This is a genomic window from Streptomyces sp. XD-27 (assembly GCF_030553055.1).
Taxonomy (GTDB): domain Bacteria; phylum Actinomycetota; class Actinomycetes; order Streptomycetales; family Streptomycetaceae; genus Streptomyces.
The window spans coordinates 1,034,322-1,091,992 of sequence record NZ_CP130713.1 but is presented as its reverse complement, the minus strand read 5'-3'; the positions used below and the strand labels follow the sequence as shown (position 1 = coordinate 1,091,992).

Sequence of the window (57,671 nt, the reverse complement as noted above, 5' to 3'; positions counted from 1 at the left end):
GCACACCTGGTCGACGACCACGTCGAAGGCGCGGGTGCCGAGCGCGGCAACGAGGGCGGCTTCGTCGTCGCGATCGACGACGAGGTGCTCGACCCCGGCGGGCGGCCGGGTGGAACCGCGGTTGATCACAGTGACCTGGTGTCCGGCGGCCTGCAGACGCTGGACCAGGAGCCTTCCGAAGTACCGGCTTCCGCCGACGACGCAGATCCTTTGCATGCCCCCATCCTGGAGACCTATGGTCATCGGCAGAAGTGCTGACTTACTGGAAACGTATTAAGGCGAACTGTTGATTGATGTGCAGCGGCTGCGTGTCCTGCGGGCGGTGGCGGAGCACGGCAGCTTCAACCAGGCGGCCACCGCCCTGCACCTCACCCCCTCGGCCGTCTCCCAGCATGTAGCCGTCCTGGAGCGCAGCCTCGGCGCCCAGGTCGTCGCCCGCAGCACCCGCGGCGTCACCCTCACCCGGGCCGGACAGATCATGGTCGGCGCCGCCGAATCGGTCGCCGCCGAGCTCGAACACGCCAAACAGCAGGTCGACCGGCTCAGCACCGGACGCACCCAGGTCACCATCGCCACCTTCACCAGCGGCGGCAGGCTGCTGCTCCCCGGTGCGCTCGACCGGCTGACGGCGGCTCACCCCGACACCGTGCTCCACGTCAGGGAAGGCGAGCCCGAAGACAGCCTGCCCCTGGTCCGCCAGGGCGCCGTGGACCTCGCACTGGCCTACCACTTCGACGGCCCGCTGCCAGGACAGCAAGGCCCAAGCTCCAGCCTGGAGTGGACCGCGCTCATGGAGGACCCCCTGCACGTCGTCCTCCCGGAAGGGCACCGTCTCGCCGATCGCGAAGCGGTCGACCTCGCCGAGCTGGCGGTCGAGCCCTGGGTGCTCGGCTGCCTCAAGACCGAGGCGTACCTCCGTCGCTACGCCGAGCGCGCCGGCTTCGACCCGGAGGTGCGCGGCACGTCCACCGACTACTTCTTCGCCCGCTCACTCGTCGCCGCAGGCATGGGAATCTCCCTGATCCCCTCCATCGCACTGGACCCCCAGGTGCCGGGCCTGCACACCGTCCCGATCAAGCCACCGGTTCCGACCCGGCACATCGGCGTCGCCACGATCAGCCGCCGACGCGACCACCCCCAGGTCACGACCCTCATCCAGGCATTCCATGATCAGGCAGCAGCGCTGAACGAGGCGTGAGCGCCCGACACCGTCGGCTGTGGTGGGCGCCTTCGGCAGCCCGCGCCTGGGCGGGCAGAGGCGGCATGATGGGCAGGCGCACCGCCGCAGCCACGTACCGACAGGAGCCCCGAACCATGCTCGACCGCGTCCGCCTTTCCCTCCAGCGCGTGCTGACGGCCGTGACTGTGTGCGGCGTGCTCGCTGCGGCCGTCGGTGGATGCTCCGCGTCCGACGGCGAGGACGCCGCCGTGCCGGACCGGTCCGCCGGCGCCCCGCGGACCGCCGGCCCGGGGGCTCCGGCAAGGTGGCGCTGCCCGAGTCGGGCGTCGCCTTCGACTACCAGATCGGTGGGGCCTACGCGCCGCCGCCCGGCGTACGGGCGGTCTCCCGCGACCGTGCCGCGAAACCGGCGCCCGGGCTGTACAACATCTGCTATGTCAACGCCTTTCAGGCCCAGCCGGACGCCACCGGATGGTGGGAGACCCACCATCCCGACCTGCTGCTCCGCGACTCCGACGGCGCGCTGGTCGTCGACAAGGACTGGGACGAGGCACTGTTGGACATCTCGACGCCCGCCAAGCGCGAGCGGCTCGCCGGGATCGTGGGCGGGTGGATCGACGGGTGCGCCGCGGCCGGCTACCAGGCGGTCGAGGCCGACAACCTCGACTCGCACGAGCGGTCCCAGGGGCTTCTGACCGCCGATCAGGACCTGGCCTTCGGGAAGCTGCTCGTCGGCCGGGCCCACGCGGCCGGACTGGCGATCGGCCAGAAGAACGCCGCCGGTCTGGTACGGCAAGGACGCAGCCTTGGGTTCGACTTCGCGGTCGCCGAGGAATGTGGACAGTACGACGAATGCGGCGCCTACGCGGGCGCATACGACGACCGGGTCTTCGTCATCGAATACCAGGCGGCGGGGCTCACCGCCGCGTGCGCGGCCTGGGGCGGAAGGCTGTCGGTGGTCCTGCGCGACCTGGACGTCGCCCCGGCCGGGGAAGCCGCGCACCGCCGCCGCACGTGCTGAGCCGACCCGGTGCGGTGTCGCCGGAGAACACCCTTCAGTCGAGGACCGCGGTGGCTTCGACCTCGACCAGATGCTCGGGTACGTCCAGCGCCGCGACGCCCAGCAGTGTGGCCGGCGGTACCGGGACGCCCCCAGCCTGGCGGCCGCTCGGGTGATCCCCTCCATGAGCAGGGGCATCTTGTCGGGGGTCCAGTCGACGACGTAGACGGTCAGTTTCGCCACGTCGTCGAGGGAACCACCGGCCCCGGCCAGGGCGGTGGCGATGTTGAGGTAGCACTGCTCGACCTGAGCGGCGAGGTCACCTTCGCCGACCGTGACCCATCGGCGTCCCAGGCGACCTGCCCGGCGATGAAGACCAACTGTGACCCCGTTGCGATCGACACCTGCCGATAGGCGTCGATCTCCGGCAGTCCGCTGGGGTTCACCAGAGTGATGGCCATGCTGCCCGCCTCCTTGCCATGAGTGCCCGTGGGCTCGCCTCCGCCAGACCAAGGACAGCTCTTGCTCTCTTGTGGTTACTCAAGAACCGTAGGAGAGTGGCCGCTGACATGGAAGAACGCACTTTTCAGTGACTGGGGAACCTCATGGTGACCAAGCAGTTCAGCGGCTCGCCCAAGGACGCCGACCTGACCCGCGCGGACTCCTTGGCGCGGGAGATCTTCTCGGACGTCGCCAACAAGTGGGCGCTCCTGATCATCGAGGTTCTCGGTGAACGCACCCTGCGCTTCAGCGAGTTGCGCGATGGAGTCGAGGGCATCAGCCACAAGATGCTCACCCAGAACCTGCGCATGCTGGAGCGCAACGGCCTGGTCGAGCGGAGCGTGCACCCCACCGTGCCGCCGCGGGTCGAGTACACCCTCACCGAGCCGGGCCGGGCCCTGCGAGTGACCATCGATGGATTGTGCGGCTGGACCCGCCAGTACCTCGGTGACATCGAGTCGTCCCGGCGCCGCTTCGACGCGTGACGGATGGCGCGCTCGTACGCGATGCCGTCGGCCGGGTCAGGCGGGCTGCGGGGTGAGGCGCTTGTGGCCCTTGCGGTCGTAGTAGGCGGTCATGGCGAAGCCGAAGAGCAGAGCGAGAGCGGTGCCGATGGCGATCATGATCCAGGAGCGGGTGAGGCCGGCGTCGCCGCGCGCGTCGAAGAAGAGGATCGCGCGCACTCCGTCGCTGAGCTGGCGCATGGGCTCGAAGTGGGACAGGAAGCGGTAGAAGTCGGGGACCGCCTGGAGGGGGACGGTGGCGCCCGAGGACGGCAGGCCCAGGACGATGAAGACGAACATCGACACCAGCTGACCGACCCCGCCGAACGCGGCGTTGATGGCCTGCACGCCCAGGCCGACGGCGAGGGTCGCGCAGTAGGAGTAGATCCACAGCAGCGGCAGGTGGGACGCGTCCATGTCGAGGATGGCGACGCAGGCGAGGAGGACCAGCGAGGCACTGATGAGCGTGATGCCCGCGGTCATGGCCATCTTCAGCAGCAGTGTCCGGGTGCGGTCGATCGGCACGGTCGGGCGGCGGGTGTGCCAGGGGCCGATCTCGTTGTCGGCGTAGCCGAGGGCGGTGTCGACGCCGTTGCTGATGACGTTGCCGCCCATGAACCCGGCGAGCACGATCAGTAGGGCGTAGTAGAACGCGGTCAGGCCGAGGCCGCTGCGGGTGCCGATCGGGTGGCCGACCCGAGTGACGACGTTCGCCGGGTCGGCGAGCAGCAGCTTCACGGTGGAGTTCGCCCGGGTGCCGGTGGCTGCCGTGAGCTGTTCGCCGATGCTCCGGGACGCCTGGTGCGCGGCCTGGGTCGTGATCCGACTGGCGAGGGAGGAGCCGAGGCTGCCCTTGCCGGGGTTGGTGAGCACGGTGATCGTCGGCCGCTGCGTGGCCCCCGCCGTGGTGAGAGCGGTGACGGAGTCCGTGAAGCCGGCCGGGACGACCAGGGCGCCGTAGACCTTGCCGGAGTCGAGCTGGTCCTGGGCCTGGGCGCGGGTGAGCGTGCGCCACTCGGCCTTGCCGCCCGCGGTGTCGGCGGCGATGGCGGCGGTGACCTGTGAGCCCAGGTTCTCCTTCTGCCCGGCCGGCGGCTTGCCGGTGTCGTCGTTGACGAGGGCGATGGGCAGGTCGCGCAGGTCCTGGTCGGGGTTGACGATGCCGCCCATGTAGAGCAGGGACAGCAGCAGGGCGAGCAGTCCCGTGAGGATCGTGGGGATCAGCCACAGCTTGGGGCGGCGCAGCAACGTCGCGGCGCTGGCCTGAGGGGCGGCGGGCTCGGCCATGGTTCTCCGTGGGTTCCGGGCGGTGCGAGGACCGAACAGCGGGTGAGGGCGGCCGTACGGGCGATCCTGTACCGGCCGTACGAGACGTCAGGATGACGCCCGCACCGGCGCAAGCCGGTGCACGCCTCGCCTTACCTCCCCCGTTGCAGTACGGGTGCCGCCACGCGCTCCTTCGAGGGCCCGCGGGCCAACCCTCGATAAAACGATGGTGTGATGACGGGGATCCGCACCTCAGGATGTGCCGGGGCCGAGCTCTCCGGGATGCCCGGGGCCGAGGGCGTCCGGTCCGAGGCCGCCGCGCAGCCGCTGGGCACGGAGCACCAGCTCCAGCTCGAACCGGCTGTCCGGGTCCGTCACCTCGTCCCCCACAGCTCCCGGATCTGCCGCAGCCGGTAGCGGACCGTCTGGGGGTGCACGCCGAGCAGGGCGGCCACCTCCGGGGCTCCGCCACGGGTCTCCAGCCAGGCCAGCAGGGTTTCCGCCAGGTGCGGGCGATGGGTGGGGCCACACTGGGCCAGCGGCGCCAGCCGCCGCCGGGCGAGGGCGTCGATGAGCTCCTGGGGAGGTAACAGGACCAGCGCCTCGGTGTGTTCGGCGCAGTCCAGCAGCTCCTTGTCAGGAAGCAGCCCACGCTCCATCAGCCCGACCGCGACGGTGGCCCAGCGCAGCGAGGTGGCCGCGTCCGTGAGCGGCACCGACGGGCCGAGCGCACCGGTCCAGCCCACGGTCGCCCGGCGCAGCAGCTCCGGCCGTCCGGGCGCTTCCGGCTCGGGTACGACCATGCGCGGCTGTTCGCGTTCCATGTCCATCAGGACACCCTCCAACACGGGCGGCGGCAGCGCCTCCTGGGTGGGACCCAGCCGGGCGGGCCGCAGCAGTACGGCCACCGCGACCCGCTCCGGCAGCGGCCAGCCGATCCGGGCGGCCCGCTCGGCGAGCGCGTCCGGGTCCTGCCGGTGGGGCTCGCTGAGCAGCACCTCCAGCAGGCGGCGCTGGAGCCGCAGCCGCTCCCCGGCCTCGCGGGCGGCGGCCTCGGCGTAGCCGAGCATGGATTCGGCGACCAGGCCGTCCAGATACTCGAAGCCGGTCTCGGCCAGCTCGTACATCGCGGGCGCCGGGATCTCCATCCGCTGGCCGATCTCGGCGACCCGGCGCCAGGCCAGCCGCACGCCCATCCGGTACATGCCCTGGAGCGAGTCCAGGCTGCGGCCGTGCTGGACCTGGCCGCGGCCGAACTGCTGGAAGACGGTGGGCGGATGCGCCCCGGTGCGGCCCGAGTCCGAGGTGATCTGCTCGATGAAGTGCTCCAGCGCGTCCCGGATGGCGACCAGCGCCATCGGCTCGCCGTGCTCGTCGGTGGTGGACGGCAGCCTCGGGTACTCGCGGCGGATCTCGCGCAGGATGTCCTCCGCCAGCGCGGGGATCCCGGCGATGAACTGCTCGGCGAAGGCCCGCTTGAGCCGCGCGGGGACGCCGGACCATGCCGAGCCCAGGGGAGCCACGGCTAACGCCCTCCCGGTGTCGTCCCGGCCGTGGGGAACGTGACCAGCGGGACGTTCGGCTGATCGGGCGGGGCGTTCAGCAGGGCGACGATTCCGACGGCGGCGGCCACGGCGAGCCCGGCGGCGAGGACCGCGGTCAGTGCCGCGACAAGGAGTCTGGGCATGGCGCGTTGAGCCCCTTCCATCTGGCTACGCACCGGCCCGGTCCGGATTCACGGTCAGGATGCGGGGGGCATTGACACTAAGTCAACCCTTTGCCTACGGTCCCGCCCCAAACAGAGAACTCGTCAGTAGGGCCGGTCGGCACTCACCTGCCGCGGCCACCAGGGGCGTCTCGGAGAGACGACCCAGCCACCCCCACCGAGAATTCCGAGACTCCCGACGGGACGGAGTGCATGCCATGCGCCGTTCGGTATCTCCGCTGCATCTGATCATTTTCGGTTTCGGCGTATTCCTGCTCGTTCTGGCGCCGATGCTGGCCTGGTACGTCGAGCCGCGAGCCAAGCGCACCCCCATCGACACCGATGCCACGACGGTCTTCACCGGGCAGGGCACCTACTTCGACGCCGACGCGGTCAAGGAGCGGTCCGGCCAGCGGCTGACCATCACCCGCCATGTGCTGGGCGATGTGCGGGACAGCGACCGGCACACGGCCGTGTGGGATGTCTCCACGACCATCGACACGCCCCGGAGCCTGCCGCTGAAGGATCCGCGCAAGTCCTTTCAGTGGACCACCGAGCGGTGGGTCACCGACCGGCGCACCAACGCGCCCGAGCACTGCTGCGGCGAATCCCCGCGGCCCTTCCAGGGCGAGGCGTACCTGAAGTTCCCCTTCGACCTGGAGAAGCGGACGTACCGCTGGTGGGACAGCACGCTGGGCGCGACGGTGCCGCTCCGGTACACCGGGACCACGGAGGTCCAGGGCCACCGGGGCTACCGCTTCACCGGCAGTGTGCGGCCCACCGAGGTCGGCTCCCGGCAGGTGCCCGGACGGCTGGTCGGCCGCGCCGGGCAGGGCCAGGTGCAGGCCGAGGAGTGGTACTCCAACGAGCGGATCGAACTCGTCGCCGACCAGCGCACCGGCCGCATCATCAACGCGGCCATCTCGCCCCGGCTGGCGCTGCGCGCCCCCGGCGGCAAGGGCGGTGACCGGGTCACGCTGCTGCACGGCAAGGGCCTGGAATTCACCGCGGCCACCCAGCGCGACCAGGTGGACCTGGCGAAGGATGACAACGACCGGCTGGAGCTGGTGGGCCGGACCGCGCCGCTGATCGCCGCTGTGACCGGCGGTTTTCTCACCGCGGCCGGAGCCGTGCTGCTGGTGCGCGGTCGGCCGCGCCGGACCCGCCCCTGAGCGGGGGTGATGAATCGCCCCTCAGGGGAGGCCCGGAAATTGTCACTTCGGTGAGTAGCCGGAGTCGAACGCTTCGGCGAAAACTTGAGCACACCTCACGAGCAAGCGCACGCACCCCCGGTCCGCTCCCCCCGCTCTCCCTCCCCCGAGACGAGTTGGAGCGCTCATGCCCCAGCACGTGCAGACTTCACCCCCCACGCACGCCCTCCCGCACGCCGCGCCCACCGCGCGGATCCCCGCCACCTCGCACCTCCCCGCGGCGCCCGCCCCGCTGCCCGTGGCGCCACCGGCACGGCCGGCGTCCCCGATGCCGCGCCGGATCGTCTTCCTGGCCCGGCGTGACCTGGGCAACCCGGCCGCAGGCGGCTCCGAGCTGCTGATCGACCGCATCGCCGACGGGCTCACCGCCCACGGCCACGAGGTCACGCTGCTGTGCGGCGGACCGGCCACCCACCGCGGCTACCGCGTGGTGTCGGTGGGCGGCGACGCCGATCACTATCTGCGGGCGCGCCACGCGTTCGCCCGGCAGGTCGGCGCCTGCGATCTGCTGGTCGAGGTCAGCAACGGCATGCCGTATCTGGCGCCGCTGTGGCACCGCGGGCCCACCCTGTGCCTGGTCAACCACGTGCACACGGACCTGTGGGGGATGCGGCTGCCCGCGCCCGCCGCACGGTTCGGCAGACGCCTGGAGCGCTGGGCACTGGCCGGCACGCACCGCGGCAATCTGATGGTCGCGGTCTCCGGCTCCACCGCCGCGGCGCTGCGCGCGCTGGGCGTGCCACAGGACTGGATCCGGATCGTGCACAACGGCGTGGCGGAGCCGGGCACTGTGCTGCCCAAGGCCCGCGAACCGCTGTTCCTCGCCATGGGCCGGCTGGTCGAGTACAAGCGGATCGACCTGCTGCTCCGGCTGTGGGAGCGGGTCCGGCCGGTCACCGGCGGGCGGCTGGTCATCGTCGGCGACGGGCCCGAGCGCGCCCGGCTGGAGGCGATGACCGGGCCCGGCGTCACCTTCGCCGGGCACGTGTCCGAGGAGGAGAAGCACCGCCTGCTGTGCGCGTCCTGGCTGCTGCTGCACCCCTCGCTGGTCGAGGGGTGGGGGCTGGTGGTGATGGAGGCCGCGATCCGGGGCACCCCGGCCATCGGCTTCGACATCCCCGGGCTGCGGGACTCCATCGCCGACGGCGCCACCGGCGTGCTGGCGCGCGGCGAGAGCTCCTTCGCGGCCGCCTGGTGCGCCCTGGCGCTCAGCGCCGGGCGGCGGGACGCGCTGGGGGCGGCGGCCCGCCGCCGCGCCGAGAGCTTCCGCTGGAGCAGCACGGTCCGGGGCTTCCGGGAGGTGGCGGCCGAGGCGTTCGCCGCCTCCGGGCCACCGCGTTCGGCCGCCGTGGCTCCGGCATCCCCGGCGCCCGGGCCGGGATCCGGGCGGTAGGGCATGCGCGATCCATCGATCCGGCGGTCGGTGGCGCTGTTCCGCGCCTTCCTGCGGGAGCAGACCGACCCGGACCACTGCTACGGGCTGCTGGCACGGGACGCCGTGCGGCAGGTGGAGCGGTATGTGCCGCTGCGCGACCGGGTGGTCGTCGACGTCGGCGGCGGCAGCGGCCACTTCACCGAGGAGTTCCGGCGCCGCGGCGCGCACAGCTATCTCTTCGAGCCCGATGTCCGGGAGTTGGGCGCGCGCGGCCGAGTGCCGGCGGGGGCGGTCGTCGCCGACGGCTATCTGCTGCCGCTGGCGGACGGTGCCGCGGACGTCTGCTTCTCGTCCAACGTCCTGGAGCATGTGGCCGATCCGCAGACCTTCCTGAGCGAGATGGTGCGGGTGACCCGGCCCGGCGGGCTGATCTATGTCTCGTTCACCAACTGGTTCTCGCCCTGGGGCGGCCATGAGACCGCGCCCTGGCACTACGTGGGCGCCCGCCGGGCGCGGCAGCGCTACCGGCGGCGTACCGGTCGCCCGCCCAAGCACACCGTCGGCGAGAACCTCTTCCCCCTCCACATCGGGCCCACGCTGCGGCAGGTGCGCGGCCGCGACGACGTGTCCGTGGTCTGCGCCCGCTCCCGGTACTGGCCGTTCCTCGCCGAGGCCGTCACCCGGGTGCCCGGACTGCGTGAAGTCGCCACGTGGAACCTCCTGCTGATCCTGAGGCGGTCGTCATGACCCAGGTGCTCCACTCCCCTCCTCCGGCACCGAGCGCCGCCGCGGCGGCACCGCCTCCGGATCCCGGACGGCCCCGGGGGCGGCGCTGGCTGTTCGGCTTCTGGGCCCTGGTGCTGGCGGCCTTCCTGGCCCCGTCCCCCGGCCGGATGACGTTCGACACCAAACTGGGGGTGGCGCTCGACCCGTTCGGCTTCCTGGGCGACCTCACCCACCTGTGGCACGACGGGGCCGGATTCGGTGGCATCGCGGACCAGTACATCGGCTACGCCTTCCCGATGCTGCCGTACTACGCGCTGGCCGACGTGCTGCACCTGCCGGTGTGGCTGGCCGAGCGGCTGTGGCTGTCGATCGTGGTGACGACCGCGTTCTGGGGCGCGCTGCGTCTCGCCGAGCGGCTGCGCGTCGGCTCGCCCGCCACCCGGCTGCTCGCCGCTGCCGGGTACGCGCTGTGGCCGACCTTCAGCATCGTGGTGGGCTCCACCTCGGCGGCCGCACTGCCCGGCGCGCTGCTGCCCTGGGTGCTGCTGCCGCTGACCGACCCGGCCACCAGCGCCCGGGTGGCCGCCGCGCGCTCCGCGCTGCTGATCCCGTTCATGGGCGGGGTGAACGCCGCCTCCACACTCGCCTCGCTGCTGCCGGTGGGCCTGTACCTGCTCAGCCGCCCGGCGGGGAAGCGGCGGCGGGCGCTGCTGGCCTGGTGGCTGCCGGGCGTGGTGCTGGCCACCGCCTGGTGGGTGGTGCCGCTGCTGCTCCTGGGCGCGTACGGCGAGGACTTCATGCCGTACGTCGAGCAGGCCGACACCACCACCGCGACCATGTCGGCGACCGAACTGCTGCGCGGCGCCGGCAACTGGGTGGCGTACCTCAACTTCGGCGACGCCTGGCTGCCCGGCGGCTGGACCGCCGCGACCTACACCCTCGCCGTGCTGGGCTCGGCGGGCGCGGCGGCGCTCGGCCTCGCCGGGCTGGCCCGGCGCGATCTGCCCGAGCGCCGCTGGCTGCTGCTGACAGTGCTCGCGGTCACGCTGATCACGCTCGCCGGATACGGGGGCGCGCTGGGCGCGCCCTTCCACGGCACCGTGCAGGAGTGGCTGAACGGCTGGCTGAAGCCGTTCCGGAACATCTACAAGTTCCAGCCGGGGCTGGCGCTCGCCCTCGCCTTCGGCATCGCCCATCTGACCGCGGTGGCGGCCGCCCGGCCGCTGCCGGTGCCGGGCGGCGGGCCGACATCGGGCGACGGGTCGGCACCGGACGGCGGATCGGTGCCGGGCCGCCCGGCCGGGCGGGAGTCCGATCGCGGGCCCGTTCCCGGGCGCCTGTCGGGGGCCGGGCGGTGGCTGGTACCCGCGCTGGCCGCGCTGCTCCTGCTGCCCGGCCTGGCCCTGCCGTATCTCAACGGCACGGTGCTCCAGCCGGGGGCGTTCAAGAAGCTCCCCGGGCACTGGGAACAGGCCGCGGACTGGCTGGAGAAGACGTCCGCGGGCAGCCGCGCCCTGGTCGTCCCGGCCACCGCGCACGGCCTGTACACCTGGGGCGATCCGATCGACCAGCCCTTGGACGTTCTTGCCGACTCCCGCTGGGCGCAGCGCGACTACGTGCCGTTCGGCACCCCCGGGTCGCGCCGCGCGATGGACGCGGTGGAGCAGGCACTGATGACCGGGGCCGAGGTGCCGGGGCTGCGGGACTTCCTGACCCGGGCCGGTCTGTACGACGTCGTGGTGCGCAACGACCTCGATCCCGACCAGCTCGGCTATGTGCCGCCGCAGACAGTGGCGGCGACCCTGGAGGCGTCCGGCTACCGCAAGGTCACCGGTTTCGGCCCGCTGCTGACCGGCGGCCGGATTCCCGACGACACCCCGGTGCAGGTGCAAGGGCTCTTCCCGCGCCGCCAGGCGGTGGAGATCTACCGGCCGGTCGGCACCGCGCGGCCGGGGCCGGTCGGGGTCCGGCCCGTGGCGGCCACCGCGCGGGTCAGCGGCGGACCGGAGGCACTGCTCCAACTGTCGGCCGACCCCTCGCTGCGGAACCGCCCGACCGTGCTCACCGGGGACGCCCATCCCGGGCTCGACACCCCGCCGCTGCAGGTCGTCGCGGACGGGCTGCGCCGTGCCGACACCCGCTTCGGCCTGGTGAACGCCAACACCTCGTACACCTATACCGCCGACGAGCGGAACCACTCCGGCAGTCTGCAGAACCCCGGCGCCGAACCGAAGCAGATCCTGCCGGTGTCCGGGACCGGCCACCAGACGACGGCGGTGCTGCGCGGTGCCGCGCGGGTCACGGCCTCCAGCAGCGGCAACTGGCTGTTCCATCTGCCGCAGTACGACCCGGTGAACGCCTTCGACGGCAACCCGGACACCGCGTGGGCCGAGGGCAGCGCGGGCCGCCCGGCCGGGCAGTGGCTGCGCGCCGACTTCACCGAGACCGTGATGATGCCCGCCTCCCTCCAGCTGACGCCGCTGCCCGGCGACGGGCTGCGGGCCGCGCCCACCGCCGTCCGGGTGCAGACCGAGCAGGGCAGCGTCGACAGCCCGCTGCAGCCCGGCGGGGGCGCGCAGTCGGTGCGGGCCCCCGCCGGGCCCGCGAAGTGGCTGAAGATCACCATCGTGGCCTCGCAGGAGCCGCGGCCCGGGCTGTCCGGCGCCGGCTTCTCGGAGGTGTCGGTCCCCGGGGTGCAGGTCACCCGGTTGCTGGCGCTGCCCTCGGACGCGCAGGGCGGCGACTCCCCGGCCACGGTCTTCTCGCTGCACCGGGGCAGCGACCCGGGCGGCCTGTCGCCGGTCTCCGCCGAGGTGGGGCTGCACCGCCAGTTCCGCACCACCTCCCCGGGCGAGTACGCGGTCTCGGCGCAGGCGCTGCCGGTGCCCGGCCGAGAGCTGGACGAACTGCTGGACGCGGTGGCGCCGGGGCGGCGCGCCCGGATCTCGGTGACCGCCGACTCCACCAGCCGGGCCGGTGCCGGCCTGAGCTCCCGCAACCTGGTGGACGGCGACCTGACCACCGCGTGGATCGCCGGGGACCGCCCGGTGCTGCATCTGCGCTGGCCGAAGAAGAAGGAGATCGACGAGATCGTGTTCGGGGCGGCGGGTGGCATCTCCACCCGGCCCGAACAGGTCGTGATCAACTCGCCGGACGGCGCCGCGACGGCCGGGGTCGACGAGAACGGCCAGGCCAGGTTCGAGCCGATCACCACCGATCGGCTGGACATCACCATCAGCAAGACCGCGCCGCTGTCGCTGCACAATCCGCTGGCCGGGCGGGACCTCCAACTCCCGGTCGGGCTCAGCGAGGTGTACATCCCCGCGCTCGACGAGCTGCGCACGCCGCCGCCGGACCCCACGGCCCGCTTCGCGCTGCCCTGCGGCCAGGGCCCGCCGCTCGCGGTGGACGGCACCCTGCACGCCACCAAGGCGTCCGGGCGGGTGCGGGATCTGACCGAGCGCCGTCCGGTCACGGTCGAACTGTGCGCGGGTGATGCCGAGGACGGCGCCCTCGACCTGGGCTCCGGGCGGCACCGGGTGGAGGCGGGCGACACGGGCCCGCTGGCCCTGACCGATGTCACCCTGCGGCGCGGGACGGCCCCGGCGCCCGCCGCGGCGGACCGCACGGTCAAGGCCACCGACTGGTCCGGCGACGACCGCACCGTCCGGGTCGGCGCGGGTCAGGCGGTCTACCTCCAGACCTACGGGAACCACAACAAGGGCTGGCACGCCACCCTCGACGGCCGCCGGCTCACCCCGCTGCGGATCGACGGCTGGCAGCAGGGCTTCCTGGTCCCGGCCGGCGCCGGCGGCACGATCCAGCTGAGCTACCAGCCGTCCACGACCTATCAGGCCGGACTGGTCGGCGGGGTGCTGGGTGTGGTGCTGCTGCTCGGGCTGGCCCTGATACGGCGTCACGCGGGCGCCCCGGCACCGGAGGAGCGGCAGGCCGCACCCCCGCCGCCGGGCGGGGTGCTCGGCACGGTCGCCCTGACCGCGGTGCTGGTCCTGGTCGCCGGTCCACTGGCGCTCGCGGTGCCGGTGCTCGCCCTGATCGCCTGGTGGCGCCCCGCGCTGCTGCCGCCGACCGCGCTGGTCGCCATGGCCGCCGCGGGCATCGTCGCCGCCACCGGCGCGGGCCACCCGGCAGGGATGGACGACGGCGCCTTCAGCCCGGCGGCGCAGTCGCTGGCGCTCATCGCACTGACCGCCGCCGTCGTCACCGTGCCGACCCGCATCCCCGGCCGCCACGCGGCCGGATGGCCGGGCGACAGCCCGTCCGGGCCGCCGGACGGCGACCGGGAAGGGCCGCTGGACGGTGATCGGGAAGGGCGGCCGGACGGCGGTCGGGAGGGGCGGCCGGATGGTGACCTGGCGGGTGGCGGGGCCGGTGCGGCCGCCGGTGGCGTCGGCGTGGCCTCCGGGCGCACCATCCCGGCCGGTCCGACGCCCTTCGGCGGGCCGCCCCCGCCCGTCCCCGGCCCACTCCCGCACCGCAAGCCCGGCACCGGTGGGCCGCCCGCCGCGCCCCCGGACCCACACCACCACCAGCAGCCGCATGCGCGGCAGGACCCGCACGACACGGGGAAGGACAACGGCCGATGACCACGCTCGGCGAGGGCCGCCGCGACGATCCCACGCCGGTCCCGGTGCCCGGCGCGGGGTCGCCGCGGCCGGGCGGGCCCGGGCCCGGGCCACCCGCCGGACCGGAGCTTGCGCCCACCCGCTCCGGCAGGCCGGGCCCTCCGCCCGCGCGGCCCGCCGGACCGGGCCGCCCGGCGGCGGCCGGACCGCTGCCGCGCGTCCCCTTCCCCACGGTCGACGAGGTGTCCCGGCACTGCTTCCAGGAGCAGGAGCCGGAGACCATACACATCGAGATCCACCTGCCCGGCCGCCCGGAGCCCGGTCGGCTGCGTGACGCCTTCCACCAGGCGTTGCGGCGGCACCCCCGGATCCTGATGCGTCAGGCGTCGAGCAACTGGTGGCGGCGGTGGTACGAGTGGGAGCTGACCGACGGACCGGACCTGGACCCGGTGAGCTTCCCGCTGCCCGCCGCCGACGCCCTGGCCGCCGCGCGCGCCCGCGCGCTGGACCGGTGCCCGCCGCTGGAGCTCTCCCCGCCCATCCGGCTGGAGCAGGTGACCACGCCGGACGAGCCGGGCTGCGTACTGCTGCTGACGATCAATCACACCGCGCTGGACGGGCCGTCCGCTCTGCGGATCCTCGCCACCGCGGCCACCTTGTACAGCGGCCGGGAGGACGCGCCGGCGCCGCCGCCCGCCCGCGCCGCGTCCGGCCCCGGGCCGACGCGGTGGGCGTCCCGCTCCGGGTCCCGCACCGCCCGGGGCGGGTCCCGGCCGGCCCGGATCGCCGCCGACACCCGCACTCCGGGGACACCCGGCAACGGGATGCTGCTGCTGGACCTGCCGGTCCCGGCCCGCCCGCCGCACCCCGGTCGGGGGTCCCCCGGGACGGAGCCCGGGGGAGGGACGGCGGTCCGGCCGACCGTCAACGACCGGTTGCTGGTCGCCACCTGTCTGACGGCGGCCCGCTGGAACCATCTCCATGACCGGCCTGCGGCACCGGTGCGGATCACGATGCCGGTCGACGACCGGTCCCGCGCGGCCGAGATGCCCATCGGCAACGGCACCCGGCTGGTCGAGGTGGGTTTCGGCCGACAGGAGCGGACGGACGCCGAGTTGCTGACCGCCGAGCACCCCGACCCGGCCGCGGTGGCCCGTCTGGTGCACCGCACCGCCGAGCTCACCCGGGCGCTCAAGGCCAGGCCCACCGCGCAGTTGGGGGTGGCGGGCACCCTGCTCACCGCCCCGCTGCTGCCGGTCGGCCTGCGCGCCGCGCTGACCCGGGGCGTGCGCCGGGCGGCGGCCCCCTGGACGTCGACGACCCTGCTCAGCAACATCGGGCGGGTCGCGTTCCCGCTGGACTTCGGCGACGCGGGCCGGGCCCGCGCGGTCTGGTTCTCCGCCCCCGCCCGGATGCCGCGCGGCCTCACCTTCACCTGTGCCTCCACGGGGGGCCGGCTGCATCTGACGCTGCGCTGGTCGCGTGCGCTGCTCGACGACGCGGCGGGCGCGGCGCTGGCGGAGATCGTCACCCGTGCGCTGTCTGCCACCGCGCCCGCCGACCCTCGCCCCGCGGCCGGAACTCCCTCATCCGGTGGAGGTGGCTCATGAGCGACCGCCGCGCCGCCCCCCGGCCGGTGACCGCCGCCCCCCGTTGCGCCCTGAAGCCCGCCGCCCGGTCCGCCCCCGCGCTACGGGACTTCTACGAGGACCCCGCCGTGCCGGTCGCCTCGGGCGCGGAACGCAGCCGCCGCCAGGCCCGGATGCTGGCCCGCGCCCTCGGTCCGGCGGGGGTCGGCCGCCCGGCAACGGTGCTGGACATCGGGTGCGGCGACGGCACGGCCGCGGCCGTGGCCCTGCCGTATCTGCGCGGGCACCGGGTCATCGGTGTCGACTGGTCGCAGGACGCCCTGCGCCGCGCGGCGCCCCGGCTGCCGGCCGTGGTCCGCGGGGAACTCACCGACGGCGGGCTGCCGTTCGCGGCCCGCAGCGCGGACGCGGTGCTGTTCAGCGAGGTCATCGAGCATGTCGTCGACCCGGACGCGGCCCTGGACGAGCTGCGCCGGGTGCTGCGCCCCGGTGGCCATCTGCTGCTGTCCACCCCCAATCTGGCGGCCTGGTACAACCGCGGTCTGCTGCTCGCCGGGGTGCAGCCGGTGTTCTCGGAGGTGAGCCTGCGCGGTGTCCACGGCCGCCCCGGCAGCCAGGTCGTCGGCCACCTGCGGCTGTACACCGCCCGGGCGCTGCGCGGCTTCCTGGCCGCGTCGGGCTTCGAGGTGACCGCCATGGCCGGGGCGCCGTTCCACGGGGTGCCACGCCCGCTGCGCGGGCTGGACCGGGTCGCCTGCCGCCTGCCGTCCCTGGCCTCCATCCTGCTGGTGCACGCGAGGCGGGTGTAGTCGTGCTGTGGGGTGTGGCGGGCGCGCTGCTGGCCAACGTCCTCTACAGCACCGGCTTCGTGCTGGAGAAACGCGCCCTGTCCGGGCTGCCTCCGCTGAGCGTCACCAGCCCCGCCCGGCTGGTGCGGCTGGTGCTCGGCAGCCCGCTGTGGATCGGCGGCGCACTCGCCCTCGCACTGGGCTTCGGCGCCCAGCTCGTCGTCTACCGCACCCTGCCGATCGCCGCCGCGCAGGGCCTGTTCGTGTCCGGTCTGGTCCTGCTGCTGATGCTGTCCTCCGCCGTGCTGGGCGAGCGGACCAGCGGGCGCGAGCGGCGGAGCATCGTGGTGATCCTGGGCGCGCTGGTGATGGTCGTCGCCTCGCTGCGCGGCGGCGGGGAGTCGATCAGCCACTCCGCGCCCGCCGCCGTGCTGCTCGCGGTGTGCGCGCCCTCGCTGGCCGCGGGCCTGTGGCTGTACGGCGCGGCGGAGCGGCGGGCCCGGCGGCGGCACCGGCTGCCGACCAGCGGCGTGGCGTACGGGGTGGCCATCGGCCTGCTGTACGGGGTGAGTTCGCTGGCGATCAAGGGGGTGTCGGGGGCGCTGGCGACTCATGGTCCGGGCGCGGCACCGGCCCGGCTGGCCCTGACCCCGTACCCGTATCTGCTGCTGATCACGGGCGTCGGCGGGCTGGTGCTCTCGCAGACGGCGCTGCAGCGCTGCCGGGCCTCACTGATCGTGCCCGTCTGCACCACAATCACCTGCGTGTTCACCGTCGCCTGCGGCACGGTCGTCTTCGGCGAGCCGCTGCCGGACGAGCCGCTGCGACTGGCCCTGCGGCTGGGCGGCACCGCACTGGCGGTGATCGTGCTGCTCACCCTGCCCCGCCATAGCCCCGAGCCCGCCGCCGCGAAGCCGGATCAGTGGAACCCGGCGGTCCAAAGTATCGAAGGAAGTACGCCATGAAACCCGATGACCCGCTGCTGAACATCCTCGCCTGTCCGCTCGACAAGGGCCCGCTCGCCCTGCTCCACCCGGACGAGGCGCTCTACAACCCGCGGCTGCGGCTGCGCTATCCGATCCTGGACGGCATTCCGCAGTTGCTGCCCTCCTCAGGTGAACGGGTCGGCGCGGAGGAGCACCTCCTGCTGCTGGCGGGACACTCCGCCGCGGCCGCCGCGGCACGATGGGAGCCGTGACTCCGACGACCGACGCCGTGGTCCCGGGTGAAGGGGACCGATCACTCGTCGGTGAGCCCCAGCCTGGCGTGCAGGCGACGCAGTGCGGGCGGCGCCCACCAGTTGGCCCGGCCCGCGAGCCTCATCACGGCCGGCACGAGCACGCCGCGCACCAGCGTGGCGTCCAGCAGCACGGCCAGCGCCAGGCCCACACCCAGCAGCTTCAGGAAGGTGATCCCCGATGTGGCCAGCGCGATCATGACGACGGCGACGAGCGCGGCCGCGGCACTGACCAGGCGTCCGGTGAGTTCCAGCCCGGTGGCGACGGCCAGCGTGTTGTCCCGGGTCTCGGCGTACGCCTCCTTGATCCGCGAGAGCAGGAACACCTCATAGTCCATGGACAGTCCGAAGGCGACGCAGAACATCAGCACAGGCATGGTGATGTCCACCAGGCCGGTCACCGTGAAGTCGCCGACCACGGCACGCAGGTGGCCTTCCTGAAAGACGTACACCATGGCGCCGAAGGTCGCGGTCAGGCTCAGTAGATTGAGCAGTACGGCCTTGACCGGGATCAGCACGCTGCCGGTGAACAGAAACAACAGCACCACAGTCGTGCCGCCGATGATCAGCGCCGCCTCCGGCAGCCGGTCGGCGAGCGTGTCACGGGTGTCCGCGAGGACCGCGGCGTCACCGCCGACGAGCACCGCGCCCGGCGCGCTGTCCGCCCGCAACCGCTGCACCAGCTCGGCCCCGGCGGAGGAGTACGGCTCGACCGACGGCACCACCGACAGCCAGCTGGCACCGCCCGCCGCGAAGGAGGCGGAGGCCGGGGACGCGTCCATCACCTGCCGCCCCGCGGCGTAGGAGCCCGTGACGGTGTCCACCCGGGCCACGCCCGGCACGGCCGACAGCCGGGCGGCGTACGCGGCGACCCGCGGTCGGTCGCCGGAGCCGCTGACGGTGGGCAGTACCACGGACAGGGCGGCGTTCTCTCGGCTCGCGAACTCTTCCCGTACGAACTGCGCCGTACGGTGCGCGGGCGCGTCGCCGGGCAGGACCCGATCGTCGATCAGGCCGAAGGAGACCCGGGTGAACGGCAGGCCGAGTACCACCAGCAAGGTGATCACGCCGGTCGCACACAGCACCGGCCGCCGCATGACCGCGGTGGCGAGCCGGTGCCAGAAGCCACCGTTCCCGGTGGCCCGCTCGGTCCCGGTGCCCTGGCCGGCGTCCGGTTTCGGTCGCCTCCGGAACAGCCGCCGCACGTCCAGCGCGTCGACCCGCGGGCCGAGCAGGCCGAGCGCCGCGGGCAGTACCACCAGAGCCGCGACGGCCGCGAGCGTTACCACTGCCACGCCCGCGTAGGCAAAGGAGCGCAGGAAGTACAGCGGGAAGACCAGCAGGGCCGACAGCGACAGGGCCACCGTCAGCGCGGAGAACAGCACCGTGCGCCCGGCCGTGCGGACGCTCTGCGCGACCGCCTCGGCGGTGCCGAGGCCGCGGGCCATCTCCTCCCGGAAACGGGTGACGATGAACAGGCTGTAGTCGATGGCCAGCCCGAGTCCCAGCGCTGTGGTGATGTTGACGGCGAAGACGGAGACCGAGGTCAGGCGGGAGAGGATCTGCAGCACGACGAAGGTGCCGAGGATGGAGAAGACCCCGATGAGCAGCGGCAGGCCGGCCGCCACCGCACTGCCGAACACGAAGAGCAGGATGAGCAGGATGACCGGGGCCGCGTACGCCTCCGCCCGGAAGAGGTCCCGCTCGCTCTGCTCCTGGACCTCCGCCGAGATCTGCGCCTCCCCGGTCGCGGAGAGCCGCAGCGGCCCGTGCCGGCCGGTGAAACGGGGGACCAGTTCCTTCGCGGTGGCCCGTACCCGGTCCTCGTCGCCGCCCAGCCGCAGGAGCACCAGCGCCGAGCGCCCGTCGCGAGCCTTCAGCCGTTGTGCCGACTCGCGGGGGCCGTCCAGTACGACGCGGCCGACAGCACTCCCGGCTCCTGAGCGAGTCGTCGGGTGAGGTCCCGCCCGGCGGCCGCCTCCCGCGGATCGTCGACCGGTCCCGGGGCACGGGCCAGGAGCACCAGATTGGGCGCACCCGAGCCGAAGCGGTCGGCGACGAACTCCTGGGCCCTGGACGACTCCGCCGCCGGGTCGGTGAAGCCGCCGCTGGACAGCCGGTCGGCGACACCTCCGCCGACCGGGATGGCGGCCGCCACGGCCAGCAGCACGGCCAGCAGCACGGGGACGCGGCGGCGGACCAGGAGCCGCCCGAGGGCGGCGAGCCGGGAGTGGTCGGCCGGTTTCCCGGAGCCGGGCCCGGACGCGGGGGACGGGCTCTCGGCTGAGGCGGTCGTGTGAGCGGCTTTGCGCACGGTGATTCCTGTGGGTCCACTCGGGAGCTCTGAGCCCCCCTACAGGCTGTCACCCTATGTGATCATGTCATAGCGGCATGTTGCCAGCGGGCGTAGGCCAAGGGCGCTACATCGCCTTCTCGCGCTCGTCGATGCCGCGCGGTGCCGCCGATATTTCCACCGGAGGCAACGAGTGCCTCCGGAGTATTCGGCATGCGTTCTTCGTCTCCCGGGTGCAGAATCGATATCGACGTGCCCCGTGAGCTTCATCTCCAGCATGAGAAGGGTATGCGTGAATGTACGAGACAGTGGCTCTCCTGCTGGTCCAGGAGTTCGGGATTGCAGACGACTTGGTCCACCCTCAAGCCAAGGCCCGAGATATCGAATTGGACTCGTTGTCTTTGGTGGAGCTGGACGTGATGATCAGGGAAAAAACGGGGATGCGGCTCAATGAGGATGCGGTGAACCTCGACAGCACCCTCGAAGAGATCGCGGCGAATTTCGTTCCAGTCGAGGAAGCATCCTCTCAACGCCGGGATTCCACGCGTACGGTCGTGAAGTAGGCGCGGCTGGGATGCGTTCGTAGTCCGTGTCGCAGTAGAAACCCTTCGTCGACAGGATCACCATGACTGGCTGGATCGCTGATATCCCCATTCTCGACGAGTTCGTCACCCGTCGCGACATCTATCCCTATTACCTGGTCATGGGGGATCGGCCGACGCCGGGGAGGTGGTCGTCGACGGCGTACGCGCGATCAACGCGGCCTCGACGGACTACCTGGGGCTTGCGGGCGATTCCGGAGTGCGCTTGGCCGCCGCGAAGGCTGCCACCAAGTACGGCACCTCCTGCACCGGTTCTCCGCTGCTCGGCACCCTTGGGCTCCACCATGAGCTGGAAGAGGAGCTGGCCGACTTTCTCCGCCGCCCCGCGGTCATGCTGACCATGACGGGGTTTCAGGCGAACCTTTCTCTGTCCGCTCTTTTCGGCACCCGTCACATGGTGATCGCGGACCAGCACATCCACGCCTCTCTCGTGGAATCCGTTTCCCTCGGACGAGCCGAGCACCGCCGATTCGGGCACAACGACATCGCCCATGCCGAAAGGCTCCTGCGTACCGCCACCGACAAGGGCAAGACCCCCGTCATTCTCACCGAGGGCGCCTTCTCTCTCGGCGGTGACCTCTGCCCGCTCCCGCAGCTTGCCGAACTGGCCGAGCGCTACGGCGCCGGCCTGATCGTCGATGGCGCGCACGACTTCGGCGTGCTCGGAGACAACGGGCGGGGTATCGGCGAGCACTTCGACGCCGAGGGCGCGATCGACATCGTCACCGGCACCCTCTGCAAGGCGTTCGGCTCCGGCGGTGGATTCGTCGCAGGATCGGTGAAAGCCATCCGGAACCTGCGGCACTTCGGAACTGCCCAGATATACTCGGCATCGCTGCCACCGGCGTCCGCGGCCGCCGCGCTGACGGCCATACGGACGGCTCGCGCCCGGCCCGAACTCCGCGCCGCGCTGCGGGACTCGGCGCAACGCCTCCATCGCGGCCTGGCGCAGCTGGGGCACCGTATGCCGGCCTGGCCGGGCCCCGCGGTCGCACTGCCGGCGGGGGAGCCCGAACCGGGTCTGAAGACATGGCGGGCACTGCTCGACGCGGGTGTCTTCACAGGGGCGTTCCTGCCCCCAGCGTGGCCGGGGACCAACTCGTCCTCCGCATCACGGTCACGGCGGCACACACGCCGGACCAGGTCGACCGGATCATCGAGGCGGTCGGACGGCACCTCCCGCCCCACACCACTGCGGCCTAGTCCTCTGGTCCTTCCCTCAGAGCCTCGGAAGCCCGCTCGCTCAGCCACCACGTCGCACACCCCCCGACGAAAGGGAACGGACATGCGCTGCGAGGCCTCTGTCACCGGCATCGGGATGATCACCCCCGCCGGACTCACCACGGAATCCACCTGGGCCACGGTGTGCCAGGGACGCAGCCTGGCGCGCACGGATCCCGACCTGGCGGGGCTGCCCGTGGACATCTCCTGCCGCGTCGACGGGTTCGACGCCGACGCCGTCCACGGCCGGCGACTGGCACGACGCCTGGACCCCTTCATCCACCTCGCTCTCGCCGCCGCCCAGCAGGCGGTCAGGGACGCCAAACTCGACCCGGCCGCCTGGAACGCTCCCCGCGTAGCCGTCGTCCTCGGCGTCGGCAGCAACAGCCTGCACACCTACGCCCGCGAGTTCGATCTCATGGGCCAAGGCCACCCGGAACTGGTCTCCCCCCTGGCGCTGCCGCGGAGCGTGCCGAGCATGGCCGCCGCCGAGGTCGCCATCGCCCTGGATGCCCGCGGTCCGAACTTCACCGTTGCCAGCGCGTGCGCCTCCGGCGCCACCGCCCTGGCGGTCGCCGCCGACATGGTCACCTCGGGCGCCTGCGACATCGCTCTCGCCGGCGGCGCCGAATCCGGATGCTCGCGGATGTCCGTGACCAGCTTCCAGCAAATGCACGCCCTCTCCCAGCGCACCGACGCTCCGCACCTCGCCTCGCGCCCCTTCGACGCCGACCGCGACGGTTTCGTCCTAGGAGAGGGCGCAGCGGTCCTCGTCCTCGAACGCCGCCAGCACGCCCTGCGCCGCGGCGCCGATCAGCGTGCGCTGCTCTGCGGACACGCCTGCACCAGCGATGCCCACCATCCGGTGGCCCCGCACCCCGAGGGCACCGGCGTCGAGAGCGCCCTGCGTACGGCGTTGAAGGACTCGGGTCTCCAGCCGCGCGACGTCGGGCACGTCAATGCCCATGGCACCTCGACCCCCTTCGGCGACAGAGCCGAGGCACGCGCCCTGCACCGCGTCTTCGGCCCGGTGCCGCCCCCGTCACTGCCCCGAAGAGCATTCTGGGCCACGCTCTGGGCGGGGCCGGTGCCATCGAGGCAGCCCTGACCGTCCTTGCTCAGCAACACCAGCTCATCCCTCCCACCGCCAACCTCCACCGCCAGGACGGCGAATGGGAACTGGACATCGTCACCCAAGCCCCCGAGCCGCGGCCGTCAACGCCGCTGTCAGCAACTCATTCGGTTTCGGTGGGCAGAACACCGTCCTGGTGTTCGCAGGGGAGTGAGCACGCTCGTCAGCTCTGCAGCAGTCGGGAGGTCTGCGCCCACAGCCCGTCCAGCACGGAGGGGTCGTTCGTCAGCTTCGCGAACATGACCATGCCCTCCAGTTGGGCGAGTACCGCGCGGGCGGTGGTGCGGGTCGCGGCCGGAGCGGGGATCGTGCCCTGCTCCGCAGCGTCCGTCAGCGCGGCGTGGACCAGGGCGATCTGCTCGTCGAAGATCTCTGCCAGGCGGGTCTGGACGACCGCGTCCTGCGTGCTCAGCTCCAGCGCCAGATTGCCGAAGAGGCAGCCGTTGACCGCGCCACCCTCCGCTTTCGCCGTGCGCTGGGCGGCGGCCTGGTCCAGGAAGAGCCGTTCCAGCCGGTCCTCCGCCGGCCCGTCGCCGTCCAGGGTCGCCACCCAGCCGGGGCGCTGGGCCGCCCAGTGGGCGTTGATCGCCTCGATCGTCAGGGCCTGCTTGGACGCGAAGAAGTGGTAGAAGCTGCCCTTCTTCACGTCCGCGCGAGCGCAGATCTCGGCCACGCCGATCGCGCCGTAACCACGGCTCAGCATCAGGCTGCACGCTGCGTCCAGCAGTCGTTCCCGCGCCGTGCTCGTCCGTCCCATGCCGATGAGTATACGGGCGGTCAACTAACAGGGTGGTTATTAGTTGACCGGTCGTCTAGTCTCTTTTCGAGGGGCGGAAGTTTCCGCCGACTACCTGACCAGCGAGGAGAAGGAAGACCGTCATGACCAACGGGAAGCGCTCCTGGGCCCGCGGCCGGCTCGTCGAACTGCTGGGCATCGACGTCCCCATCGTGCAGGGGCCCTTCGGCGGCGGGCTGTCGTCGGTGGCACTCGCCTCCGCCGTCTCCCAGGGCGGCGGGCTCGGCTCGTACGGAGCACACATCCTCACCCCGGACGGGATCGGCGAGCTGGTGGCCGAGCTGCGCAAGGCCACCGCCCGGCCCTTCGCGGTCAACCTCTGGGTCCCGCACCCCGACGAAGCCGCGGCCCCGCCCGACCCTGACCGGATGGCCCGGTACACCGGACTGCTGCGCCCCTGGTTCGAGGAACTCGGACTGCCCACCCGCCAGTTGGAGGAGCCACCGCCCGCCCCCGGCTTCGCGGACCAGATCGACGCGCTGCTCGCGGCGGAGCCGCCGGTGATCAGCTTTGTGATGGGCATCCCCGAGGTCAGGGTGCTCGAAGAGGCGCGACGCCGGGACATCCGGACCGTCGGCACCGCGACCACCGTCGAGGAGGCGCTCGCGATCGAGGCGGCGGGCATGGACGCCGTCGTCGCCTCCGGAAGCGACGCGGGAGGGCACCGCGGCTCCTTCCTGCGCCCCGTGAACGAGTCGCTCGTCGGGACCTTCTCCCTCGTCCCGCAGGTCGCGCGGGCCGTGTCGATCCCCGTCGTGGCCGCCGGCGGCATCGCCGACGGCCGGGGCATCGCCGCCGCGCTGACTCTCGGGGCGGACGGAGTACAGATCGGCACCGGCTTCCTGGCCACCGAGGAGTCCGGCGCGAGTGCCATCCACCGGGCCGCGTTGCACGGCCCCTACGCGCACACGACCGTACTGACCCGGGCGTTCTCGGGACGGCTCGCGCGGGCCATTCCCAACCGCTTCACGCGTGAGGCGCTGGAGTACGAGAAGGAACTGGCACCCTATCCGCTCCAATACACCCTCACCCGCCCGCTGCGCACAGCGGCCGCGGAACGCGGTCTGGCCGACTACGTCAACCTCTGGTCCGGACAGGCCGCGGCGCTCACCCGGCGGCGCGGTGCCCGCGACTACCTCGACGATCTCATCGCGGGGACCCAGGCGGCGCTGGGCCGTCAGTGAGCGGACGACCGGTTCCGCCAAAGGGCCCCCGGAGGCGCGCCCGCCCCCGGGGGCCCCGGGGCGGGCCCATCCGGCGGCGTCTCACTCATCGGTGACCATGCGGGACACCTCCTCCGCATGGTCCTTGACGAAGTAGTGGCCCGCGCCCTCGATCACGTCCAAGGACACGTCGTGGGCGTAAGCCTCCCAGGCGCGGTAGCCGGTCGCGTAGCCGTCGGTGAGCGGGTCCGCGCTGCCGATCACCACCCGCACCGGAGTGCGCAGCCGCTCCCAGCCGACGGCGGTGTCGCGTTGGAACCGCGAACCCTCCAGCATGTCGTGGCGGACGACGGCCAGGACGCGCCGCCGGTCCGTGTCGTCCAGAGCCCCGGAGAAACCGCCTGCCGCGTGCAGGCCGGCGTAGAGCTGGTCGTCCTCCAGGTCCGTCATCTGATCGACGGCCGCGTCGCCCCGCGGGAACGCGGCGCCCAGGACGATCCGCGACGGGGCGGCGCCGCAGTCCTCGAGGAGGCGGGCGACGCAGACGGCGAAGAGCGTGCCGGCGCAGTGCCCGTACAGCGTGTACGTCCCGCGCACCGTCTCCGCGATCTCGTCGGCCAGCAGCTTGGCGGTCTCGGCCCAGGGCCGCAGCGGCTCGTCGGGGCGCACCGGGTCGTGCCCGGGCATCTCGACGGCCCACAGGTCGGTGTGGGCGGGAAGCTGCCCGGCGAGGGCCTGGTAGGCGGTGGCGTTGCCGCCGCCGTAGGGGATGCAGACCACGGTGTGCGCGGGGCTGCTGTCCGCGGCACGCTCGGGGGTCAGCCGGTGCAGGAGACCGGGCGTACCGGGCGCCGCTTCCAACGCGGCCAGGCGGGCGGCCAGTCGCCGTGGCGTGGGGTGCTTGAAGACCTCCACCACGGGCAGCCCCTGGCCGATGGCGCGGGCCAGAGCCACCGCTTTGAACGAGTCGCCCCCGGCGTCGAAGAAGTCGTCGTCGACGCCGACCTCGTCCGGTCCCATGTCCAGGACCCGGCTCCAGGCGCGGACGACGTGGAGTTCCAGGGCCCCGGTGGGCCCGGCGGCCGCGGGGCCCGACGCGGTGCGCGCGGGCGCGGGCAGGGCCGCGCGGTCCAGCTTGCCGTTGCCGGTCAGCGGGATGGAGTCGAGCGGCACGAAGGCCGCGGGGACCATGTAGTCAGGCAGCACGGCGCGCAACTCGGCGCGCAGTGCGGCGGGCTCGGGCAGACCCGCGGGACCCGCCGGGACCACGTAGGCCGTCAGCGCCTTGTCCCCGGCGGCGTCGATCCGGACGGTGACCCGTGCCTCGGCCACATCGGCGCGCGCGAGCAGCGCCGCCTCGACCTCGCCGGGCTCGATCCGGAACCCGCGGAGCTTGATCTGGTCGTCCGAGCGCCCGACGTACTCCAGTTGCCCCTGCGGCGTCCACCGGGCCAGGTCGCCGGAGCGGTACAGGCGGCTGCCGGGCGGCCCGAACGGGTCGGCGACGAACCGCGCCGCCGTCAGCCCCGGACGGTTGAGATATCCGCGAGACACCTGGCCGCCGCCCACGTACAGCTCGCCCACGACACCGGCCGGCACGGGCCGCAGCGCCCCGTCGAGGAGCCGCACGTCGAGGCCGGGCAGGCCGGTGCCGATCGCGCTGCCCGCGGCGTCGCGCACCAGGGCGGCGTCGAGCGGGCCGTGGGTGACGTGCACGGTGGTCTCCGTGATGCCGTACATGTTCACCAGCCGCGGGGCGTCGGCGGCGTGCCGCTCGTACCACTCGGTGAGGCGCGGCAGATCCAGCGCCTCGCCGCCGAACACCACGGTGCGCAGGGCCAGCCGGCGCCCCAGGCCGGGGTTCTCCCGGTCCGCGCGGATCAGCTGGTAGAAGGCCGACGGGGTCTGGTTGAGCACCGTCACCCCCTCGCGCACGAGCAGCGCGAGGAAGTCCTCCGGCGACCGGCCGACCTCGTACGGGACGGTCACGAGGCGTCCGCCGCGCAGCAGCGGCCCCCACAGCTCCCACACCGAGAAGTCGAAGGCGGGGGAGTGGAACATCGTCCACACGTCGTCGGTGCCGAAGCCGAACAGGTCCTGCGTGCGGGACATCAGGCTCAGCACGTTGCGGTGCGTGACCAGGACGCCCTTGGGGCGGCCCGTGGAGCCCGAGGTGTAGATGACGTACGCGGCCCCGTCGGGGCTGTGGGTGCCGCCGCGCTCGTCCGCGTCCAGGTCGTGGCCGGGCAGCGCGGCGAGCGCCGCGTCGGTGCCGGGGGTGCCGAGGACCACCCGCGGTCCGGACGGCAGCCGGTCGGTGAACGCGGCGTCGGTGACGACGAGTTCGGGCCGTGCGTCGGCGAGCGTGTACGCGACCCGGTCGGCCGGGTGGCCCGGGTCGACCGGCACGTACGCGGCACCCGCCTTCAGGACCGCGAGGAGCGCGACGACCAGCTCGGTGGAGCGGGGCAGCGCCACGGCCACCAACCGGCCGGGCCCGGCGCCGTGCCCGCGCAGCAGGCGGGCCAGCCGGTTGGCAGCCGCGTTCAGCTCCGCGTAGTCGAGCGTTTGCGTGCCCCCGGTGACGGCGGGCCGGTCCGGATGCGCGGCCGCCGTCGCCTCGAAGGCCTGTGCCACCGTCAGCTCGGGGACCGGGCCGCCGGGGCCGCCCGCGCGCGACCACTCCTGGAGGCGCAGCCGCTCCTGCTGTTCCAGGATGTCCACCGCGCCGATGCGCTGCGCGGGGTCGGCCACGAGCTGTTCCACGACCCGCACGAAGCGGTCGGCGATGCGCTCTGCCGTGGTGCGGTCGAACAGGTCCGTGGCGTATTCGAGATGGCCGACGATGCCCCGCCCCGCCCACTCGGCCAGGTTGAAGAACAGGTCGAACTTGGCGGTGTGGCCGCGCAGCGGCTCGAACGCCGCCCGCAGACCGGGCAGCGCGAAGTCCTCACGGGTGAAGTTCTGCCAGGCGAGCATCACCTGGATCAGCGGCGAATAGGCCGTCGACCGCTCGGGGTTGAGGACGTCCACCAGGCGCTCGAAGGGCACGTCCTGATGGTCGTACGCGTCGAGCGACGTGGCGCGGACCTGGTCGAGCAGGTCCAGGAAGGCGGGGTTGCCCCCCACCTGGGCGCGCAGGACCCAGGTGTTGGCGAAGAAGCCGATCAGGTCGGCGAGGCTGTCGTCGGTGCGGTTGGCGATGGGGGAACCGATGGCGATGTCGTCACCGGCGCCCAGCGCGTGCAGGAGCACGGTGAGCGCGGACTGGAGCACCATGGACGCGGTGGCGCCGCGGCTGCGGGCCAGCTCCTCCACGGCGGCGGCCGTGCGCGGGTCGAGAGCGAACTCCACCACGTCGCCGCGGTGGCTCGCGACGAGGGGCCGCGGACGGTCGGCGGGCAGCTGGAGGGGCTGCGGAAGGCCCTCCAGCTCGCCCTTCCAGTAGTCGATCTGCGCGGCCAGGAGGCTGTCCGGATCGTCCTCGGAGCCGAGCAGCTCGTGCTGCCACAGCGTGTAGTCGACGTACTGCACGGGCAGTTCCCGCCAGTGCGGCGGCTCGCCGCGCAGGCGGGCGGCGTAGGCGGTGGACAGGTCCCGGACGAGCGGCGCGAACGACTCTCCGTCGCAGGCGATGTGATGGATCATCAGGAGGAGGACGTGGTCCTGCTCGGTCAGGCGCAGGAGAGTGGCGTGGACCGGTATCTCCGAGGCCAGGTCGACGGGCCGGGCCGCCGTGGCGGCCAGGACCTCGTCGAGGTCCTGCGGCGCGACGTCGACGACGGGCAGGTCGATGGCCGGCCGCTCCGCGTCCAGGACGTGCTGGCGGGGCTCACCCGCGGCGTCCTCGGGGAAGAGGGTGCGCAGGCTCTCGTGGCGCGCCACCACGTCGCGCAGGGCCGCGGCCAGCGCCGCCACGTCCACCGTGCCGGTCAGGCGCAGCGGGAACGGCGCGTGATACGTGGCCGATCCTCCCTCGAACGCGTCCAGGAACCACATGCGGCGCTGCGCGAAGGAGAGCGGAACCGCCTCGGGGCGCCGTGCGGCGCGCCGCAGCGGGGGTCGGGTGCGGGCGTCGTGGGGCAGGTGCTCGACGAGTTCGACGACCGTGGGGAAGTCGAAGATGTCGCGGATCGGCACTTCGGCACCCAGCGTGGCGCGGATCCGTCCCACCAGACGCATCGCCAGCAGGGAGTGCCCGCCCAGGTCGAAGAAGTCGTCGTCGATGCCGACCTCGTCGGCCCCGAGGACGTCGGCGAACAGGCCCGCCAGCACCTCTTCCTGCGGGGTGCGCGGAGCGCGGTAGGCGGTGGTGCCGGTCGGTTCGGGGGCCGGGAGCGCCTTGTGGTCGAGCTTGCCGTTGGGGGACAGCGGGAGGCGGTCCAGGCTGACGAACTGCGTGGGCACCATGTACGCGGGCAGCCGCCCGGCGACGAACGCGCGCAGCTCCGCAAGAGCCGGCTCGTCGTCGCCCTCGACAGGCACGACGTAGGCGACCAGTTGCCGTGTGCCGTCCGCTTCGTGGACCACTACGGCGGCCTGGGCGACACCTGGGTGGGCGGTGAGGGCGGTCTCGACTTCGCCGGGTTCGACGCGGATGCCGCGGATCTTGACCTGGGTGTCGGCGCGGCCGAGGTAGGCGAGTTGTCCGTCGGTGTTCCAGTGGGCGAGGTCGCCGGTGCGGTACATGCGGGTGCCGGGCGGTCCGTAGGGATCGGGTACGAAGCGTTCGGCGGTCAGGGTGGGGCGGCCCAGGTAGCCGCGCGCGATGTTGCCCGCCACGTACAGCTCGCCCGGGACGCCTGGTGGTACGGGGGTCAGCCCGGGGCCGAGGACATAGGCGCGCATATTGCCCAAGGGCACACCGATCGGTGCACTCGCCGCTCCTGCCCGGTCCTTGCCGGCGGTGTGGGTGGTGGCGTAGAAGGACTCGGTCTGGCCGTAGGCGTTGATGACGCGTACGCCGGGGATGGTCTCGCGTACGCGTTGGACGAGCGCGGCGGGTAGCGCCTCGCCTGCGAGAACGACGGCGTCGGCCTGGATGTCTGTGCCGCATTGGTCGAGGAGTGCGGTGAGGACGGAGGGGACGGTGCTGAGGACGCCCCCCTCCCAGCCGCCGCGTTCGCCGATGGCGAGGATGTCGGGGACGACCTCGAGGGTGCCGCCGGTGGCCAGGGTCGTGATCGTTTCGAAGACGGAGACGTCGAAGTTGATCGAGGTGCCGGCCAGGGTGCGGGTGCCCGCGCCGATGCCGACCGTGTCGGCCAGCCGCAGCACGCCGTTGACCACGTCGCGGTGGGTGATGGTGACACCCTTGGGGGTGCCGGTGGAGCCGGAGGTGTACATCACGTACGCGGCGTTGGCGGGACGCGTCGGCGCGGGCTCCAGGTCCGGGCCCGGGCTGTCGAAGTCGACGTCGCCGAGCAGCAGGCACGGGATGCCCGTCCGCGGGAGGACGTCGGCGGTGCCGGTGTCGGTGAGGATGAGCGCGGGACGGGCGTCGTCGAGGATGAGGTCCAGCCGCGTGCTGGGGTACTTGGGGTCGATCGGCAGGTAGGCGCCGCCGGCCTTGAGGACGGCGAGCATGCCGACGATCAGGTCGGCTGAGCGAGGCAGCGCCAGCCCCACGAGCCTTTCCGGGCCTATGCCGCGCTGGGCCAGTTCGCGGGCGAGTCGATCAGACCGCGCGTCCAGCTCGGCGTAGGTCAGGTGCCGGCCGTCGAAGACCACCGCGACCGCGTCCGGATCCGCCGCCACTCGCCGCGCCAACAGCTCCGGGATGGTCAGCTCAGGCGTCTCCACCGCGGTGTCGTTGACCGCGCCCAGCACCGACTCGCGCTCACCCGGCCCCAGCACGTCCACCGAGCCGATCGCGGCCTGCGGGTCCCGCGCCACGCCGTTGATGAAGGCGATCAGGGTGGCGGCGAGGCGATGCACGTCGTCCGCGCTGTACAAGGCGCTGTTGGCGTCCACACGGACGTGCAGGTCGCTCTTGGTGCGGCCGTCGTAGTAGAGGGCGAGGTGCAGCTCGTCGATGGCCCCCCACGGCGAGTCGGGCTGCACGTACGCCGTCGCACCGGCGAAGTCGAGCGGCGCCACGAAGGGAAGGATGTTGAGGGTGGTGCCGAAAGGACTGGCGACCGACCCCGTGCCGAGTGTGCCGGCCCCGAGACGGATATCGGAGACCTGGTGAGCGGAGTGCCGCCGTATGCGCTTCAGCTCGTCGGAAAGCGTGTGCGCGAGGTCGGGAAAGCCCGCCGACAACGGCGCGTGCGCGCGGATGGGCAGGATGGTCGACTGCGAACTGTAAAAGGCCTTCGCGGCGTCGGTGCGACCGAAGCCCATCATGGAAAAGGTGAAGTCCTGGCGTCCGCCGAGGTGACGGAGGAAGACGGTGACCGCCGCGGTCAGAAAGGCCGGCATCCGCACCTCGATGGAATCGGCGGCATGGAACCACGCGGCCACGTCCTCGGCGGGCACCGCCACCGTGTGGTGCAGCACGGAGGGACGGTCCGAGCTTCGTTCCCCCGGCAGTCGGAGTGCCTCGGGCGCGTCGGCGAGATAGGCCCGCCAGAAGTCGGCGTCTTCGGTGAATTGCGGAGAGTTCCGATAGCGGAGGTCTTCCCGGTGGATCAGCTCCGGTCCGGCGGGTGAGCGTTCCGGTATCGCCGTGTCCTGCTTCAGGGCCGTGTAGCACTCCGCCGTCCGGAGCGGCAGGAGCTGGCCCAGGGTGTAGCCGTCGGCGACGATGTGGTGAGCGGTGAGGGCCAGCAGATGACGCGACTCGGAGAGCCGGATGACCCCGGCCCGGAACAGGAGGTCGTGTTCCAGGTCGAACGGCTCTCGCTCGGCCGCCTCGGCCCTGGCGCGGCCCGCCGCTTCGGGGTCGTCGTCCTCGCTCACGTCGTGGAAGAAGGGCGCCCATGTGTCGGTGTCGCCCTCTCGGACCACTTGCCGCAGCTCGTCTCCGAACTGCCGGAAGTTCACCCGCGCCGCGCTGTTCTCGCGGAAGACGATCCGCAGCGCGGTGCGCAGCAGCTCCACATCGATCTCGCCCTCGATAAGCCATCGCGAGGCGGAGATGTTCGGCAGATCCGGCGTGATTTTTTGAGCCAGCCACAGGCTTTCCTGGGCTTCCGACACACCAATGGAACGCACCGAGTTCAACTCCCTCGTAACTCATCGCGGAAAAGGAAAAGGCATGAGCCATTCATGATGGCCTCCGGGTTCCGAATCCTCCATTCCGGAACCCTCCATCACCGGCTGCCGCAGGTGCAGCTTTCGCCTCGCTTTTCCCGCCCCTTAGATTCCGGCGGATGAGTGATGTCCCGGCGACAGGACACGTGGTCAGAGGGGCTGGAGCCGGGTGTGCAGGAGGCAGAATTCGTTGCCTTCCGGGTCGGCCAGGACGTGCCAGCTCTCGGTGCCGGTCTGGCCGACGTCGACGGGCCTGGCGCCGAGAGTGAGCAGCTGCTCCAGCTCGGCGTCCTGGTCGCGGTCGGTGGCGTTGACATCGATGTGCAACCGGAGCTTCCCGGCCCGCGGGTCGCTGCTGGGGCTGAGGACCACTCCTCGATCCGCGCCCAGGCGGCGCCGCGGGGGTCTGTTCGGCTCGCGTCTGATCATCTTCGGTCATGATCCGGACCTTGGCCATGGGTGCGACGGTGGGCGGCGCCGTCCGTCGCCGCCGGGGGTGAGGTGCGCCTCAGCGCGGCGGCACCTCTTGTTATGCAACGAGTTGCATAGGAGGATCGGGGCATGGCGCTCGAACACGCGATCCTCGTCTCTCTGCTGGAGCAGCCGGGCTCCGGCTATGAGCTGGCCCGGCGTTTCGAGCGGTCCATCGGTTACTTCTGGACCGCCACCCATCAGCAGATCTACCGCGTTCTCAAGCGCATGGAGGGCGACGGCTGGATCGACGTCCGCGAGGTGCCGCAGCAGGCCCGGCCGGACAAGAGGGAGTACTCCGTCACCGACCTCGGCCGGGCCGCCCTCTCCGGGTGGCTGCATGAACCGATCGAGCCCGAGAGTGTCCGGCACGACCTCGCCGTGAAGATCCGCGGCGCGGCCTTCGACGACCCGGCCGCGCTGATCCGCGAGGTCGAGCGGCACTACCAGACGCACACCGACCGGCTCGCGCACTATCTCGCGGGTGAGCGCCGTGACTTCACCGGCCCCGAGGCCCCCCGACGCCCACCGCCGGGCAGGAGCTCCAGCACGTCGTGCTCCGCGGCGGCATCGCCTACGAGCGGATGACGCTCGCCTGGCTCGACGACGTACTCGCCACGCTCCACCGGCTCCGTCCCGAGCGCTGAACCTCTGTAGCCCATACTCCCGCAACCCCAAGCCGGAAAGGCGACCCGCCATGGCCGACCCGCTGCTGTTCAACCCGCGCACCTACGACCCGGCGCACTTCGACCCCGAGACCCGCAGGCTGCTGCGCGCCACCGTCGACTGGTTCGAGGACCGCGGCAAGCGCAAGCTGATCGAGGACTACCGCTCCCGCGCCTGGCTTGCGGAGTTCCTCGCCTTCTCCGCCAAGGAGGGGCTGTTCGCGACGTTCCTCACCCCGGCCTCGGCCGCCGACGGGCAGCAGGACGGACAGCAGGACAAGCGCTGGGACACCGCCCGGATCGCCGCCCTCAACGAGATCTTCGGTTTCTACGGGCTCGACTACTGGTACGCGTGGCAGGTCACCATCCTCGGCCTCGGCCCGGTCTGGCAGAGCGGCAACGCCGCGGCGCGCACCCGCGCGGCGGACCTTCTCTCCCAGGGCGAGGTGTTCGCCTTCGGCCTGTCCGAGAAGGCCCACGGCGCCGACATCTACTCCACCGACATGCTGCTGGAGCCCGACGGTGACGGCGGATTCCGGGCCACCGGCTCCAAGTACTACATCGGCAACGGCAACGCCGCCGGGCTCGTCTCCGTCTTCGGCCGCCGCACCGACGTCGAGGGCCCCGACGGCTACGTCTTCTTCGCCGCCGACAGCCGCCACCCGGCGTACCACCTCGTGAAGAACGTGGTCGACTCCTCGAAGTACGTCAGCGAGTTCCGTCTCGACGACTACCCGGTCGGTCCCGACGACGTCCTGCACACCGGCCGCGCGGCCTTCGACGCGGCCCTCAACACCGTCAACGTCGGCAAGTTCAACCTCTGCACCGCCTCGATCGGCATCTGCGAGCACGCGATGTACGAGGCCGTCACCCACGCGCACAACCGCATCCTCTACGGCCGGCCCGTCACCGCCTTCCCGCACGTGCGCCGCGAGCTGACCGACGCGTACGTCCGCCTCGTCGGGATGAAGCTGTTCAGCGACCGCGCCGTCGACTACTTCCGCTCCGCCGGCCCCGACGACCGCCGCTACCTGCTCTTCAACCCGATGACGAAGATGAAGGTGACCACGGAGGGCGAGAAGGTCATCGACCTGATGTGGGACGTCATCGCCGCCAAGGGTTTCGAGAAGGACACCTACTTCGCCCAGGCGGCGTCCGAGATCCGGGGGCTGCCCAAGCTGGAGGGCACGGTCCACGTCAATCTCGCGCTGATCCTCAAGTTCATGCGGAACCACCTGCTGGACCCGGCCGAGTACGCGCCCGTGCCGACCCGCCTCGACGCGGCCGACGACGACTTCCTGTTCCGGCAGGGACCCGCCCGCGGCCTGGGCTCCGTGCGCTTCCACGACTGGCGCACCGCCTACGACGCCTATGCCCACGTGCCCAACGTCGGCCGCTTCCGGGAGCAGGCGGACGCCCTGTGCGCGTTCGTGACCACCGCCGCCCCCGGCGAGGAGCAGAGCCGCGACCTGGATCTCCTCCTCGCCATCGGCCAGCTGTTCGCGCTGGTCGTGCACGGCCAGCTGATCCTGGAGCAGGCGGGCCTGACCGGCCTCGAGGAGGATGTGCTCGACGAGCTCTTCGCCGTCCTCGTACGCGACTTCTCCGGGTACGCCGTCGAGCTGCACGGCAAGGATTCCGCCACCGCGGAGCAGCAGCGCTGGGCGCTGGGCGCGGTCCGGCGCCCGGTCGTCGACGAGGCCCGTTCGGCGCGCGTCTGGGATCGCGTCGAGGCACTGTCCGGGGCCTACGAGATGGCTCCCTGACGGCGATGCGGTGACAACGGCCCCGTAACAGCGGAGCGACCGGGCGGTCCGCTGTTACGCCGGGCCTCGCACCGTCGCCTGGCCACGGAGAAGGAGCCGGGTCAGACCAGCGTCGCGGACGCGGTCCGAAACGCCCGGACCAGCTGGGCCACTTCGGCCAGTCCGGCGTCGATCCGGGTCAGCAGCGCGCTGTCCGGCACGGACCGCACCAGCTCCGACCGCTCGGCGACGATCTGCGTCGGAGCCGACCAGCCGCCCAACGCGCGCACGACGCAGCGCAGATGGTCGCAGGCGGTGGCGCCGTTGTGGAGGCCGGCCGCGGTGGAGGCGAGCAGCACCGGCTTGCCTCTCAGGGCGGTGGGCGGCAGATGGTCCAGGGTGTTCTTCAGCGCACCCGACATGCTGCCGTGCTGCACAGGGGTGACCAGAACGACCGCGTCCGCGTCCGCCGTCTCCTTCAGCAGGCTGCGGACGCCCAGGTCCTCGAAGAGCTCGCCGGAGACGTAGCGCTCGGGCGTCAGGACGGGCAGCGCGAGCAGGGAGCGGTCGAGGTCGCGGGCGTCGAACCCGGCGCCCTCCGCCCGGTCCCGGATCAGAGCGCTGAGCCGGTGGCACCCGGAGACGGCGGCGGTGGTACCGGAGACGAGACACAGTTTCATCGGGCACTCCGCACGGTGCGCTGCCGCTCCGCCCAGGCGGCGCGCAGCCGGCCGAGGTGCTCCAGCCCGGCCAGCACCTCGTCGGTCCCGACCCCGAAGTCGATCAGGCAGGCGATCTCGTCCACGCCGATGGCGTCGAACCGTGCCAGCAGGGGCAGGGCGTCCTCCACCGTGCCGAACAGCCCCCCGGTGCCGAAGTAGCGCTCAAAGGAGCGTTCGACGAGGAACTCCCTGTCCTCGGGATCGAGGTCCTCCGGATCGACTCCCGGCAGGATGTCCCCGGCCGCCTTCATGATCAGACCGAGGGAACTGCGGAGGTAGTCGGTGAAGGGGGCCCGGACCGTCTCGCGGACGGTCTCCCGGTCCGTACCGAGGAACGTGTGCAGCATCAGGGTCACCGTGCCCGCCGCCGGGTTCGCGGTGTTCTCCCGCGGAAGATGCGCCCGATACTCGGCGATCTTCTTCTCCAGGTCGGGCAGCTCCTGCCCGAGGAGATGCGTGAGCAGGCCGTACCCCTGCCGGCCTGCCTGCCGGAAGGTCTCCGGGCTCCCGGCGCTGGTGACCCAGACCGGAAGGCGGGGCTGGAGAGGGGTGGGAAAGGTGCGGACGTCGACCGGTGCGTGCTCTCCGTCGGGCAGCCGCAGGCTGTCTCCCTGCCACAGCCGCTCGACGGTTTCGATGGTCTCCATGAGGATCCGCCGGCGGTCGGCGTACGCGTCCGGGCGCAGGGTGAAGTCCCTGGCGTGCCAGCCGGAGGCGAAGGAGAGGCCGACCCGGCCGCCGGAGAGGTTGTCCACGACCGACCACTCCTCCGCAAGCCGCAGGGGGTGGTGCAGCGGGCCGACCACGCTTCCCGCGCGGATGCCGACGCGCTCGGTGACCGCGGCCACGGCGGCGCCGGTCACGGCCGGATTGGGGTACGGGCCGCCGAACTCGTGGAAGTGCCGTTCCGGCGTCCACACGGCGCTGAACCCGTTCCGGTCGGCGAATCTCGCGCCGTCCAGCAGCAGGCGGTAGCCGTCGGTGCCGGTCGCCTGCCCGGCCGCGAAGTAGAAGAGACTGAAGTCCATCGGATGCCCCTCCATGGGGTGCTGAAGCGTTCCTGGTGGGTGTGGCCGCCGGGTCGTCAGCCGCCGGCCGCCTCCGACTGCGGCTCCCGGCCGGGCAGGGGGCCCGTGGCGTCCTTCGGCGGGGCGGTCGGCTGCCCCCGTACGGCGAGGGTGGCGGCGGCGCCGACCAGCATGATCGCGACCGGCAGCAGATAGGTCACCCGGATGGCGGTGGTCATGTCGGTGCGGGCCAACTGCGCCTGCAGCAGGGCTCCGACGGCGGCGCTGCCGAGCAGACTGCCGCAGAGCCGGGTGGTGTTGAACAGTCCGGACGCCGCTCCGGCCATCTCCGGGTCGATGTCCTTGAAGGCGACGACACTCGCCGGGGCGAAGGCGACGCCCATGCCGACGCCGACGAGCAGCAGCCCTGGGACCGTGGCCTCCGGTCCGGACTCCGCTCTGATCAGCGCGGCGATGAGCGCGATTCCCCCGGAGAAGGCGAGCAGACCGGTGATCATCACGTACTTGCCGCCGAAGCGGTCGGTGAGCCGTCCCGAGTACGGCGCGATGAAGACCGACACGAGCGGGGCCACCGCGATCACCAGGCCCGCCCGGAAGGCCGACAGGCCCTGGACGTCCTGCAGATACAGCCCGGTGAGCAGCAGCATGCCGCCGAGTCCGCACGGCAGGACGCAGACCACCGCGGACATGAGGGTGAAGTCGCGGTTGCGCAGGACGGCGAACGGCACGAGCGGGTCGCGGTGCTGCCGTCCGCGCTCGAGGAGGAAGAACAGGCCGAGCACCAGCAGACCCGCGGCGATCAGGACGGGCACGGTGACCGGCCCCCAGACCTCGCCCCAGTTGCGGGATTCGCCCTCCAGGAGCCCGTAGACGACGAAGAGCATGGCGACGCTGAGCAGCGCCGAGCCCGCGATGTCGATCCGGGGCCTGCTCCGGCTCGGCAGCCGAGGGACGGAGAGCAGCACGAGCGCGCCACCGACGATGCCGATGGGGATGTTGATGTAGAAGATCCAGCGCCAGCCGAGGGAGGCCACCAGCAGGCCGCCGACGGTGGGTCCGGCGGCGGCCACGATCCCGGCGAAGGAGCCCCAGACGCCGAGCGCGGCGCCACGCCGGTCGGCGGGGAAGATCTGATTGATGATCACCAGGGTCTGGGGGGTGAGCAGGGCGCCGCCGATCCCCTGCAGCACCCGCGCGGCGATGGCCTGGCCGGGGTCCTGCGCGAGTCCGCACGCGGCCGAGGCCAGGGTGAAGACCAGCAGACCGATCAGGAAGACGCGGCGCGACCCGAAGAGGTCGCCCAGCCGCCCGCCGGTGACCAGCAGCACGGCGAAGGAGAGCAGATACGCGTTGATCACCCACAGCACCTGGGTCAGCCCCGTGTCCAGGCCGGTGGTGATCGCGGGTACCGCGACGTTGACCGCCGTGGTGTCGAGCAGCACCACGGCCTGCGCGAAGCAGACCGCGAACAGCGCGCACCACGGGGTGCGCATCCGGGTGCGCAAAGCCTCCAGTTGCGACATGGGCACCCCTCAGGAGCCCGCGGTGCCGGCGGCCCCGGCCAGGCCGGCCGGGCGCATGTCGGTCCAGTGGGACTCGATGTGGTCGAGCGCGGACTCCCGCGTGCCGGGTCCGAACGCGGTCCGCCACCCCGCGGGGGTCTCCAGCGCCACCGGCCACAGCGAGAACTGGCCGTCGTCGTTCACGAGCGCGAGATAGCGGGTCTCCGGGTCCTCGAACGGGTTGGTCTGCATCGGGGGCGGCCCTTCTGGTGGATGGGATGGATACAGGGCGGGCGTACGGCGGCCGTCAGGAGCGGGCCGCCAGCGCGGCGGCGAGCACCGGGCCGATCACGGCGAGCGCCGCGGGTCCGGCCATGGCGCCGTGCGCGCACGGCACCCGGTGGTCGTGGACCCGGCCGGTGACATGGGCGCGCCATGCGGCGGCCCGGCTGCCGGGGTCGCCCTCCGCCGTCGCGCCGGTGTCGCCCGCCTGGGCGCCGTCGGCGTGGGCGTCCTCGGCCGCGGTGAAGTAGAGCAGGTCGCCGTCGTGGACCCCCGGTGTGAAGTCCGCGGCCAGGCGGACGTTGTCGGTGAAGGTGGCCACGAGTGCCGACAGCCGCTGTTCGCCCAGTGCCGCGAGCGGGCTGAACCCGTCCCGCAGCAGCCGCAGTACATCGGCCGGTGCGAGGGCGTCGGCGTCGTCAGGGACGCGGTGCCCCAGCGACTCCAGCAGCTGGGTCGTCGCCTCGGGCCCGGCCGCCGCCGGGCTGCCCGCGGCACCCGGGCCCGTACCCGTGCGGCTGTCGAGCAGAGCCAGCAGTCCGACCCGCTCGCCGGCCGCGCGCAGCTGTACGGCGATCTCGTGGGCCACGGTCCCGCCGAGGGACCAGCCGAGCAGGTGGTACGGGCCCTGCGGCTGGATCTCCCGGATCCGGGCCAGATAGTCCGCGGCCATCTCGCGCGCGCCGGCCGGTGCGGCGTCCGGATCCGTCAGGTGCCGGGCCTGGAGCCCGTACACCGGGCGTCCGGGCGCCAGGTGCCGGAGCAGCCCGGAGTAGACCCAACTGATGCCGGCCGCGGGGTGCACACAGAAGAGCGGCGGAAGGTCGCCCTGCGGCCGCAGCGGCAGCACCACGTCGAAGTCGTCGGGAGGGCAGCCGTCCGCGGACCGGCGGGCGAGGCGTTCGGCCAGTCCGGCGACGGTCGGGGCCTCGAAGAGTCCGCGGATGCCCGGTTCCACGCCCAGTACGGAACGGATCCGGCTGGTCAGCCGGGTGGCGAGCAGCGAGTGGCCGCCCAGGGAGAAGAAGTTGTCGTCGATGCCGACCCGGGGCAGCCCCAGCACCTCGGCGAACAGCTCGCACAGCAGTTCTTCGTGGACGGTGCGGGGCCCGCGCGCGGACACCGGCGCGCTCAGCGTGGGCTCCGGAAGCGCCTTGCGGTCGAGCTTGCCGCTGGGGGTGAGCGGCAGCTCGTCCAGGACGACGACGGCGGCGGGCACCATGTACTCCGGGAGAGCGCCGGACAGGAACGACCTGACCTCGGCGGGGGCGAGGGCGGCGCCGTCCACCGGCACGACGTAGCCCACCAGGGACGCGGCGCCGTCGTCCGTGCGCGCCAGGGTCACGGCGGCCGCCACGGCCGGGTGCTTGGCCAAGGCCGCGTCGATCTCGCCGAGTTCGATGCGGAAGCCGCGGATCTTGACCTGGTGGTCCACCCGGCCCAGGAACTCCAGCTCGCCGTCGGCGCGCCAGCGCGCCAGATCGCCGGTCCGGTACATGCGCGAACCGCTGGGACCGTACGGGCACGCCACGAACCGCTCCGCCGTCAGGTCCGGCCGCCCCCGGTAGCCGCGCGCCAGACCGTCGCCCGCGATGTACAGCTCACCGGCGACCCCGGGCGGCACCGGACGCAGGCTCCCGTCCAGCACGTACACGCGGGCGTTCCACACCGGCCGCCCGATCGGCGGGGCCGAACCGGCGGGGGAGAGCGGACGGCTCATCGTCGTCACCACGGTCGCCTCCGTGGGCCCGTAGACCTGCATGACGCGGCGCCCGGGCGCCCAGCGCTCCACCAGCTCGGCGGAGAGCGCCTCGCCGCCGACCACGAATCCGCGCAGGGTGGGCAGATCCCCTTCGGGCAGCGAGGCCAGCATGGGCGCCACCAGGTCCGTGTGGGTCACCTCGCGGGTCCGGATCAGCTCGCCCAGGTCCTCGCCGAATGTGTGCCGTCCGGGCTCGGGGACGACCAGGGCCGCGCCGGAGGCCAGCGTCATGGCGATGTCGGCCATCGACACGTCGAAGGAGAGCGACACCAGGAGCAGGAACCGGCTGCTCGCGTCGAGGCCGAGCCGGTCGATGTGCACGCCGGCGACGCCGGCGACACCGGTGTGCGTGACGACCACGCCCTTGGGGCTTCCGGTGGATCCCGAGGTGTAGATGACGTACGCCGGGTGGGCGGGGGTCAGCGGCGACCGTCGGTCGGCGTCGGACGGGTCGTGGTCCGGCGCGGCGCGCAGGGCCCGGGCGGTCGCGGGATCGTCCAGGACGACCGCGGGCACGTCGGCGGGGACCGCGCCCGCCACCTGAGCGGTGGTCAGCGCCAGCACCGGTGCGCCGTCCCGGAACATGTGGCGGACCCGCTCGGCCGGGTACTCCGGGTCGACGGGCAGGTACGCGGCCCCGGCCTTCACCGTCGCCAGCAGGGCCACGACCATCTCCACGGAGCGCGGCACGAGCAGCGCCACGAAGTCCTCGGGGCCCACCCCGAGCCGGATGAGATGGTGCGCGAGCCGGTTGGCCCGCTCGTTCACCTCCCGGTAGGAGACGGTCGTGCCCGCGAAGACCACGGCGTCGCCGTCCGGCGTCCGCCGCACCTGCTCCTCGATCAGCCGCGGCAGCGTACGGACGGGCAGTTCGCGGGCGGTGTCGTTCCAGCCGTGCAGGATCAGCTCGCGCTCGGAGTCCGGGAGGACGGCGATACGGCTGAGCGGCTGACCGGGATCGTCGGCCACACTCCGCAGCACCCGCAGCAGATAGTCGGCGATCCGCCGCGCCGTACGCTCCTCGAACAGGTCCGCGCTGTACTCGAGGACGCCGGTGATGCCGTCGGGGGAGCCGTCGGCGGCGCGCCGTTCGGTCAGGTCCACGGCGAGGTCGAAGCGGGCCGTCCCCAGATGGGGGATCGCGACGGTGCCCGTCAGCCCCGGCAGGGCCAGTTCCGGCCGCAGGCTGTCCTGGAACGCCAGGAGCACCTGGAAGAGCGGGTGCCGGGCCAGCGAGCGCGCCGGGTTCAGCACCTCCACCAGCCGCTCGAACGGCAGGTCGGGGTGGCCGAACGCGGCCAGGTCACGGGTGCGTACCCGGGCCAGGAGTTCGGCGAAGGCGGGGTCGCCGGAGGTGTCCGTGCGCAACACCAGGGTGTTGGCGAAGAAGCCGACCAGCTCGTCCAGTGACGCGTCGGTGCGCGCCCCGACGGGGCTGCCGAGGGGAATGTCCTCACCTGCGCCCAGCCGGGTGAGCAACGTGGCCAGTGCGGCCTGGAGGGCCATGAACACGGTGGCGCCCTCGGCCCTGGCCATGTCCCGCAGCCGGCGGTGGAGCTCGGGCGGGATGTCCAGCGGCACGGTGCCGCCGCGGTAGCCGGCGATCGCCGGCCGTGGCCGGTCGGTGGGCAGGTCGAGCTGGTCGGGCAGGCCGTCCAGCTCGGCGCGCCAGAAGGCGAGCTGGCGGGAGAGCCCGCTGTCCGGGTCGGCCTCCGTGCCCAGGGTCCGGCGCTGCCAGATCGCGTAGTCGGCGTAGGCGACGGGCAGCGGCTGCCACCGGGGCGCCTCGCCTGCGATGCGTGCGGTGTACGCGCGCGACAGGTCGCGGGTCAGCGGGGTGGTGGAGGGGCCGTCACCGGCGATGTGGTGCAGGACCAGCAGGAGGACGTGCTCCTCTTCCGCCAGCTCGAACAGATCGGCCCGCAGGGGGAGTTCCCGTGTCAGGTCGAAGCGGCGGCGGGCGAGGGTGCGGATCGTCCCGTCCAGGTCGGCACGGGCGCAGCGGTGCCGGTGGAGCCCGGGCCGGGCCGCGTCACCGCGCAGGAACCGCTGCCGGGGCTCGCCGCCCACGTCCGGGAAGACCGAGCGCAGCGCTTCCTGCCGCTCGGCCAGATCGCCCAGCGCCGCTTCGAGCGCGTCCCGGTCCAGGGCGCCCTGGAGGTGGAGGACCAGGGGGATGTTGTAGAGCGCCCCGTCGTCCTCGAAGCGGTTGAGGAACCACAGGCGCTGCTGCTGGAAGGAGAGCGGAACGGTGTCGGGGCGCTGCTCGGCGCGGCACAGCGGCGCACGGTCGTCCCGCGCGCCGTCCAGCCGCTGGGCGAGGGCCGCGGCCGTGGGTGACTCGAACAGGTGCCGGATCTTCAGCTCCCGGCCGAAGAGCGCCCGGGCCCGGCTGATCACGCGGATGGCGAGCAGCGAGTGGCCGCCCAGGGCGAAGAAGTCGTCGTGCGCGCCGACGGCGGGCAGGCCGAGGATGTCGGCGAACAGCTCGCACAGCAGCGCTTCCCGCGGGGTGCGGGCGCCGCGTCCCCGGTGTCCCCGGTGGCGGTCGGGGCGGGCAGAGCGGCCCGGTCCAGCTTGCCGTTCGGCGTGAGCGGCAGCGCCTCGAGGGTGATGATCGCGCTGGGCACCATGAAGTGCGGCAGGTGCGCGGCGGCGGCCGTACGCAGCTCGGCCGCCTCGACGGCGCTGCCGGGCGCGGGCACCACGTAGCCGGTCAGCCGGAGGTCGCCGGGGATGTCCTCGCGGACGACGACGACGGCCCGGGCCACGTCGGGGCGGTCGGCCAGCACGGTCTCGATCTCGCCGAGTTCGACGCGGAAGCCACGGATCTTGACCTGGTGGTCCACCCGGCCGAGGAACTCCAGCTGCCCGTCGGCGCGCCAGCGCGCGAGGTCGCCGGTGCGGTACATGCGCGAGCCCGCGGGGCCGTACGGGCATGCCACGAACCGCTCCGCCGTCAGCGCCGCGCGCCCCAGATAGCCGCGGGCCAGCCCGTCGCCCGTGATGTACAGCTCACCGGCCACGCCCGGCGGCACCGGGCCCAACCCCCTGTCCAGCACGTACACCCGCGTGTTGGCCATCGGCCGCCCGATCGGGGGCGGGCCGTCCGCCTCGCCGACCTCGGCCGCCGTGGACCAGATGGTGGTCTCGGTGGGGCCGTACAGGTTGGTGACGCGGCGGCAGCGGCGGCGCAGCCGGGCCGCGAGGGCCTCCGGCAGGGCCTCGCCGCCGACGAGGGCGCACAGCCCGTCCAAGGCCTCCGGGCGCGTCGCCACCAGGGTCTGCCACAGGGAGGGCGTGGCCTGCATGACGGTCGCGCCGGTGCGCTCCAGCAGCGACGCGAGCGCCGCCGGGTCCCGGACGGTGTCCTCGTCGGCCAGGACCACGGCGGCCCCGGCCAGCAGCGGCAGGTACATCTCCAGCGCCGCGATGTCGAAGGCGATCGTGGTGACGGCGGCGAGCCGGTCGTCCCCGCCCAGGGCGAACCGCGCGCCCATGTCGGAGAGGAAGTTGTCCAGCGCGCCCCGCGGGACCACCACGCCCTTCGGGCGGCCGGTGGATCCCGAGGTGTAGATGACGTACGCGGGTAGTGCGCGCGGGAAGGCGGCGGCGTCCGGGTCGGTGACCGGCCTGCGGGCCAGGGCGGCGGCGGTCTCCGGCAGGTCGAGGAGGAGCCGCGGGCAGGGCCCGTCGTCGGGGAGCGCCCCCGCGGTGGCGGTCGTGGCGAGCACCAGCGCCGGGCGGGCGTCCGCCAGCATGGCGGCCACCCGTTCTGCCGGGTAGCCGGGGTCCAGCGGCAGGTATCCGGCGCCGGACTTGAGAACGGCGAGCAGCGCGACCGGCAGTTGTGCGGTGCGCGGCAGGGCGAGCGCCACGAGGTCGCCCTGCCCCACGCCGTGGGCGATGAGGTGGTGGGCCAGGCGGTTGGCGCGCGCGTTGAGCGTGGCGTAGTCCAGCTCCTCGTCGGCGGTGACGACGGCGGTCGCCCGGGGCGCCCGCGCGGCGACGGCCTGGAAGCGTTCCACCAGCCTCGCCGAGGGTGGCTCTTGTGCGGTGTCGTTCCACTCGTACAGCAGCCGCTGCCGCTCGGTGTCGCCGAGGACGGCGAGCCGGGACAGGGGGCGCCGAGGGTCGGCGGCGGCGTCCGCGAGCAGCCGCACCAGCCGCTCCGCGAGCAGCTCGGCGGTGCCGTGGTCGAACAGGTCGGCGCTGTACTCGACGACGCCGGTGATCCCGGTCGGCCGCCCGCCGGCGCCGCGCTCCTCTTCGAGGTAGAGCGACAGGTCCACCTTGGCCACGGGAAGGGGCACCGGCTCCGGCACCGCGGTCACCTCGGGCAGCCTGAGCGCGGGGCGCGGGACGCTCTGCAGCGCCAGCAGCACCTGGAACAGCGGGTGCCGGGCCATCGACCGGGTGGGGTTCAGCGCCTCGACGAGCCGCTCGAACGGCACGTTCTGGTGGGCGTAGGCGGCCAGATCGCGCTCCCGCACCCGGGACAGCAGCTCGGTGAAGGCCGGGTCGCCGGAGGTGTCGGTGCGCAGCACCAGGGTGTTGATGAACAGGCCGACCAGCCCGTCGGCCGCGTCGTCGTCGCGCCCGGCGACCGGGGCGCCCACGGGAATGTCCTCGCCCGCCCCGAGCCTGGTCAACAGGGCGGCGAGACCGGCTTGCAGGACCATGAACAGGGAGCAGTGGTGCCGCTGGGCGAGCGCGAGCAGCGACTGGTGCAGCTCCGCGCCGAGCCGGAGGGGGACGGTCCCGCCGCGGTAGCTCGCCCGGGCGGGCCGGGGGCGGTCGGTGGGCAGGCCGAGCTGCTCGGGCAGGCCGGCGAGGGCGTCCTTCCAGTAGCCGAGTTCCCGCGCCAGGAGGCTGCCCGGCTCGTCGTCCCCGCCGAGGACGTCGTGCTGCCACAGGGCGTAGTCGGCGTAACTCACCGGCAGGGGCGTCCAGTCCGGCGCGGTGTCGGCGGCCCTGGCGCGGTAGGCGTGTGCCAGGTCGCCGAGCAGGGGCTCGTGCGACCAGCCGTCGGCTGCTATGTGGTGGAGCGTCAGCAGCAGGACGTACTCGGTGTCGTCCAGCCGGAACAGGCGGGCGCGCAGCGGCGGCTCGGCGGCCAGGTCGAAGGCGCGCCCGGTCTCCTGGGACAGGGCGTGGGCCAGCTCCGCCTCGCCGACCGCGCCGACCGGCAGTCCGGGCGCGTACGCGGGCAGGATGCGCTGGTGCGGCTCCCCTTCGACGGACGGGAAGACGGTGCGCAGGGCTTCGTGGCGGTCGCACACGTCGGCGAGCGCGGCGCGCAGCGCCGGCACGTCCAGCGCTCCGGTGAGCCGGTGGGCCAGCGGAATGTGATATGTGGCGGGCGGGATGTCGTCCATGCGGCTGAGGAACCACAGCCGCCGCTGCCCGTACGACAGCGGCACGCGCTCGGGGCGCGGGGACGCGGGACGCAGCGGCGGCAGCGCCTCGCCCGCGGCCGCCGGGCCCGCCAGCCGCCGCGCCAGCGCCTCCGGCGTCGGGGCCTGGAACAGGCTGCGCGCGCCCAGCGGCACCCCGGTCGCCGCGCGGACCCGCGCGACCAGCCGGGTGGCGAGCAGCGAGTGGCCGCCCAGGCCGAAGAAGTCCTCGTCGGCGCCGACCTGGTCCAGCCCCAGCACCTCGGCGAAGAGCCCGCACAGCAACTCCTCGCGGGGGGTGCGGGCCGCGCGGCCCACGGCGTCCGGGGCGCGCACTCCGGAGGGAGCGGGCAGCGCCGCGCGGTCGAGCTTGCCGTTCGGGGTGAGCGGGAAGCGGTCGAGGACGACGACGGCGGCGGGCACCATGTACTCGGGCAGCAGCCCGGCGAGCCGGGCGCGTACCTCGACCGGGTCGGCGGCCGCGCCGGGCTCGGGGACCAGATAGCCGACCAGACGACGGTCGCCGGGGCGGTCCTCCCGGATCGTCACCGCGGTCTGGGCGACCCCGTCCAGCTTCGCGAACGCCGCCTCGATCTCGCCCAGTTCGATCCGCACGCCGCGGATCTTGACCTGGTGGTCCACCCGCCCGATGTACTCGATGGCGCCGCTCTCCCGGCGCCTGGCCAGGTCACCGGTGCGGTACATGCGGGAGCCCGGCGGGCCGTACGGGTCGGCCACGAAGCGCTCGGCCGTCAGCCCCGGTCGGCCGAGATAGCCGCGGGCGAGCTGGACGCCCGCCAGGTAGAGTTCGCCGGTCTCGCCCGGCGGCAGCTCCACGAGGTCCTGACCGAGGACGTACACCCGGGTGTTCCACACGGGGCGGCCGATGGGCACGGTGTGCGCGCCGGGTTCGGGCACGCACTCCCAGTACGTGACGTCGACCGACGCCTCGGTGGGGCCGTACAGGTTGTGCAGCGCGGCGGTGCCGCCGAGGGTGGCGCGGAACCGCTCGGCGAGCTCCGCGGGGAGCGCCTCGCCGCTGCAGATGACGTCGCGCAGGGACGTGCACGCGGCGGCGGTGGGCTCCTCCAGGAAGAGCTGGAGCATGGAGGGGACGAAGTGGATGGTGGTGATCCGCTCCCGGCGGATCGTCTCGGCGAGATAGCCCGGGTCGCGGTGGCCCTCCGGTCTCGCCATCACCAGCGTCGCCCCGAAGGACAGCGGCCAGAAGAACTCCCAGACCGAGACGTCGAATCCGGACGGGGTCTTCTGCAGCACGCGGTCACCGGCGCTCAGCCGGTACTCCGCCTGCATCCAGTACAGGCGGTTGGCGATGCCGCCGTGCGGCACGACCACGCCCTTGGGGCGTCCCGTGGAGCCGGAGGTGTAGATGACGTACGCCGCGTCATGCGCGGTCAGCGGCCGGGCGGGCCGGTACGGGCCGGCGGGCCCGGCGGCGAGCCGCGCCCGGGTCTCCGCGGTGTCCAGCACCACCGTGGCCGGCCCCTCGGGGCGGGCGTCGGGCGGCAGCACCGCCTCGGCGGCGCTGTGGCTGAGCACCAGCGCGGGAGCGGAGTCCCGCAGCAGGTAGGTGATGCGGTCGGCCGGGTAGTCGGGGTCGACCGGCACATAGGCGGCACCGGTCCTGAGCACGGCGAGCAGCGCGACGATCAGCTCCGTGCAGCGGGGCACGGTGATCGCCACGACGGACTCCGGGCCGACGCCCTGCTCGGCGAGCAGATGCGCCAGCCGGTCGACGCGCCGGTCCAGCTCCGTGTACGTCAGCCGTTCGCTCTCGTGGACCAGGGCGATCCGTTCCGGCGAGCGCGCCACCTGCGCGGCGAACAGCTCCGGCAGGGTCCTGTCCGTACCGGGCAGCGGCACGGCAGTGTCATTCCATTCCACCTCAATGCCCTTCCAGAGCCTGTGAGTGACGTCATCCAACTACGGTGGTGCGGCGGCACAGCGGCCGCGGCGGTGCCCGCTACCGGCAATGGCCGGTAGCGGCCAGCCCCGCCTCAGGGCGGAAGCTGCGGGCGGTGCGGGAGCGCAGCGCATACGGCGTCGTGGCGTCCACGGAGACCCGGCCCGGAGGCCGCTCCGCGCCGTGCCGGACCGCGGCCCAGTCGGGCGTCTGCGACGGGTCCATGGGCACCGGGGGCAACCGCGGCCAGGCCGTGGCGTCGGCGCCCAGGTTCGACCGGGTCACCAGCGCCCACAGCAGGTCCTCGGCGCACCCGACGTCGACGTCGTCGTCCGTGAAGACCACCAGCTTCACGAACGGGTGACGCTCCAGCAGCTCCCGGGCGAGCACCGCGAGCCCGCCGTCCGCGGCCGCCGACTCCTTGCGCACGGCGACCGCCAGCAGCAGCATGCCGCCGCCCGCCGCGGCGAAGTGCAGCCGCCGCACCCGCACCCCCTCGGCCCGCGGCAGCACCGGGCGCAGCGACAGCGCCGCGGAGAGCGCGCCCGCCGCGCCGAGGACGGCCGACTGCTCGCGGCCCGGCCCGATGACGGCCTGGAAGACCGGATCGGACCGATGGGTCACGGCGGTGACGGTCAGCACCGGCAGCCCGGGCCTGGCCCCTCCGTCGAAGCCGAGGAACTCCGGCAGCGAGCCGCGCGGTTCGGCCCCGGGCAGGGCCTCGTCCGCGACGGAGCCGTCGAGGTACCCCTCCAGCACGATCTCGGCCTCCGCCAGGGCGGACACCGGCTGGGTGAGCGCGGGCGCCACTGCCAGCGGCCGCCCGGCCAGTGCCCCGGCGACGGCGAGCTTGTCCAGCCCGTCCGGCAGGAACCGGGTGTTCAGCGCGGACGCCACCATGGCCGCGGGCGGCACCCCGATGTTCACGGTGACCGGCAGCGGCCGGCCCTCCCGCACCGCCTGCTCGTACAGGGCCTTCACCTGCCGGCCGGGCACCATCCACACGGTGAGCCGGTCGCGGCCCACCACCAGCATCCGGTGCGCCGACAGCGCGGTACGGCCCGTCGCCGGGTCCTCCGCGCGCACCAGCGCGGCGGTGAGGTACGGGCCCGCGTCCCGCGGGGTGAGGACCGGCACCGGAAGCCCGGACAGGTCGACCCGCGCTCCTGTGGTCCGGTGCTCCTGGCAGGGCGGGCGCGACACGGCGACGGGCGCCGCGTTCGGGCGGACGGCCTCGGCGACCAGGCGCGCCGCGGTCTCGGGGGCGGCGCGCTCCGGCAGCCCGGGCAGCCAGCGGCGCAGCCGCTCCTCGTCCCCGTACAGGCCGAGCAGCACCGGGCCGCCGGGCACCGCCGTGTAGAGCACCGCGGGCTCGGGGCGCGAGACGCCGCGGGCGGGCACGCCCGCGTAGGCGCGGGCGAAGTGGTCGGCCACCCGCGTGCGGTCCGCCGGCTCGTCGTGCTCCACTACCGCGCCCGGCGGCCCGGCGCGCAGCTCGGCGAGGGCGGCCCGCAGCGACAGGGCCGGCGGCGGCGCCGTCGCGCCGGTCACCGGATCCGCTCCCGTTGCCGCTCCAGGTCCGCGAACCAGGCCCGGAGGTCGTCCTGGAGCAGCAGACCGGTGCCCACCAGGAGTGCCCGGTAGCCCGCCGCCAGCAGCCCTGCGGCCTCGGCCGGGGTGCGGATGCCGCTGGCGCTGACCGGCACGGGGGTGCCCGTCGCCAGGACGGCGGGCAGCAGGGCGCGGCTGCGCCCCAGGTCGCCGGCGTCCCGTTCGCGCTGCCGGATGTCCTTGTTGTTGACGGCCACGACGCAGCGGTCCGCGTGGACGAGGCTCGCCAGCTCGCGCTCGGCGGTCACTTCCACGAACGGCGTGAGCCCGTGGCCGAGGCAGGACTCGATCATCCGCGGGAGGAGGGTCCGCGGCAGCAGCCCCGCGGTGAGCAGGACCGCCGACGCGCCCCGTGCGGCGGCCTCGGCGAGCTGGCGCTCCTTGGTGAGGAAGTCCTTGACGAGCACCGGCAGCCCGGTCGCCGCCACCACCTCCGCCAGCAGCTCCGGACCGCCCCCGAACCACCTGCCTGTCACCACCGACAGCGCGGGGGCGCCCATCTCCTCATACAGCGCGGCGAGTTCCGCCGGGGTCCGGCCCCGGAACAGGTCCGCCCCCTGCGCGCTGCGCCGTTTCAGCTCCATCACGACCGGCGTCCGGGCGGTCAGCAGGGCGGTGGCGAACGACGTACCGGTGGTGGAGGTCATGGCGCGCACTCCACCGCCGCGCGCCGCTCCCGCCACGCCGCCCTGATCGCGTCGACCCGCCGCAGCCTGAGGGACCCGTCGTCGCCGCGCAGCGCGCTGTCCACGTCGATGCCCCGGAAGCCGCGGTGCCGCAGCAGGCCGTCGTACCGGTCGGCGCCGGTGTGGCCGAGGCCGCCGGCCAGCAGGAACGGCAGGTCGGTCCGCTCCAGTACACGGATCGGCGCTGTGGGGTCCAGGGGCATGCCGGTACTGCCGATCCGGCCGTCGTCGGCCACCGAGTCGAAGAGGAAGAGATCGGCCCCCGCGCGCCGGTACGCGTCCGCCAGCGGCTCCTCCACGACCTGACCGCCTCGCGCGTGCAGCACCTTGACCAGCGTGACGTCCGGCAGCGCCGCTCTGATCCGCCGCACCCGGGCGGGCGCCGGGTAGCCGTGCAACTGGACCCAGCGCACCCCCGACGCCGCGACCACTTCCCGCAGCCGCTCCGGGTCGTCCAGGAGCGTGACCAGCACCGGTTCGACGGCCACCTGCCGGGCGCAGCGGGCCAGTCGGACGAGCCGGGACAGGGACAGCTCCCGCCGCCCGCCGGGCACGCCGTGCCACAGCCCGGCCAGCTCGACGGGGAAGCCGGACATCCGGCGCAGCTCGTGGACATCGGTGACGCCGCACACCTTCAGCAGCACGGCGCCTCAGCCCTCTCCGCCGGGCAGCTCCGGCAAGGCGGCCAGGGAGCGGGCCACGGCCTCGGGGTCCATGCCCTCGTCACCCAACTCGCCCGCCAGGTGCTTCTCGTACGCGCCCAGGTCGAAGTGGCCATGCCCCGACAACCCGAACAGGATCACCCGCGGCCGGCCCTCCTCGCGGCAGCGCACCGCTTCGTCGATCACCACGCGGACGGCGTGCGTGGACTCCGGGGCCGGCACGATGCCCTCGCTGCGGGCGAAGACCAGTCCGGCCTCGAAGCAGCGGGTCTGCGGCACGGCCCGCGCTTCGATCAGCCCCTCCGTCACGGCATGGCTGACCAGCGGTGAGATCCCGTGGTAGCGCAGGCCCCCGGCGTGGATCGAGGGCGGGATGAAGGAGTGCCCGAGGGTGTGCATGCGCAGCAGCGGCGTGAGCCCCGCGGTGTCCCCGAAGTCGTAGGCGACCCGGCCGCGGGTCAGCGTGGGGCAGGCCGCCGGTTCCGCCGCGACGACCTGGACGCCGTCCCCGCCGCGCAGCCGTGCGCCGAGGAAGGGGAAGGCCAGCCCACCGAGGTTGCTGCCGCCGCCGGCGCAGCCCACGATCAGGTCCGGGTAGTCCTCGGCCATGTCCAGCTGTGCCATGGCCTCCTGCCCGATCACCGTCTGGTGCAGGACGACGTTGTTGAGCACGCTGCCGCCGGCGTAGTTGGTGTGCGGGTCGTTCATGGCCAGTTCCAGCGCCTCGGAGGTGGCGATCCCCAGGCTGCCGGGGCAGTCCGGATCCTGGTCGAGGATCCGGCGGCCGACGTCCGTCTCACGGGAGGGGCTGGGCAGACAGGTGGCGCCGTAGGCGTGCATCAGGGCACGCCGGTGCGGTTTCTGGTGGTAGCTGACCCGCACCATGTGCACCTGGACCTCGAGGCCGAAGAGCGCGCCCGCCAGCGCCAGCGACGATCCCCACTGCCCGGCGCCGGTCTCCGTCGTCAGCCGTCTGATGCCCGCCTGCTTGTTGTAGAAGGCCTGCGGGAAGGCGGTGTTGGGCTTGTGGCTGCCCGCCGGGCTGACGCCCTCGTACTTGTAGTAGATCCGCGCCGGCGTGCCCAGCGCCTTCTCCAGACGGCGGGCGCGGAACAGCGGGGACGGCCGCCACTGCGCGTAGACCTGCCGGACCGGGTCCGGGATCTCGATCTCACGCGTCGTGGACAGCTCCTGTTCCGCCAGTTCCTTGGGCATGATGCCGGTCAGGTCGCCGACCGAGGCCGGGGCGCCGGTCGCCGGGTGCAGCGGCGGAGCGAGGCCGGGCAGGTCAGCGGCGATGTTGTACCAGGACGTGGGGATGCGGACGTCGCTGAGCTGGTACTTGATGGATTCCACGGCGGGCTTGTCCTCTCGGTCAGTCGGTGCGGGGCGCGGCTGTGCGGGCGGCCTCCGCGTCGGCGTCCGCTGCCAGCGAGCCGGCGACGAACCGGTCGTCGGTGCCCTCGACGAAGATGCGCGGATGCTCGCGGCGGAGTCCGGCCAGTACCTCGTCGTACGGCAGGTCGTCGAACTCGCCGTGCTCCTTGATCAGTTCCATGTGGGTCCCGCCGCGCTCGTCGTAGGGGTGGTAGACGCTGTCGGCGGTCCCGTCGAACTCCATCGGCTCGATGCGGTAGAGGCGGCACAGCAGCCGGTTGAACACCGGCGTCGCGCGGATCCACCGGTCCAGGCGGAGCGAGGTCAGGGCGTGGTAGTGGAAGATGTCCCCGCCGATGAACTCCCGTACGGCTTCCGAGGACAGGTGGTTGCGGACGTCGGTGAACACGAGCCGGCCGGGGATCCCCACGCAGCGCAGCGCGGAGACGTAGAGCACGGACTTGTGGATGCACAGTCCCTTGCCGGTACGGACCACCTGCGAGGCGGTCAGGCCGCGGCGGGTCAGGTCCGCGCCGTAGATCTCGTAGCGGATCTGGTCGCGCACGGCGTAGTAGAGGCGTACGGCGCGCTCCCGGTCGCTGGTGCCCGCGCCGTGGAGCGCCTGGCCGACGAACCGCCGTACCTCGGGCGAGTCGTGGTCGAGGAAGGCGGTGCGGGCGAGTGCGGAGTCGTGATTCATGGGGCCTCGTCGGGTCGGAGGGACGGACCGGGGTCCGGGGGAGAGCCCGGCTACAGGCCCAGGCCGGCGGCGATGCGGGACGACTGGACCTCGGAGGTGCCCGAGTAGATCGTCCCGGCGACCGCGTTGCGCAACTCCTGCTCCAGGCCGTACTCGGCGGTGTAGCCGTTGCCCCCGAAGATCTGCACGGCACTCAGCGCGGAGGTCAGGTTGGCCTCGCTGACCACCCGCTTGGTCATCGCGAGATCGGCGGCGACGTTCTCGCCCCGGGTGTGCTTCTCCGCCGTGTCGTAGAGCCATTTCCGGGCGCTCTCCACGCCGATCCGCATATCCACGATCTTGTGGGAGACGGCCTGGAAGCCGCCGATCGGCCGGCCGAAGGCCCGGCGCTCCTTGGCGTACGCGACGCAACGCTCCAGGCGCCGCTGCATCTCGCCCAGGGTCACGGCGAAGGAGCACAGGATCTCCCACCGCATGACGTGGTCCAGGATCAGGAAGCCGGTCCCGGCGCGGCCGATCAGGTGGTCGGCCGGGATCCGGCAGTCGTCGAGGAACAGCTCGCAGAACGGCGACGACCTCAGTCCCATCTTCGCGATGGGGTTGCCGAAGGCCAGGCCGGGTGTGCCGCGCCGCAGCAGGAACGCGCTGATCCCCAGCGGCCCGGCGCAGGCGTCGGTCCTGGCGTACACCACGACGAGCTCGGCGACCGGGCCGTTGCTGACGAACGTCTTGGAGCCGCGCAGCACGTACGCGTCGCCGTCGCGCACCGCGGTGGTCCGCATGCTCATCATGTCCGAGCCCGCGTCCGGTTCGCTGATGGCGTGGGCGCCGATCAGCGAACCGTCGCACACCCCCGGCAGATACCGCTGCTTGAGCTCGGCGGAGCCGAAGCGCTGCAGCGGCACCCCCGTGCTGACCATGTGGGTGGTGACGGAGAAGTTCAGCCCGCCGTTGCGGCAGCCGTACCCGAGGGCTTCGAGGACGTACATGGTCGTCAGGAGGGACTGCCCGAGTCCGCCCCAGTCCTCGCCGAACGGCAGTCGCAGGAGCCCGCTGTCCCGGACGGCGTCCCAGGGACCGCGGGGGAACTCCGCCGCCGCGTCGTACGTCAGGTGCCGGTCGCCGAACTTCTCGAACCAGGGGGTGAGCCCGTCGCGTAACCGCGTCTGCTCACCGGTCCATTCGATCACGGGGACTCCTGCGTCGTCGTCTGTCGTCTGCCATCGGTCGGCGTCCTCAGTAGTGGGAGGAGTGCGCGCCGCTGAGCGAATGCCGTTCGTCGCCGCGCAGCGCCGGGGTGAAGACGCAGACCAGGCGCAGGTCCTCGGCGGGGTGGGCGATGAGCCAGTGCGCGTCGTGCCGGTCCAGCGCGTAGAGGGTGCCGGGGGTGATGGGATGGCTGTCGCCGGCCATGTCCACGACCTCACCGCTGCCGGAGATGCAGTAGCACGCCTCGAGGTGGTGCTTGTACTCCAGCAGCGACTTGGTTCCGGCCGACACCACGGTGTCGGTGACGGTGTATCCCATGCCGTCCGAGTCCAGCAGGAAGCGGCGGCTGAGCCCGTTGCCCCAGTCGACGGACGGGACGTCCGCGAGCCGACGGATGATCATGGATTCCTCCCCGTGGACGTGTCTGTAGCGCTTCCGGGCGGTCCCGCAGCGCTTTCGAGCAGCTCCGCGACGCAGGCGCGGGCTTCGGTGACCGGATCCGCCCCGGTGAGCAGCGCCCGCTCCAGCCGGGCGACCACGGCGGTTCCGACGACCGCGGCGTCCGCCCCCAGGCGGCCGACCGCGGCGACATCGGCGGCGGTACGGACACCGAAGCCCACCGCGACGGGTACTTCGGTCAGCTTCTTGAGCCTGCTCAGGACCGGTTCCAGGGATCCCCGATCGAGAGCGGCGGACCCCGTGCGCCCGTAATGGGCGACGAGGTAGAGATAGGCCGAGGCGGTGCGCGCCGCCTCCTCCAGCACGGCCGGGTCGGACCGGGCGTAGCAGGTCGTCACCATCGGCTGGCCGAGGTGGGCGGCGGCCTCCAGACACCCCGGCCGCGCCCGGGGCGGCGCCCCGTGCACCAGCACGCCGTCCGCTCCGGCGTCGCGGGCCCGTGCGAGGAACTCCCGCGGGCCGACGGGGTGGACGGAGGCCCGCCAGTCGGCGAGCAGAGCCACCCGGGTGTGCCGCATCCGCGGGCGTACGCGGGCCAGCAGATCCAGGGTCCACGCCAGGTCGACGCCGCTGTCCAGGGCCCGCAGCGCCGAACGGCGGATGACCGGCCCGTCGGTGATGGAGTCGGGGAACGGCACGGCCAGTTCGAGGCAGTCCACGCCGGACTCGTCCAGCATCAGCAGCAGTTCCTCGAAGCGCTCCGGCGGGCCCGGATCCCCGGCGTTGAGGAACAGGGCGAGTCCCGGATCATGCGCTCCGCGGCCGGGGAAGAACCGGCGCGGCTCAGCCATGGACACCCGCCCCGGCCGTGCGGTCGCCGCCCCGCGCACCGCCGGGACGGCGCGTACGGTCGGCCCGCAGCCGCTCCACGAGCCGCAGCGCGGCGCCGTCGGCCAGCGCGTCCTCGGCGGCGGCGAGTGCGGTCGCCCAGTCCGGCCGGGCGCCGGAGAGGACGGCGGCCGCCGCGGCGTTGAGACCGATGCTGCGCAGCGCCGCACGAGGGCCCCGCCCGGCGAGCAGCTCCCTCAGATACGTCTCGGGCGGCACCCCGTCCGGGGCGGGCGCGAGGTCCGCCAGCGTGCCCTCGGCGGGGCTCAGCGCCCGTAGCGTGTGCGGCCCGATGCGCAGCGGCGGGCCGTCGTGCGGACGGACGACGTTGTCGGCGAAGCTGACCAGCTCGTCGACGCCGAGGTCGTTGTGCAGCAGCCAGATACGGCGCTCGGCCGCGGCCCGGCGCGAGACGAGGCCGGTGAGCACCGTGCGGGCGTGCGGCTCGGCGATGCCGGTGAGCTGTGCGGCGACCGGTACGCGCGCCAGCAGCGGGCCGAGGGTGTTCACGGCCCCGCCGACCTGCTTCAGCCCGTACGGCAGGATGCGCCGGGCCAGCGTGGTCAGCTCGACCGGGTACACGAAGCCGCCGGCGAACGCGATGCCGTGGCGGCCGAGCCCGTCCTCGCACTGCGCGTAGGAGGAGGCGAGGGGAATGCCCAGCCGCTCCAGGATGTCGACCGAGCCGGTGCGGCTGGTGTGGCCGCGTGAGCCGGTCTTGACGATCCGTACGCCCAGGGTCGCGGCGAGCAGTACGGCGGCCGTGCTCAGGTTGACGGTGGGCGGGCCGCCGCCGGTGCCGACCATGTTCACCGTCCCCGGCCATGCGGCGGGCATCGCCTCGCCGCCGCGGGGTCCGCTCGCGCGCCGTTCGTCGAGCGAGCGGAGGAGGGCGTCGAGGGTGGCGGCGGCCGGCAGCCGGGTCGACAGCGCGGTGAGCACCGCGAGGGCTTCGGCGTTCGGTGTGTCACCGGTGTGCAGCCGGTCCCAGAAGTCCGACCAGGCGCGGACGGGCACGGGGTCGCCGACGATGAGGGCGGGCAGCAGATCGGGCACCGCTATCGCGTCCCCGCCGCCGCGTCCGCCGTGTCGCAGAACGCGTCGATCGCGGCGACGGAGCGGAAGTTGTCCGGGGCGATGTCCAGGACGTCCAGGTCCAGTCCGTAGGTGGCTTCGAGCCAGCTCACCAGGGTGAGCAGGCCGAGGCTGTCGATGACGCCGCCGGCCAGCAGGTCGTAGTCGTCGGCCAGGTCGTCGGGTCCGATGTCGAGGGCGAACTGCTCGATGAGGTACTTCTTGATCTGCGCGGTGCGGTCCATGGTCAGTCTCCGGTTCGTCGGCTCGGTCGGCGGATGGGCGGGGCGGGAGTTCGCGGGCCGGCGCCGATCGCCGCCGCCAGCGCGGTGCGGTCGAGCTTTCCGGTCGAGGTGCGCGGTAGCGGCCCATCGGCCCACCGGACGGCCTTCGGCAGCGCGGCCCGCGGCAGCCGGCGCCCCAGGTACCGGCGCAGCGCGAGACTGTCGAGGGTGGCCGTGACGGTACGGCGCACGACCGCGTGCAGCACCTTGCCGGCCTCCTCGTCGGGCAGCGCGAGCACCGCGGCTTCCTCGATCTCGTCGTGCGCGCTCAAGGCGGCTTCGAGTTCCGCCGTGTTCACGCGGATGCCGCGCACCTTCACCACGAAGTCCCGGCGGCCCTCCAGCGTCAGCGTGCCGTCGGGGTGTCTGCGCACCAGGTCGCCGGTGCGGTAGAAGAGTCCGGTCGCCGCGGCGTCCGGGTGCGGAACGAACGGGCTCACCGGTGGGGCGGCGCCGACGTAGCCGGTGGTCTGGAACGGTGTGCGGACGACGAGTTCGCCCCGCCCCGCGCCGCGCAGCACGCTGCCGTCATCGCCCCGGAGCCATGCGCGCGTGCCGGCCACCGGACGGCCGAGCGGCAGGGAGCCGTGCGGCATCGGGGCGTCGGTGTCGATCTCGTGGACGAAGCTGTCGTTGGTCTCGGTGCAGCCGTAGACGTTGTGGAAGCGCGCCTGCGGAAAGAGGGCCGGCAGGGCGGCGAAGGCCCGCTCGGAGATCGCGTCACCGGTGATCAGGACATGCCGGACGGAGGCCAGACGCGCGGCGCCGGTGTCCGAGGCGGCGCGGGCGAGCAAGGCGTAGAGCAGGGGCACCCCTTGGACGACATGGACGGGCCGCGCCCGGAAGACCGCTGCCAGGTGGCCGGGGTTGGCGGCGAGGTCCTGGTCGACGACAGCCACGCAGCCGCCGCTGCCCAGCGTTGTCCAGATGTCGAACAGGCACAGGTCGAAGGTGAGGGGTGCGTGGTTGAACACGGTGCTGTCGGCCCCGACCGCGAAGTGGCCGGCCGCCCATGAAGTGAAGCGGTCGAGCGCGCCGAAGGTGACCGGCACGACCTTGGGGACCCCCGTGGAGCCCGACGTGGTGAGCAGCAGGGCGACGTCGTCAGGGTCACCCGGCACCGGGTCGAGCCCCGCCGTGCCGCCCTCGCCGGGCCCCGTGTCCTTGCCCGACCCGGTCTCCTTCGGCCCTCCCGACGTGAGGTCGCCGGGGT

Annotated in this window: 38 protein-coding genes and 6 pseudogenes (2 of these 44 cut by a window edge); 17 read left to right on the top strand and 27 right to left on the bottom strand. The window is 73.1% G+C overall.

Annotated features, from left to right (window positions below):
• Window positions 1-216, bottom strand: the start of a protein-coding gene (locus Q3Y56_RS04575) for an NAD-dependent epimerase/dehydratase family protein (protein WP_304460692.1). Its footprint begins 726 nt before the window's first position; only the first 216 of its 942 coding nucleotides appear in the window; it begins with the start codon at window positions 214-216; the stop codon falls past the left edge of the window.
• Between the two features lie 70 nt (window positions 217-286).
• On the opposite strand from Q3Y56_RS04575, the gene Q3Y56_RS04570 reads away from it, so the two are divergent.
• Entirely contained in the window at window positions 287-1,198 is a 912-nt protein-coding gene (locus Q3Y56_RS04570; RefSeq protein ID WP_304460691.1) for a LysR family transcriptional regulator, read from the top strand.
• A gap of 286 nt (window positions 1,199-1,484) precedes the next feature.
• Window positions 1,485-2,201: an endo alpha-1,4 polygalactosaminidase gene (locus Q3Y56_RS04565; RefSeq protein WP_304460690.1), complete on the top strand. Its 717-nt coding sequence runs from the start codon at window positions 1,485-1,487 to the stop codon at window positions 2,199-2,201.
• Between the two features lie 34 nt (window positions 2,202-2,235).
• On the opposite strand, the pseudogene Q3Y56_RS04560 reads toward Q3Y56_RS04565, so the two are convergent.
• Window positions 2,236-2,641: pseudogene (locus tag Q3Y56_RS04560) on the bottom strand (RidA family protein).
• 144 nt (window positions 2,642-2,785) lie between these two features.
• On the opposite strand from Q3Y56_RS04560, the gene Q3Y56_RS04555 reads away from it, so the two are divergent.
• A complete protein-coding gene (locus Q3Y56_RS04555; protein ID WP_304460689.1) occupies window positions 2,786-3,166 on the top strand; it encodes a helix-turn-helix domain-containing protein in 381 nt (126 codons plus the stop codon).
• Window positions 3,167-3,202: 36 nt separating this feature from the next.
• Here Q3Y56_RS04555 and Q3Y56_RS04550 read toward each other — a convergent pair whose 3' ends face one another.
• The 3 genes and pseudogenes from Q3Y56_RS04550 to Q3Y56_RS04540 all read right to left on the bottom strand — a co-directional run bounded on the left by Q3Y56_RS04550 (window position 3,203) and on the right by Q3Y56_RS04540 (window position 6,137).
• Window positions 3,203-4,471, bottom strand: coding sequence for a DUF3533 domain-containing protein (locus Q3Y56_RS04550; protein ID WP_304460688.1), 1,269 nt, complete (start codon window positions 4,469-4,471; stop codon window positions 3,203-3,205).
• Window positions 4,472-4,702: 231 nt separating this feature from the next.
• Window positions 4,703-5,904 (bottom strand): annotated as a pseudogene (locus Q3Y56_RS04545) (helix-turn-helix domain-containing protein); the annotation flags it as partial.
• 71 nt (window positions 5,905-5,975) lie between these two features.
• Window positions 5,976-6,137 carry a hypothetical protein gene (locus Q3Y56_RS04540; RefSeq protein ID WP_304460687.1) on the bottom strand — a complete coding sequence of 54 codons (162 nt, stop codon included), beginning with the start codon at window positions 6,135-6,137 and terminating at the stop codon, window positions 5,976-5,978.
• A 236-nt stretch (window positions 6,138-6,373) separates the two neighbouring features.
• Between Q3Y56_RS04540 and Q3Y56_RS04535 the strand changes: the two genes are divergently transcribed.
• The 8 genes from Q3Y56_RS04535 (at window position 6,374) to Q3Y56_RS04500 (ending at window position 17,628) form a co-directional block, all read left to right on the top strand.
• Window positions 6,374-7,327, top strand: coding sequence for a DUF3068 domain-containing protein (locus tag Q3Y56_RS04535; RefSeq protein ID WP_304460686.1), 954 nt, complete (start codon window positions 6,374-6,376; stop codon window positions 7,325-7,327).
• A 166-nt stretch (window positions 7,328-7,493) separates the two neighbouring features.
• Window positions 7,494-8,759, top strand: a complete 1,266-nt coding sequence (locus Q3Y56_RS04530) for a glycosyltransferase family 4 protein (protein WP_304460685.1) — start codon at window positions 7,494-7,496, stop codon at window positions 8,757-8,759.
• 3 nt (window positions 8,760-8,762) lie between these two features.
• The gene (locus Q3Y56_RS04525) at window positions 8,763-9,488 is read left to right on the top strand and encodes a class I SAM-dependent methyltransferase (RefSeq protein ID WP_304460684.1); all 726 of its coding nucleotides are present in this window, start codon (window positions 8,763-8,765) and stop codon (window positions 9,486-9,488) included.
• Window positions 9,485-14,074, top strand: coding sequence for an alpha-(1->3)-arabinofuranosyltransferase family protein (locus Q3Y56_RS04520; RefSeq protein ID WP_304460683.1), 4,590 nt, complete (start codon window positions 9,485-9,487; stop codon window positions 14,072-14,074). The genes Q3Y56_RS04525 and Q3Y56_RS04520 overlap by 4 nt, the downstream gene beginning before the upstream one ends.
• The gene (locus Q3Y56_RS04515) at window positions 14,071-15,663 is read left to right on the top strand and encodes a condensation protein (protein WP_304460682.1); all 1,593 of its coding nucleotides are present in this window, start codon (window positions 14,071-14,073) and stop codon (window positions 15,661-15,663) included. Before Q3Y56_RS04520 ends, Q3Y56_RS04515 begins: the two co-directional genes overlap by 4 nt.
• Entirely contained in the window at window positions 15,660-16,451 is a 792-nt protein-coding gene (locus Q3Y56_RS04510) for a bifunctional 2-polyprenyl-6-hydroxyphenol methylase/3-demethylubiquinol 3-O-methyltransferase UbiG (RefSeq protein ID WP_304460681.1), read from the top strand. Before Q3Y56_RS04515 ends, Q3Y56_RS04510 begins: the two co-directional genes overlap by 4 nt.
• Before the next feature lie 2 nt (window positions 16,452-16,453).
• Window positions 16,454-17,395, top strand: a complete 942-nt coding sequence (locus Q3Y56_RS04505; protein ID WP_304460680.1) for a DMT family transporter — start codon at window positions 16,454-16,456, stop codon at window positions 17,393-17,395.
• On the top strand, window positions 17,392-17,628 hold the full coding sequence (locus Q3Y56_RS04500; RefSeq protein WP_304460679.1) for a Trm112 family protein: 237 nt from the start codon (window positions 17,392-17,394) through the stop codon (window positions 17,626-17,628). The genes Q3Y56_RS04505 and Q3Y56_RS04500 overlap by 4 nt, the downstream gene beginning before the upstream one ends.
• A gap of 41 nt (window positions 17,629-17,669) precedes the next feature.
• Here the strand turns inward: Q3Y56_RS04500 and Q3Y56_RS04495 are convergent, their stop codons facing one another.
• Window positions 17,670-19,517, bottom strand: a complete 1,848-nt coding sequence (locus Q3Y56_RS04495) for an MMPL family transporter (RefSeq protein ID WP_304460678.1) — start codon at window positions 19,515-19,517, stop codon at window positions 17,670-17,672.
• Window positions 19,518-19,543: 26 nt separating this feature from the next.
• Window positions 19,544-19,981, bottom strand: coding sequence for a hypothetical protein (locus Q3Y56_RS04490; RefSeq protein ID WP_304460677.1), 438 nt, complete (start codon window positions 19,979-19,981; stop codon window positions 19,544-19,546).
• A gap of 275 nt (window positions 19,982-20,256) precedes the next feature.
• On the opposite strand from Q3Y56_RS04490, the gene Q3Y56_RS04485 reads away from it, so the two are divergent.
• The 3 genes and pseudogenes from Q3Y56_RS04485 to Q3Y56_RS04475 all read left to right on the top strand — a co-directional run bounded on the left by Q3Y56_RS04485 (window position 20,257) and on the right by Q3Y56_RS04475 (window position 23,069).
• Complete coding sequence (locus tag Q3Y56_RS04485; RefSeq protein ID WP_304460676.1) at window positions 20,257-20,523, top strand: acyl carrier protein; 267 nt, start codon at window positions 20,257-20,259, stop codon at window positions 20,521-20,523.
• 166 nt (window positions 20,524-20,689) lie between these two features.
• Window positions 20,690-21,571, top strand: a pseudogene (locus Q3Y56_RS04480) (aminotransferase class I/II-fold pyridoxal phosphate-dependent enzyme); the annotation flags it as partial.
• 276 nt (window positions 21,572-21,847) lie between these two features.
• Window positions 21,848-23,069: pseudogene (locus tag Q3Y56_RS04475) on the top strand (beta-ketoacyl synthase).
• A 9-nt stretch (window positions 23,070-23,078) separates the two neighbouring features.
• Here the strand turns inward: Q3Y56_RS04475 and Q3Y56_RS04470 are convergent.
• On the bottom strand, window positions 23,079-23,672 hold the full coding sequence (locus Q3Y56_RS04470; protein ID WP_304460675.1) for a TetR/AcrR family transcriptional regulator: 594 nt from the start codon (window positions 23,670-23,672) through the stop codon (window positions 23,079-23,081).
• 122 nt (window positions 23,673-23,794) lie between these two features.
• On the opposite strand from Q3Y56_RS04470, the gene Q3Y56_RS04465 reads away from it, so the two are divergent.
• Window positions 23,795-24,895, top strand: a complete 1,101-nt coding sequence (locus Q3Y56_RS04465) for a nitronate monooxygenase family protein (protein WP_304460674.1) — start codon at window positions 23,795-23,797, stop codon at window positions 24,893-24,895.
• 81 nt (window positions 24,896-24,976) lie between these two features.
• Here the strand turns inward: Q3Y56_RS04465 and Q3Y56_RS04460 are convergent, their stop codons facing one another.
• Window positions 24,977-32,032 carry a non-ribosomal peptide synthetase gene (locus Q3Y56_RS04460; protein ID WP_304460673.1) on the bottom strand — a complete coding sequence of 2,352 codons (7,056 nt, stop codon included), beginning with the start codon at window positions 32,030-32,032 and terminating at the stop codon, window positions 24,977-24,979.
• A gap of 189 nt (window positions 32,033-32,221) precedes the next feature.
• Window positions 32,222-32,443, bottom strand: a pseudogene (locus tag Q3Y56_RS04455) (VOC family protein); the annotation flags it as partial.
• Between the two features lie 189 nt (window positions 32,444-32,632).
• Between Q3Y56_RS04455 and Q3Y56_RS04450 the strand changes: the two are divergent.
• Window positions 32,633-33,189 (top strand): annotated as a pseudogene (locus Q3Y56_RS04450) (PadR family transcriptional regulator).
• 50 nt (window positions 33,190-33,239) lie between these two features.
• On the top strand, window positions 33,240-34,973 hold the full coding sequence (locus Q3Y56_RS04445; protein WP_304460672.1) for an acyl-CoA dehydrogenase family protein: 1,734 nt from the start codon (window positions 33,240-33,242) through the stop codon (window positions 34,971-34,973).
• A 101-nt stretch (window positions 34,974-35,074) separates the two neighbouring features.
• Here the strand turns inward: Q3Y56_RS04445 and Q3Y56_RS04440 are convergent, their stop codons facing one another.
• The 17 genes from Q3Y56_RS04440 to Q3Y56_RS04360 all read right to left on the bottom strand — a co-directional run.
• Complete coding sequence (locus Q3Y56_RS04440) at window positions 35,075-35,632, bottom strand: NADPH-dependent FMN reductase (RefSeq protein ID WP_304460671.1); 558 nt, start codon at window positions 35,630-35,632, stop codon at window positions 35,075-35,077.
• Window positions 35,629-36,702, bottom strand: coding sequence for a MupA/Atu3671 family FMN-dependent luciferase-like monooxygenase (locus Q3Y56_RS04435; protein WP_304460670.1), 1,074 nt, complete (start codon window positions 36,700-36,702; stop codon window positions 35,629-35,631). Before Q3Y56_RS04435 ends, Q3Y56_RS04440 begins: the two co-directional genes overlap by 4 nt.
• A gap of 56 nt (window positions 36,703-36,758) precedes the next feature.
• Window positions 36,759-38,225 (bottom strand): MFS transporter, encoded by a 1,467-nt coding sequence (locus Q3Y56_RS04430; RefSeq protein ID WP_304460669.1) that lies wholly within the window; start codon window positions 38,223-38,225, stop codon window positions 36,759-36,761.
• Between the two features lie 9 nt (window positions 38,226-38,234).
• On the bottom strand, window positions 38,235-38,456 hold the full coding sequence (locus Q3Y56_RS04425) for an MbtH family protein (protein ID WP_304460668.1): 222 nt from the start codon (window positions 38,454-38,456) through the stop codon (window positions 38,235-38,237).
• Between the two features lie 55 nt (window positions 38,457-38,511).
• Complete coding sequence (locus tag Q3Y56_RS04420) at window positions 38,512-42,714, bottom strand: amino acid adenylation domain-containing protein (RefSeq protein ID WP_304465465.1); 4,203 nt, start codon at window positions 42,712-42,714, stop codon at window positions 38,512-38,514.
• The gene (locus Q3Y56_RS04415) at window positions 42,645-47,549 is read right to left on the bottom strand and encodes a non-ribosomal peptide synthetase (RefSeq protein ID WP_304460667.1); all 4,905 of its coding nucleotides are present in this window, start codon (window positions 47,547-47,549) and stop codon (window positions 42,645-42,647) included. The genes Q3Y56_RS04420 and Q3Y56_RS04415 overlap by 70 nt, the downstream gene beginning before the upstream one ends.
• Window positions 47,550-47,628: 79 nt before the next feature.
• On the bottom strand, window positions 47,629-49,119 hold the full coding sequence (locus tag Q3Y56_RS04410) for a UbiD family decarboxylase (protein WP_304460666.1): 1,491 nt from the start codon (window positions 49,117-49,119) through the stop codon (window positions 47,629-47,631).
• Window positions 49,116-49,826 carry an indole-3-glycerol-phosphate synthase gene (locus Q3Y56_RS04405; protein WP_304460665.1) on the bottom strand — a complete coding sequence of 237 codons (711 nt, stop codon included), beginning with the start codon at window positions 49,824-49,826 and terminating at the stop codon, window positions 49,116-49,118. The genes Q3Y56_RS04410 and Q3Y56_RS04405 overlap by 4 nt, the downstream gene beginning before the upstream one ends.
• Window positions 49,823-50,509 (bottom strand): N-(5'-phosphoribosyl)anthranilate isomerase, encoded by a 687-nt coding sequence (locus tag Q3Y56_RS04400; protein ID WP_304460664.1) that lies wholly within the window; start codon window positions 50,507-50,509, stop codon window positions 49,823-49,825. Before Q3Y56_RS04400 ends, Q3Y56_RS04405 begins: the two co-directional genes overlap by 4 nt.
• A 6-nt stretch (window positions 50,510-50,515) precedes the next feature.
• Window positions 50,516-51,883 (bottom strand): TrpB-like pyridoxal phosphate-dependent enzyme, encoded by a 1,368-nt coding sequence (locus Q3Y56_RS04395; RefSeq protein ID WP_304460663.1) that lies wholly within the window; start codon window positions 51,881-51,883, stop codon window positions 50,516-50,518.
• A 19-nt stretch (window positions 51,884-51,902) separates the two neighbouring features.
• Window positions 51,903-52,604, bottom strand: coding sequence for a transglutaminase family protein (locus tag Q3Y56_RS04390; protein WP_304460662.1), 702 nt, complete (start codon window positions 52,602-52,604; stop codon window positions 51,903-51,905).
• Between the two features lie 50 nt (window positions 52,605-52,654).
• Window positions 52,655-53,794: an acyl-CoA dehydrogenase family protein gene (locus Q3Y56_RS04385; RefSeq protein WP_304460661.1), complete on the bottom strand. Its 1,140-nt coding sequence runs from the start codon at window positions 53,792-53,794 to the stop codon at window positions 52,655-52,657.
• A 46-nt stretch (window positions 53,795-53,840) separates the two neighbouring features.
• Window positions 53,841-54,215: an ectoine synthase gene (locus tag Q3Y56_RS04380; protein WP_304460660.1), complete on the bottom strand. Its 375-nt coding sequence runs from the start codon at window positions 54,213-54,215 to the stop codon at window positions 53,841-53,843.
• Window positions 54,212-55,063 carry a tryptophan synthase subunit alpha gene (trpA, locus tag Q3Y56_RS04375; RefSeq protein ID WP_304460659.1) on the bottom strand — a complete coding sequence of 284 codons (852 nt, stop codon included), beginning with the start codon at window positions 55,061-55,063 and terminating at the stop codon, window positions 54,212-54,214. Before trpA ends, Q3Y56_RS04380 begins: the two co-directional genes overlap by 4 nt.
• A complete protein-coding gene (locus Q3Y56_RS04370; RefSeq protein ID WP_304460658.1) occupies window positions 55,056-56,156 on the bottom strand; it encodes a hypothetical protein in 1,101 nt (366 codons plus the stop codon). Before Q3Y56_RS04370 ends, trpA begins: the two co-directional genes overlap by 8 nt.
• A gap of 2 nt (window positions 56,157-56,158) precedes the next feature.
• Window positions 56,159-56,419, bottom strand: coding sequence for a phosphopantetheine-binding protein (locus Q3Y56_RS04365; protein ID WP_304460657.1), 261 nt, complete (start codon window positions 56,417-56,419; stop codon window positions 56,159-56,161).
• Between the two features lie 2 nt (window positions 56,420-56,421).
• Window positions 56,422-57,671: the 3' portion of an AMP-binding protein gene (locus tag Q3Y56_RS04360; protein WP_304460656.1), read on the bottom strand. Its footprint extends 310 nt past the window's final position; the window shows 1,250 of its 1,560 coding nt (coding positions 311-1,560); its start codon lies beyond the right edge, outside the window — the gene reads right to left on this strand; it ends in the stop codon at window positions 56,422-56,424.

What these genes read in the sequence shown, in the direction of transcription:
- Q3Y56_RS04555 (WP_304460689.1), top strand. Translation starts at nt 2,786, where the DNA reads ATGGTGACCAAGCAGTTCAGCGGCTCGCCCAAGGACGCCGACCTGACC.
- Q3Y56_RS04550 (WP_304460688.1), bottom strand. Translation starts at nt 4,471, where the DNA reads ATGGCCGAGCCCGCCGCCCCTCAGGCCAGCGCCGCGACGTTGCTGCGC.
- Q3Y56_RS04540 (WP_304460687.1), bottom strand. Translation starts at nt 6,137, where the DNA reads ATGCCCAGACTCCTTGTCGCGGCACTGACCGCGGTCCTCGCCGCCGGG.
- Q3Y56_RS04535 (WP_304460686.1), top strand. Translation starts at nt 6,374, where the DNA reads ATGCGCCGTTCGGTATCTCCGCTGCATCTGATCATTTTCGGTTTCGGC.
- Q3Y56_RS04530 (WP_304460685.1), top strand. Translation starts at nt 7,494, where the DNA reads ATGCCCCAGCACGTGCAGACTTCACCCCCCACGCACGCCCTCCCGCAC.
- Q3Y56_RS04525 (WP_304460684.1), top strand. Translation starts at nt 8,763, where the DNA reads ATGCGCGATCCATCGATCCGGCGGTCGGTGGCGCTGTTCCGCGCCTTC.
- Q3Y56_RS04520 (WP_304460683.1), top strand. Translation starts at nt 9,485, where the DNA reads ATGACCCAGGTGCTCCACTCCCCTCCTCCGGCACCGAGCGCCGCCGCG.
- Q3Y56_RS04515 (WP_304460682.1), top strand. Translation starts at nt 14,071, where the DNA reads ATGACCACGCTCGGCGAGGGCCGCCGCGACGATCCCACGCCGGTCCCG.
- Q3Y56_RS04510 (WP_304460681.1), top strand. Translation starts at nt 15,660, where the DNA reads ATGAGCGACCGCCGCGCCGCCCCCCGGCCGGTGACCGCCGCCCCCCGT.
- Q3Y56_RS04500 (WP_304460679.1), top strand. Translation starts at nt 17,392, where the DNA reads ATGAAACCCGATGACCCGCTGCTGAACATCCTCGCCTGTCCGCTCGAC.
- Q3Y56_RS04485 (WP_304460676.1), top strand. Translation starts at nt 20,257, where the DNA reads ATGTACGAGACAGTGGCTCTCCTGCTGGTCCAGGAGTTCGGGATTGCA.
- Q3Y56_RS04470 (WP_304460675.1), bottom strand. Translation starts at nt 23,672, where the DNA reads ATGGGACGGACGAGCACGGCGCGGGAACGACTGCTGGACGCAGCGTGC.
- Q3Y56_RS04465 (WP_304460674.1), top strand. Translation starts at nt 23,795, where the DNA reads ATGACCAACGGGAAGCGCTCCTGGGCCCGCGGCCGGCTCGTCGAACTG.
- Q3Y56_RS04445 (WP_304460672.1), top strand. Translation starts at nt 33,240, where the DNA reads ATGGCCGACCCGCTGCTGTTCAACCCGCGCACCTACGACCCGGCGCAC.
- Q3Y56_RS04440 (WP_304460671.1), bottom strand. Translation starts at nt 35,632, where the DNA reads ATGAAACTGTGTCTCGTCTCCGGTACCACCGCCGCCGTCTCCGGGTGC.
- Q3Y56_RS04435 (WP_304460670.1), bottom strand. Translation starts at nt 36,702, where the DNA reads ATGGACTTCAGTCTCTTCTACTTCGCGGCCGGGCAGGCGACCGGCACC.
- Q3Y56_RS04430 (WP_304460669.1), bottom strand. Translation starts at nt 38,225, where the DNA reads ATGTCGCAACTGGAGGCTTTGCGCACCCGGATGCGCACCCCGTGGTGC.
- Q3Y56_RS04425 (WP_304460668.1), bottom strand. Translation starts at nt 38,456, where the DNA reads ATGCAGACCAACCCGTTCGAGGACCCGGAGACCCGCTATCTCGCGCTC.
- Q3Y56_RS04405 (WP_304460665.1), bottom strand. Translation starts at nt 49,826, where the DNA reads ATGACCTCCACCACCGGTACGTCGTTCGCCACCGCCCTGCTGACCGCC.
- Q3Y56_RS04390 (WP_304460662.1), bottom strand. Translation starts at nt 52,604, where the DNA reads ATGAATCACGACTCCGCACTCGCCCGCACCGCCTTCCTCGACCACGAC.
- Q3Y56_RS04380 (WP_304460660.1), bottom strand. Translation starts at nt 54,215, where the DNA reads ATGATCATCCGTCGGCTCGCGGACGTCCCGTCCGTCGACTGGGGCAAC.
- trpA (WP_304460659.1), bottom strand. Translation starts at nt 55,063, where the DNA reads ATGGCTGAGCCGCGCCGGTTCTTCCCCGGCCGCGGAGCGCATGATCCG.
- Q3Y56_RS04365 (WP_304460657.1), bottom strand. Translation starts at nt 56,419, where the DNA reads ATGGACCGCACCGCGCAGATCAAGAAGTACCTCATCGAGCAGTTCGCC.